Here is a 57,671-nt window from a genome sequence, read left to right as displayed (position 1 = left end):
TCCCGCCTAATATGCCAAAACCTGGCGGAACAAGGTATTTTAAACGCCAACCCCAAAGAAATAGACGCCCTCTGTAAAAGCATCGTATTAACGGCAACCTACTGGATAAGTTTCTCCACCGTCATTGACGGCGAACAAAGTGACGATACGTTGAATCAAGGCGTATACCAAGTCATGACCCTGGTATTACCTTATTTAAGAGAAGAAGAACGCGCGTTATTGAGAGAAGTGGGTGAGTCGTACCTTTAAGCTAAAACTGAACAAATCGTAAATGCAAACCCTGTAAAAACAAACACTGTAAAAACCAAACCCTGATGCCAGCTGTCCCTCCTTTCATCAAGGCTATAGTTTTGTATTTAAGGCTATCTATAAGTCGGTGCTTTACCCTTTCTTTGACGCTTCAAGCTGCTTTTTAAGATCAGCGATCTGCGCCTCTAACGCTTTAATCTCTGCGCGACTTGGAATTCCCATTTTTTGCAGAGCCTTCGATACACGCTGATCAAAAACACTTTCAAGCTTTCCGATAGTACCGGTGGCTTTTTCTTTAACGCCTTCAACCGTATCTTCAACAACCTTAATACGTTTTTCGACCACACCACGGGTCATATGCTCAATTTCTTCGCCTTCTTTAACAAGCTTATCGAAGATTTTGCCTGCATCTTCTTCGGCTTTGTTATACGCACCTAAACCGGCCAACCAAATTTGGCGAGCAGAGTCTTTTATTTTGTTCGACAGTTGCTTTTCATCTGAAAGCGCTTCTGAGTGCGTATCTTCAATATTTTCTTTATCGGACATAACCAACCAAACCTCAGTGCATATAAACGTTAGGCCATAAAATAACTTATTTAAGGTATTCTAAATCAAGCGATCGCGTTTCTCACTAAAAACGACTCGAATTTACCTCTTATGTCTCGTTTAAGACAAATAAATTGGTCTATTTCTATTTATTAACTATAAATTTAGATAACGACATAAAAATAACATAAACCAATAAAAGGGTCTCACCATGGGAATGAGAGCAAAATATACTCTCATTGAATTATTAGTAAAGTGGCTAAATCGCGAACACCCTCCAAGAGAAATACCTCTCAGCGACTTCGAGCAAGTTCGCTATGAAATCAAGCCAGGTGACGTCATTCTGGTGGAAGGCCGAACGCGCGTAAGTGACGTAATAAAATTACTTACACAAAGCCGCTGGTCTCATGCCGCCCTTTATTTAGGACGGTTACACGAAATAAACCACCCCATGAGTCGTGAACGCGTAAAGTCATTTTTTGACGGCCAGCCCGACGTCCAGCTCATTGTAGAAAGTGAACTTGGTAAAGGCACCGTTGTTCGCCCTCTCACAGTATATGATCGTGACCATATACGCATCTGTAGGCCAAGAGACCTTACCTACAGAGATATGCAAAGTGTCGTTAACTATGCCGTCAGTCGATTAGGGACAGGGTATGATATACGCCAAATATTTGATTTAGCGCGATTCTTATTCCCATGGTGGATAATGCCTCGCCGATGGCGCTCTAGCATATTTCAACACAACATTGGTTTAGCAACCAAAACCGTGTGCTCAACCATGATCGCAGAAGCATTTGCATCGATTCAGTACCCTATTCTTCCTCTGGTTAAACGCAACGATAAAAACGAAGTAAAGGTATATAGACGAAACCCAAAGCTATGCACACCGAGTGACTTCGATTACTCCCCTTACTTCGATATTGTAAAATACCCGTTCATTGACTTCTCTCGGAGCAAACCGCATTACCGTTTAATGCCTTGGACGCGAGAAGGTGTACTTAAAGGTACTGAAGAAGGTCAGTACATTACTGATACACAAGAAGAAATTGAAACAGCAGAAAAAGATACATCAAATAAAGAGTAAATAGCTCAATTTTGATAGCACATTAACGGCTAGCAGGCGATTAATATATGCGTAAATGTGATTAAAAAACATACAATATTCAGTTGTATTATCGACATCTTAGTTAATACTTAGATGTGACAGGTTTGCATAACCCTGCTGCCTGTCTAGTAGGAAGTCTTTCATGGATACTACTCACACTCTTCCCGGCTGCCTTCCCCAGGTATCCGGGTTTTTTTGAAAACTCTATAATATCAATGATGTATAGTTATAATATTTTATTCTAATCTTAATTGTTACCAGTAAGTTACCACTTTTGGTTAAAATAGGCTCCTTAACCTTAAATTAGATAAGGTCGTTGAGACAATATAGGATAAGCGTACCTTGTTCTATCAAGACTCACTATACAAACTAAATTTGTATCGAGTAATAGAGGCTGCCAGCCTTGATCGCCCTCTCACGAAGACTTAATCATTAGTATTACTGTCAGGCCCGTAGGAGCCGTGAATCAATGTAGATGTAAAATTTAATACTTTTAAAACCAGTTTACAAGACATGTTACAAGTTCAGCATATCGGAAGATACGATCAAGTGAACAGAGCCATATAGCTAAGGTCAGGGTTCCCAAGCTTTACGCATTTTTGCAATGGTACTTTCGGGGACATCGTGAATACTTTTGTAATTCCCATTACAAACAACTGTCACCAATTCAGCATTGAATTGTTTAGCCATCTTTATATATGCCTCCATTTCCCAACGTTTGATAAAGGTATTGGATACAGCAACACTTTGACCTTTCTCTAAATGTGATGAGCACATCTTCTGACACCACTGATGAGCTTCACTCAATCGTTTAGGGTTAAATTGATAGGCACCATTTTGCCACATGAAAAACTGATCTGTTTCAAGGTGAATGGCGTCTATCTCTTTCGCTAGCGTTGATTTTCCACTGCCAGGAAGCCCACGAATGAGCGTAAGTGTTAACTGGGGATTTTTCGCCACTAAGATTCCACTTTCATCTGAATTAAACTATCGCCCATACTATTCGAAATGATAAACCAGTACTAAATTGCCCTTTTATTACTTATAACAGCACCATTAAACCAAGCCTTAATAGACTCTAATGTAACTCCACTTACCCTTTTGTTATATTTCAGGTGGACTTGATCAATTGAATAACTGCGTCCACAAACAAGCTTAAGACCTAACGTTGCCCTTTCTGGCTCCAATACTTTATAAGCATAATATTCCCCTCGAAATATACGCGCATGATAACTGGCAATACAGTGATGCTGTGCCTTTCCCTCCCGATGAAGGTCATGATTATTGGTAATAGGAATAATATGCGGTGTACCTGCTATTGGTGGCTCGCTGTATGTGAGTAAGGGTAGTTTTTCACAACTTTTCTCGTTAATTACTTCAGCTAATTTATCATGAAGATTAGTCAGCTGGTGCATGTCTTTACAGATACTTATGCGGCGAGTAATGTTTCTAATACCCAACTCTGCCGCCATATTTAACGTATCTTCAAAAATCATATCAAATTCTTTCCAGCTCCACCCCTCTCCATATTTTTGTATAAGTTTGGATGATTTCAAATCAGGGAAGCGCTGTAAAAGTTCCAGAATGTGGCTATCAAGATAAGGTAAATGACTTAAATGTCGAGCATCACTAGCCCAGTCATAAGTGGTCATTAACTCATATTCATAATCGCTAAAATAGTTAAATTTAAGCTTTAAGATGAGTTTTAAAACAGCCTTGCTATCACCTAAACCACATGCAGATATAATGTCTGTTCTTTTAGCTGAAAAGAGGCTCAAGACATAACTAGAGTCCCAATGTTTCAAATGTGCTGTTTTTAATACCAACCATACCAACTGAGGTGTGCTTTCAAACAACTCCCGAGCATACACAGACCGGCTAATACACCAAAGAAGTGGATATAACGTACCTCGATACTTTGATTCATACGCTACTAGCTCATCTTGTAGCCCTTCTGGAAAAGTTGATAACCATGGGGCCGCATCTTCTGTTCCATTAAGCGTCGCAAAAGGTACCCCTAAATCACTAAGTGCAGACATCCTTTGATCTTCTGTGTCGGCAACGCCAGACCAAGAAATACCTTTAGCCCATGACGTAATTGTTACTACGCACTCATATCCAAAATACTGAGAAAAGTTAATGACCAGACTGTTATTGTTGTCGACCTCAACCTGTAGCAGGTCTCTTGTATTGTTAACCATAAAACATCCTAAATCTTTAAACCCTTACCAAACTACAAGCGCTATGCTAACTGGTTGGTGCGACACTAAATGTCGTTATTAATGAATCAAACCAACAATGTACTTAACCTCTCTTTAATCTCGTTCCTAAAGGTTACACCTCATAAAACTTAATCACATTCCCCCACCCAAGCGCTTCTTCCGCCTTTTGTCTCGCATCAGACTCTGTATAAGCAGACACATGAACAGTGTTGCCATATTGATCTATCGCTATATACGTTTTCATATCAATTACCGTCTCGCTTTTCTTGCTAACTTTTTAGCTTGTTTCTGTTTCTTACGGTCAACACTACTGTGTTTAGTTTTAACACATGCATAACTTCCATCACGCATTAATGCTTTACCCTTGGGTGATTTAATAAATTGAATCGCATCACTACAACTTTCTCGTGCAGCATCCCTTATTAGCTGTTTCATGCTATGGGGTGATTTAACTTTGTTGCACTCGCGCAGCTTTTCCCAGATTATCATCGCCATATCAAATTTAACTTGTGCTTTTTCTTCAGTGGTTTCGCACGCTTTTAAAGCTCTATCTGATACCGATAATGCCTCATCTATGTATTCGGATTTACTTTTAATCAGGTTAAATAGTTGATGCTCATAATGAAGAAACTGAGGTAGATTCGGGTAATGATCAACCATACTCTTTAGACCTAGTTCAGTCTCAGGTTGCTTCCCCCAGTAACCCTTAAGCGTGCAATATCCTCGATAATATAGTGCCCCATCGGACTGTCTAGATTCAGCACTAATAAGCGCAGTTTTGGCTTTTTTCTTAAGTACGTCATTGTTAACGTCTTGCTCCCATTGCGATATCTTATTTTCAAGGTCTAACGTAAATGAACGTTTTTCAAGTGCATCAACCCCTGCACTTACCCAGGCCAAGTATTGTTGATGGTCTTTCTTGTAAAATATTTCTTGTAGAATTCTAATTGCTTGATGGTGCGCCATGCCCCCCGCTTCCAGAACTAAATCAAGACCTCGCTTATATTGCGACCGAGCCATCAAGTACATGCCAAACTGATAGGCCGCCTCGCCTGTTGTGTCGACTTTTAAAGCATGTTTAAAACAGCTATCAATAGTTTGACTTTCTGGCAGCATCAGTTGCTTTTTTATATACACATTAGCGTACATTAACCATGTTTCATGATGCCCTTGGCGGTGCGCTTTATCTAACCAATAACTTAAATCTCGCTGCAGCAGCTTTATATGCTCTTTCTTTTCGTTGCCTGTGACTTCTCCCTGCTTAACACTTAATTCAATTAATGACGAAGCGCGCTCGGCTAAAGAAAATGTGGCGTCTTTATTACCTGACAACGAGGCAACCACTTGTTCAGCCAGCTCTGAAACGACAGGCTCTTGCCATTGTTTGTTGTCTTCAGCTTGATTGTTTAGTTTAAAAGCCAAATATTGGGCAAGCTCAAACACACTAGTCATTAAACGCTTCAGCCTAGTTTTACTTACAGACGTATCGCTAGTCCACTGACCATCAAAACACTGCGTTATATGTGCGCTTTTATTGGCTTCTCGTCGAACCTCATTTAATGCTTCAATAATATAAGGCGGTACTTTGCCACAAATCGATATCTGGTTGATCTTATCGACCAAGTCACCTGAAATAGGTGGAGTGAGATTTAACCTGTCGCTCACTTCGTGACACCACAACTCCACAAATAACCGTGCTTTTAATAAACAGCACGAATGATCAGTTGCATAATATTTATCTGCCTCACTGCTTACCCGATATAGTTCGGGGAAGGTATGCTGTAAGAATGCGTAGTTATCGGTGGATTTAAGTGTTGTTGCGTTAGATAAATAGGCTACTTGTGTCATGGCTTGATCCTTCTAATTTATGAGAAATTCAGAAGGTTATGATGGCGATATTCTTGAAAGGATAAAAAGGACAACTAGAGGACAAAAGTGAGGCCATGAAACATAAGGAACAATGACGTTCATGACCGCAGGCGCAGAGTTTTAAGCTGAATTGGTACCATTCACCGTTACCAAGCTCTGCATCTTCACAAGCAGCTATATTTCACTCCCAAGTTTTTCCGCCAAAGCCTGTCTAGCTACATACTCCCTTAAATGTTTAAACGGATATGGCATAACTGTTAGCTGGCGGTGCCGAATATGAAGTGCAGACAGCAGGTCGAGTACTTTTTTAGGTACGTCTTCACGATTAGTGACGATCTGACGAATTTGGCAAAATTTAGGTATTGAACTGCGAACACTGCCTATAGCGCCAACATAATACTGCTTGCTCTCAGCATTATAGAAAAAGCCTTGCGTTGCTTCAAAGTGACCGCTGTCCCAACTACGTAAAGAGTCTTTAAGCTTGAATCCTTTCTCGCTCATCAACCATTCATAGAAGTGTTTGCCTGCACCTTTGTTATGAACTTGAGAAAGATCAGACCAAGCGATCGACTTTTCATTTTGATTAGCCGCCAAAACCGTTTGCAACTGATCTACCAAAATACCGGCTTTATCAATATTTGGGGCTACTTGCTCGATAAACTCAAGTATCCAATATTTTTCAATACCTTTACTTCTGCAATGATGAATTTCTTTAAGCGTTTCACTGAGCGCCTCAAATTCAGGGAGTGCAACGACTCCTGTATCCATAAATATATAGTAATCACCCGAAGCTTCATCTAGTAAAAACGGGGCGGACTTGTCATCTATTAGGTGCTTATGCTCTCCAAAATCAAGCAACAAGTCATCTGACTCCAGCTCATTGTAAGTATCAAATTCCAAGAGTTCGTTACAGACTTTCATGACATTCAACTTATATGAGCGGTCTTTCCAATTTACTTCAGGCAGACCGAAAATCCACCCTTCTGGAGGTTGATAGTCTGAAAGTAAAAAACGTCTAGATTGCACTTCATGTTTAATGAAAAGCTCTTTAAGTAATACTTCAGCCACACTGCGATTAAGCAACGTTTCACCTTTCTTTAAAAGAATTAGGTTTTCTGCCTCAGAGGATTGAATGACTGCGTTAGGGTGCTGACGTTTGATCCGCTTATATGGGTCATCCTCGTCTGTCTCGTAGCTATCAACATTTTCAACCAAAAGCAGATTTAAGCCACCTTCTGTGGGGATATTGGTGTGTTCAACCACAAAGCCTTCTCTTAATAAGTAGCTTTCAAATAACACACTTGCCTTTCTATTCTTACCGTAATCAATTAATGCAATGGGGAATTGCCGTAGATGCTCGAAAATTTTGTTATAACATTGCTCGACTGACTTTGTAGCGTTACGCCATTCCTCTCGTACACTACTCTCTATTTCATCAAACTCGATTTCTAAAGCCCCCTCATAGCAGGACTGAAGATCATCTATAAACTGAGCCAGAATACCCAATTTACTCATCTGAAAATTCATATAAGAATCGCTGGTCACATCCACCATAGCCACGGTGTTCTTTCTACCGCCTCTAAAGCTACGTTTGATGTAATCCCCCTTGGCACTCTTAGCGACTAACTGAGCCCACTGATCAAAACTATAACGAGTACTGTTCTGGACATCTCGATAGAGCGCTCCGTCAGGAGCAGTGTGATAGGAAACAGGAGTAAACGTTTTGACTCCAAGTGCCAAGCGCTGTCCTTGGTTAAGCAAACATGGCTGAAGGTCCACTTCTAGTGTCACTAGCGTGGTCTCTTTAATCCCTTTTTTAGGTGTCTTAACCGCTTTGACTACATAAAATAGCCCTTCTGCTTCAAAACGACTCATACCTGAACTTACATCATCGCCTTTAATTAAGTGAGGCATCGCTTTGATTAACAAGCGCGCCAACTGCCAGTCAGGTAAGTTGCTAGCGCCATCAATGGGAACTTCTGTGATTGCTAACCGCTGATCATCTAATTGGCACGACGAATTGGCAGGTAATAGAACCAAATAACAGCTAAACTTCCAATTTTGCACCAGGCTCAATACCTTACCTGTACCATAAAGCGATCTTACAATGTTCTTATAGCTCGTTCTACGTTCTGATTTCTCAAGACCTCTATAACTAATTTGATAAACTTTAAATTTATCTTGTATAGCGACTCGGTCTAACGCAATATTTTTTACTTTAGTCGTTTTAACAATACTCACTGTTTAACCCTTCCACTGGTAGACATAGCCACTGTGCTAACTCTTCAAGCACACTTATAATCGTTTCTCCAGACTCGCTATCAATCAAAGCTGGGATGGTTATCACTTGCGCTCTACTTTTACTTGTTTCTAATAACGTAGAGTCTAAATAGCTAACAGTACCTGGCGTCCCAAGCGCATTACAAAACACAAACCTTTTAATCTCACTCTTAGTTGATATATTTTCTAATTTTTTAATTAATTTTTGTGGGTCACCAAGGCCAACGCCCTGCCAGTGTTTAAAATCAACAAAGGCATCGCCAAAATCGCTTTTTATAACACCGTCGAAGTGTTCATATAACTCAATTGGCACGCGGTCCACTTCAAGTCCTACAGAATCTAACAACGCTATACAGGCTTGCTCACCCAGCGCTCCTTTATAGATATTCGTAAACATTACCGGCGTCATTAAGCGTTTGCTGTTTTTCCAGCAAGTAGCCCAACCATGCTCAATAAACCATTGCCTCACCGTGTCGTTTTTAACCATCGAAGTGAGGCCCGATTCGTGTTCACTCACTTCATTAGCTTCATTTGCGAAGTCAAAAAAATGAAAATCATTCAGTCTATTTCTATTATCGAGATCACCGTCATAGCGATAGCTTGACGGTAAAGGGCTCTCGACGTAAAACCTTGACCAATCTGAGTGACTCTCCTCACCCGTTGGAAACTCCAACAATTGCTCTCTAATCGCTTCCCAATTCTGTATACCCTTAACATCAGGATGTTTCATCAAGCGAGCCAATAAGTTAAACATATAGAGTGCCGACTCTTTATTATTACGAATAGCAAGATTCTGCTGACGATGTTTCATTCTGTCTTTGTTATCTGGCACTTGATATTGCTTAGAGTAATCAACAAGAGCGGTATATTCATTAGAAAATAAAGCGGTATCTCGATGATCTTCTGACATGAATTCAACCAGCTCGTGGTCAGCAAATAAATGGATTTCGCGTCGTTTAAAAGCAGTTCTTGCAGTACGCCCAACCGCTTGTTCAATTAACTTACACACTGTGTGTCGATAATCATCTGTCTGGTAATAACGCTTCAATAAAGCTGGCCGAGGTTGATTATTTAATATCGCCAAACACCAAGACTTAGCCTCAACGGGTGATATTTCACCGGTTTCCTGGAGCGATAAAATATTATGAAACTGCACTAACTTACTTTGTATTTTCGAAGTGTCATCAATAGACGGCAATAGTTGAGTAGGTCTTTCAAGATAGATAGCATCGATATCAGTCCGGCATTGATTTACCTGCCTATCACTGACATATACAAGGGAGTCATTCTCATTCTCTGGGTTAAAACAATAATCAGGGTTTTTCCCAGCCCCCATACTGGCATACGTACTAAGAACAATGACTTTCCCTTTTTCATTCTCTAACTGTTGAAGAATTTCATCCCGGTATCCACCATCCTTCATGAAGGTTGCATTGACGCCAACAAAAAGCCTCCCAGTCTGACCTACGGCTTCTAGCCATCGATTAATACATCCATTTAAAAACGGAATGAGTTTTGGATACTTGTCAGCACTCACCGTCCGGTTTAGCATCGCTACCATATAACGGTTATCTTGAGTGGAGCAAAAGTGTTTAATTGATTGCAAAAGTTTAGATAACCAGCTCTTCTCATAGTTACACGAATCACCATCGCCATTAAAAAGCTGTTGAAGAACAACTCCCGGGGTACGAACTCCAGGCATCCACTCTTCAATGCAGTTAACCAAGAACGCTTCCGACGCTCTAAACGAGTTAACCGATAATTTAACGCCACTATTAACGTAATCTCTTTTGGCGGCATAGTAATCGTGAATTAATTTACGCTGGTCTTTATTAAGCGTTACTAAGCGCTCCCCTAAACACTCATTAAGATATTTGAAATCAAAATTATGCAAAACTGTTTGAGCATCAGCCGTAGCGCTCACACCAAGGATACGCGCACCACTATTAACCATATCAAGCAGTAATGCTGAAGGCGTCTGCTGAAACCCATAAAAACTACAGTGAACTGTATCGTGAGTACCTTGATTACGGCCCACATCCACTAACTTTAAGCCGCGTTGGTGATAACTAGCCCTAGTCATCACGCTTCCACTTTTAATCCGGCCTAAACCTTGTCGATCAAACGCCTCTAGTACTCGGTAAGCAAATTCACTTAGGTTGTAATGTGCCAAAATAGACAACACAGCCTCTTGCTGAGTACCCTCAACCAACTTATCTAAGCGGCTATTACCCATACGGGAAGACATAGCAATATTCGTTTGGTATTGCCTCACGGATTTTTGCATGACTTGGAAAAAGCGTTGGTAAAGCCTGTCGGCTTCGTTAACAAACTGAGTTAATTGATTACTTGGTTTATCTTCGAATGACCCACTACCTAGCTTTTCTTCTGCCACAATTAAGTTCTTCTTCAACTCATGACGACACTGAAGGCTCAAACGGTGGCTCATCGTGTGTACGTGTGTAGCGGCACGATCAGAGAAAAGACTTAAGGGTTTATCGTGAAGTGAATCACCATCTGTATTGAAGGCATACTCAATATGCCAGCGAGCATCAAACGCTAAAAGTTCGCTACGCAGCTCATCAAAGAATGAATCAATACCATCGTATCGTTGGGCGTTTTCAAGACGGTAACGATTAAGGTTCCGCTCTAACGTCCGTAACGAACTCACCAAATCATTAGCTCGTTGCTTGGTTAAAACACCTAATATTTCAAGGTTCTGTTTATCAACCTCGTCAATTATCAGTAACTGATTCTCAAGATCCCTTAGTGGCCGATACTTGCCTTTAGTATGATGACAACCCGCAAGGTATTTTTGAGTCGTCATAAACATTACATTAGATGCATCTGTCTGTATTAACTCGCCCGGTAAAAACCGCCCTAACACCTGCATTAATGATTGACCTATTACAACAGGTTGATCACTTCGTTGGCGGCTTCGAATAGAGTCAGCGATTTTACTATAGAGCTTACTTGCATCGTTCTCTAAACCCGCATTCAAAATGGGTTTCGATTCTGGCTTATCTTTAATAAGACGTTGCAAATTAAAAAGCCTAGTCACTTCACGACTAATTTCACGATATTGATCAAGCTCAAACGCCTCAAGTATCCGTGCAATGTCTTCAGCTGAACAACTCAGCAACTGAGTCGCCTGGTTTGGTAAATACAGTATTTTTTGCTTTAAGTACTGTGCTTGCTCATCTGTAAAACGTGCTGTCCCGTCAACTTCTTGATCATCAATCAGCTTATGCAGGTCCGAGTAGGCATTGAGTACATTATCAACAGAGTCAGTTATATAGATTATCTTTCCTTTTTTACACGGCTGACCATCCCCCTCAATCTCACACTTTATTTGGTGTAAGACCTCTTCCAGTATCAAATTTAGCGCAGTATAGGTTTTGCCAATTCCCGTTTGAAATGGAAGGGGAACTAGGCAACCTCCAGATTCAGGCTCTCGTAGATAAGGCGCGACTAAAATTTTAGTCAAAAGACGGTCAAGGGCAGAAGGCTCTGGTTTTAAATCAAAGTTAAAATCTTGAAAAATTTCTATTCCAGATTCTATTTTTTCAGGTGCATTCATTTGAAAACCAGTCCTATATTTATTTAGCTCAGCTCGATAGTGAGGAGTGCAGCGTTCCAAACCATTGAGACGCTGTATTTCCGTATGATTAGACTACGCTTCTGCGTATTTTTTAGTAACGGACAACTGGAGGGCAGATCCCTACAGTTCTGCAACACCCTCTAATTGGGGTAAAGTACTCGAGGAGATTCCCTGTAACTCACCACACATTCCCATAACATTTGTGGTAATGCGCGTTAATTGCCCTTCACGTTTTTTCCAGAGGCGCTGCATAGCTGATTTTTCTTTCTCAAGGTCATCCCTCATTTGTTGATAAGTATCAACTATAGCTCTTACTTTTTGAGCAAATTGAGCACTGCAGATATAGTCATAGAGAGCCTCCATTTTTTCACCTTTGCCAATAGTCGCTGCACGCTGCCTATAAGACTCAGTTAAAACAGTACGTAAAGCTTCTGCAAAGGGCTTAACAAATTCAGGTTTAACCAACCAGACACCATCTTGCTGTACAAAAGGGGCTTTCAGTCCAGCAGGAAATACCGAACTAACTAAGACTGCAATCTCACCACCCGCAGCTTGTTGATCATCTTTAAGTTTAGGAATCCAGCTATTCGACCAATTCTCAGCACGCTTGGTCTCCCATATAATCTGCCCACAGACTGACCCGTTTCTCAACATCACCGTTTGAATTACATCCGCACCTCTTGCGCCCTTGCGTACAGGCTTAACAGAGTCCGACGAAAACGAAGCCTGTAATAGGTTTTCAATTTCAAGCTCGAGCACCTCGCCCTGTAATTGCTGTGACCCTTGCTCTAACTTTTTCCTTAGGTCTTCATTCGCACGTTGTGCATCTTCAATTTTTTTACGCCATTCAGCATCCCGAAGTTTGTAGCTTTCATGGGCATCCGATTCAATTTTTTGACGTTCTTTATCCAGACGACGTTCGATCTCAAGGGACATGTCCCTTTTCTGATCTTCCAGTTGTTTCTTTTCGCTTCGAAGCGTTAACTCTGCGCGACGATACTCTTCTAATTTAGAGTCTTTTGCTTCTAGCTCTTCTTTAAGGTTATTTGCTTCTTCAATTAACTCTTTGCGAGCTTCTATAGCGGCCTTTTCTTTGGCGCTTTTCAACTTAGCAGCCGCTTTTTTATTCGCAGCCTCACTGTCTGCTAATTTTTCACTGATCACCTCTAGCTTTTCTTGATAGTTTTTTAACGCTTTCTTTTCTATGTCCTGAACCAGCCTTGCTTCCAGTTTACCTCGCTCCTCCGTAAGCATTTCTGAATACTCACCTTCATAGCGTTCTATCATTTGACGAGTAATTCCTTCACTCAGGGGGAAGTCATGACCGCAATCAGGGCATGTAATAGGCTCTAATGGATTGATAATGATTTTGTTGTTCATAATAAGAGTTCCTCATTTATACATACAGCTCTGTATGCCAGGCATACCATCAGCAGTACATCTTTCGTCTGTCAGCTGAAAAACAAAAAATCAGCACCATTTATGCTGAGTATGTTAAGGAGGATGTGTTAAATGAGTAAGGGGCATCTAGAGGACAAAATGAAGGACAATCTTTTAAGGCGAACCATACTTAGCAATTAGTTATAGAACGAGAAGTGTCCACGAAAATAGGGACTTGCCGCGGTCTTCTCCACCAAGCTTTCTATCTCAACAATCTCTGAAAACATCTAAATCTAACCCATCAGGCAGTTTCAGTCTGTCTACATCCTTAACTGCAGGGTCGATATCAAAAGGTACGACCCAGAGTTTTAGATTTGAGTCATAATCAAAGCTGGCTTGAATGGGTTCTTTAAAGGTTTCGCTAACAGGATAAATAAGAACAAGCTGCCCCTGCCCTTCAAGGTACTTATGACCATAAGCAAACATTTGATAAAAGTCGGCTTGGGATAAGCCGTATTTCTCGTAACCATTGGCTTTGCTGCTATTAAGAAGCTTCCATTTAGAGTCCATTACCAATACGGTATCTTTCTGGTTTAACACCAAAAAATCCGGTTTTAATTTAAACCACTTCTTGTGTTCATGAACAACCAATGATCTGAAAGACCTTTGTTCTTCCAACCGATATTCTTGGCGCACCACACTTTTTAAAATACTGCCAACGTACGCTTCAAATACGGCTTCCATTGGAAAAAGTAATGATAAGGCATTGGCCTTTCCTTGCATGGATATGGGGCTGTCTCCCTCCAGAATTAAACGCGTCCATGCCAACGGAGTATGGTAGTAATCCATGCCACGATCTAAGCGCAAAGATGTAAAGTCATTTTTAATACACTTGCTAAGGGGTATGTCTGCAAAAGCAAACAACAACTCGCGGCATAATTTTTGATGCGAGTTCAACTGCGCCAGGCCTGCTACTTTGTTAAGGGCTGTATGAATCAGGCGGTTAATAGGACGATCTTGAAGGTACTCGTCGTATTCCACATAAAAACAATGTTGGTTAATCAAGTTATGTTTTAGTTGCTTGGAAGTTAACAACTTGCCTTTGAGGAACGATTGATTATCTTCTCTTCGTACATAGTCAGATCTTAACCCACGCTTAACCAGTTGGTTAACGCTTTGTAGGAACTGGCGAATAAACACTTCCAACAGCGGCATTTTCAAAGCGGCTACCTGGGAGTCAGATGATTCAATGTGCCGAAAGTGTTTAAGGTGTTTCAGCATATTGAGCAAGGCTTCTCGTGCTAAAGCCTCACCTGTACTCGATGCATTGGCATCAGGCAACCTACGCGCAATTTTAGGTAAGATCTCTATATGCTCACCAAACGGAGTTTGAATTACCCCTACGTAATTCATCACCTTAATGGCTTTTGCCCCCTGGTAGTCACACAATCGTAAAAGCTCATTAGTTTTATTGTCTTGAGTTAACGCAAGACGTTCAAGGTAGTAAAACGACTGAGCACTTATTTTAGCGCAATATGCATTTTCTAAATCGGCGCTGAGGTAGCCATACTCAAAAATAGTCACAGAATTAGAAGCGAAGCCTTTAATTTTATTCATATCGCGTTTCATGACAAGCATCCCAAGCGCTAATTAGATTTACCTAAAATACCTAGGTAACTTTCAGGCTCAGCAAATGCATCTTCATTGAGTTGATACCGTTTGGTTTCACCTTCATATTGATTGTCTTCATAGGCATTACCAAACAAGGCTTTAGCCCCTCTGGCATCGGTCACTTCCGTCACGAACTGATGGTCCGTATCATTTTTTTGGTTATCACCTAGTACGAGACGAATCTTCGCCCAATCTTCATAGAAGTATTCTTCTAACAGAGGAATGACTTTGTTTTTAAACACCGAAATCAGTTCCTCTTGCTTATGCTCTAAAGCAGCCTCTTTTACTGGAATAAAAAAAGCGTGCCCCAGCATATGTTCACGGTCATATAAATACTCGATGCGGTCATTCATAGACTTCAGAAGCTCGGCCAAATCAACCCCACATACCTCAGTTCCATTTAGCACTCCGTAATCGGGCATCATCTCAACAAAGTCAAAGCGACGGCGTAGCGCTGTGTCCATCATAGCCAATGAACGATCGGCGGTGTTCATGGTGCCAATAATATGAAGATTATTTGGCACAGAGAACGGCTCATTAGAATAAGGTAAACGAATAGTCAAAGATTCTGGCTGCCCTGCTCGTTTAGAAGGCTCTATAAGCGTGATAAGTTCACCAAATATCTTAGAGATATTACCGCGATTTATTTCATCGATAATAAGCACATAGTTTTCTTGCGTATGCGTAGTGGGATGAACAAAATCTTTTACATCATATTTACTTTTCAAATATAAAAGTATGCTCTTTGCGTAGGAGCGGTTATACACAATATCAGTTTCAGGGTTACGATATAGCTCATGAATATGTTCAATAGATACAGGGTAACCACGACCCAAATCATCGTGTTTTGAATTTGAGGGGAATATTCGAAAAGTGGAATTGCCATGGTACTCAATATTGAAGGGTTTACCTTTCAATGTCTTCAAAGCAAAAGTCTCTTTTTCATCTAAAGTCGACTTAAATGACTCAATAGCTAGATTTAAAGAGTTAGTAACTTTGGTGCTTCCTACTGCTGCATCATTACAAAGTTTTTTAAATATACCCGGCTCAACCTGATAACTAATGCTTCCACTATCAGTACTTGCTTTTAACCCTTCAATAAATTCTTCATAGCTAAAACTTTGATGAAAAGTTACAAACCGAATACGCTTCTCAAGCACCAACTCATCGTAACGTTTTTTAATTTGTTCACGATTTCCGGAAAAATCTGGATCAGCAGTTCTCACCGCCATATCAACCGTGTGATAGGTTTTGCCAGTTCCTGGTGGACCATAGAGAATAGTGTTTAATGAAATAGTCTCAAGGCCTTCTAGAGATCTGTTCTGGGTTGAGTTATATCCATCAGCATTTACACTCCCAATACCAAATACATCATCAATTTCACCCAGAATGTCTTCTTTAAGTCTGTAAATAAACGTATTAAGTAAATAGAGGTCTTCATCTTCAAAACCGCGTAACTTGATAGTTTGAACAATACTCTGGTTTAAGTCTGCCCAATTTCCCTTAGGCTCAATTTTAGGACCTAGTTTTTGTTCATTCCACTTATGAATAAACGCTTTCAGGTGATCGAGATTAAGAATCGAACAATACTGCTGTGGAGCGCATGCACAAAAAAAGCGATGTATAACGCCATATTTAATAGTGTTAAACTTACCACTCTGCTTTGCCTGTTTTGCCCAGGCAATAACATTATCAAGAGTTTCTGAAGAAGGGTCTTGTAGTATTTTTTTGCTAATATCAGGGAACTCTGATTTTAAAGCTGAAAACTCATCATTACTCAAGAAACCGGGTTTAACACTACTTATGCCATTAGATGCATCACGCCAGTAGCGCTCTAAAAAGCTCTGCTCAGAATAGTCAAAAGCATCAGGGTCAATTGACTTAATATATGTACAAAGATCGTTATAGCTGTTAATCCATGTGGTAATCCATGGAGGCATAGGGCCTTGCTTATAAGCACTAAATTTCTTGAATAAAATGCTAGACTCATCAACAAGAATTTTTATTTCCAGGCCAAAATTTCTACCCCAAACAACAAGCTTATCAATATTACCAAGACCCCACTGACTGCTGACAAGAAATTCTTGCCCCTTTTTGTCGGTAATAGAGTCATCTTTAAAAAAGCGGTTTTTAGTATCAGGTTTTACTGTGAGCCTATTGAGATACTCTTGGGCATCAAGCAACACACCACCAGACCTAAATTTGAACCCATCAAGCAGTTTATTCAGTTCTTCAAAACTATGCTCCTGCTCTTCCACCAAATACTTGATAACCGCTAAAGCTAATGGCCCTTTACCCAGTGTTTTACCATTAAACTCGTATTGTGTTTTATCTGGCATGAAATAATGCTCCTTAACCTATAGTCTTATAACTATATCGATGCTTTTGGGTTCAAATTTAAATAGTGTTAGGCTGCGAGAAACCAAACTACCCTTCTGAAGCCGCTGTAAACTCTTCATGCGCTTTGTCCCAGTCAACATTTGGGAACGCCTGTTTTACTGAATCTAAAAAATCACCTCTGTTCAGAGTTTCAAATGTCACATCTTTGTAATGGATTTCCAATTTCATGGTTTTTATTAGGTCCTCAGCATTAGGAAACACCTTATCCAACTGATATTTTATCCAACATAACAAGTCTTGGTCAGATGGGGGGCTCAACAAACCGCCCAATAATTCATCAGGTGGGTTCTCCTTCACCAAAGGCAAGTAATAATCAGAAACTGCTGACCGCGATTTATCGATCTCAGATTGAAGTGTTTCTTTTACCTTCACCTCATATTTGGTTAGCTTCCCTCTAAATTCTTTAACTCGTTCTTCAAAATGTTTTTTTGCTGCTTTGAGTAACACTCTTCCATGATCTTTTCCTAGCGAAGGGGTAAAGTTTTTTCGAATTTCATTCAGCGCATCTTCAAGCTGTTTTGAAGATAATGGTCCATCTTTTTCGACTAAATCAAAGGTTGTTCGTAATCGACCCTCAATTTCTTTATTACCTTCCCCGAGTTTTTGTAGTGATGGCGGAATAGTTAGACGATGCCGCTGAATCGCGACGCCAGAAAGACTCATTTCAATATATTGCAGGTAGCTCTCATACACACGTACTTGACGAGCTACATCAAATTTAACAGGGGGTGCTTGATTTAAACTAAGCTCAACGCTAGCAAGCTTATCCTCTGAAACGGGCTGAGATATAATGTCGAGCGACAACTCCTCTAGGCGTTGTTTTTCAACGTCGTTCTCCGATTGAGCAATTGCAATCACCTTCGCAACAGGAGACAAACGCGCTAGTGCTTCTTTCACTTGCTCGCTCGTCAGCCGTATAGCGTTGAAAGCCGTTGGTGTGTTTGATTCAGCTTCCAAATAGAGTGCCGTGGGGCTAAAGCTAAACCCGTTATCGTCCACAACAAGCAATGCGCTTCGTAACTCAGGCGTGTGATTTACGGTAATACCCTTTTCCTGAAGAAGCTTAATGGCCTCAAAATCACCATATCCCATACGTATCACACGCTCATCAACATCCAGGTTAACGGTGACCATCTCATTGCCAAGCTGTTCTGCCACGATGATCATTGCTTGTACGGCCATCATGTGAATACCTGGCCCAGCATAAACAACGGCTCGTTTAGCAATACTGATAAAATCAGCCATTGTAGATGAGTCCAAATGACTGAAAAAAGGCTCCTGTGACATCAAATCGTCCTTAATAACTCGTTTATTATTGCTATTCTTTTTACTTACTAATACTAAGAGACAACTAAAACAAGCCTCTATCATTCAGCGCCCTAAAATCACACCTTAATATAAGTCACCTCAAACGCCTTACACGCACGTTGTTTTTGCATGCGGTTTGCTAGCTGGAATGTATCGTTCATATCGTACTGTTGATAAATATCCAAACCACGATCTAAAGATATTTTCCAGCCAGTATCGGTCACAATATGGCGTGCATGCTGTGCGCCTGAATTATCATACGTCCAGTCAAACTTAATACCTACGGCGAGCATTGAACTTTGCATTTGTTCAAAAAAGTTGCGCTGTTCTTCTCCTTTAAACTCATCTTCGACGGTAACGAGATTAACAACAATTTCATCCGCTTCTGATTTGCCTTTAACGATGGTTTCAAGGAGCTCCATTACGTTTCTAGCTTGAAAAAACAAACGAATGTAGGGGTCTGTTATGGTGATATGAGTGGCGCCTTTTAAGTACGGGCCAAATAAGTCGTCATAACAAACGCCTCTTTGGTTTTCCAGAAAAGTGAGGTGTTGTTCTTTTAATTCAGTTTCTTCAACTAGGTCTTGTTTAGCAGTAGCATCTGCCAAACCATTCTCTAAAGGCAGGTCATCCAGTAATTGACTTTGAGGTTCATCTGTATTGCTAGTTGTCCCATAATATTGGGGAAATTCTTGCTCTTCCAAAGTTAAAACAGAATGGAATTTCTGAGCACCATCGCTATATCCGAAACTAACAGCACTGTAAGTCGCATCAACTCGCATTAATTGATCTTTAACTCGCTTACGCCCTTCAATTGAGAAATTTAGAAGCTCTTCCATTTCAGCTTGAGTGGCCTCACCGCTCGGGAAAATGATCTTCATTAGCCCAGAGAATGTCTTAGTTATACCATCTCTATCACGTGTTGATATATCACTAGACAAGGTGAAGTATTTAGTAAAACCATCGCCGTAATCTTTATTTCTTAATGAACGCAATACTTCAGCAAGGTAATCAACAACAAAGCCATAGCCTGATGTAAACATATCGCTTCGAAGGTTTTCCATTTCCCAACCAGGTATAAAATAATGCAAGCGATCAAGTACTGCTTGCCCGTCACTATTTCGATACGAGTCAGGTAAATCGTAAAACAGGTCAGCATTTTTAAGCATATAAGGCACGTTATGAGAGGTATTACCTATATACACCATAGAAGCTTCTGCACCTTGGGGGCCTGTACCGCGGTTGAATGACTTATTAGCCATGTAGTTCTTTAAGGTATCAATAAGCTTAATGTCTGGTTTCTTTCCTCTACCTGCAAATTCATCCATCGCGACGACATCCCAATAACCCACTAGGCCTATTTTCCCCGTCGTATTATTGATAAAGAGCTTTGCTAATGTCGCTTCACCGCCCGAAACTAAAGTACCGTGAGGCGAAAATTCGGAATAGATATGAGACTTACCCGTACCTTTTGGCCCTAGCTCGATAAGGTTGTAATTTCTCTCACAGAATGGAATTAAGCGAATAAGTTGCGTCAATTTACTTCTCCAACTCAATGCATCAGGATTAAACCCAATACTTTGAATAAGTAAATCGACCCATTCGTTCTTAGAAAATTGCTTTCTACAGGCTAAGTACTGCTCAAAATCAAAACTAGAGAGCTGGATAGGCTTTATCGAATTAAGAATCCAAGGGCAGACATCTTTTTCTTCTGATGAAAAATACTGGACATCCGAAATACACCAAACACCACCGACCAGTAACTTAGAGTGTTTTTTAACCGTATCACCATCAACCAACACTTTTGAGATACCTAAATTATCAAATGCCGCCTCATGTACACCTTTATCACCGTTAAAAGTAACCTCTATCTTATCGATTACTTTTAAACTTCCTTTTCGTGAAATCTCCGAACGGATTAGGTTAGCCTCGTTACGATGCACATAATGCTTGGCTAATATTTCTTTAACGGTCTGAATACCACTTTCGATACTATCTTCATCGTTAGTCGCACAATATTGTCCGAGTAAATATTCAAGAACATAAGAAGGAACAATCGCGTTGCCCTTCACGGTCTTCACTAGATCTTTACGGACCACTAAGCCTGCAAAGACATCACAAATTTTAGTATCCAGTTCACTCATAAATATTCCCTTGGAAATTCCGTTTTCCAATCTGTTAAGTTTAAAACACAAGTCAAAAAACGAAGCTAAAAATCAAAGTCACTCGTGAACGAACGTCGAATGGTATATTTCAAGTGTTTGTATTCGGTGTATTGATTCGTGCCTGCAACTGGCTCTTCGAGCTTAAGGCTCACTTCCTGGTTATTGGCACCGTCTGCACCTTGCGTCAAAACAAAGCGCAATTTCAACTCACGCTCGCGTGCATTCTCTGCGGTCAGATCCATCGTGACGGTATGCACGTCTGAAATCAACTGACCCGCCCCGGTGTAAATACCGCAACGCAACTCGCGTGGTTTGAGCTTATCGATAACGGGCTCGGTTTGGTAGAGCGTGACAGACAACTGGCCAGCCGTAATCACGTTGGTACCGCCCCGTAATAAATCCACCTCAACGGTTGCTACATCATCCTGGCGACTCTTATTCACAGAGATGACCGGAACAATCACCTCTTGCAAGCTGGCTCCGCCGTGCACAAAGCGACTGCCAGAACCGCTTAAGCGCAGGCGCTGAATCCCTTTTGGTATAGCGGCGTGAACGCCACCTGCCAAGCCAAGCTGTTCGGGGCTAAATACTTTAATAGAATCCGGTACCGTTAGCCCCTTACCCAACAAGAAACGACGGTCGCGATAATGCACATCACCACTCACATCTGCAGAAAGAAAATCACTCTCGGCGAGCGGACGGTTTTGGTAGATAAAACCGTGATCAGCAGTGATCAGTACGTTGGATGCATTGTAAGCAGCAAGCTTCTTAATGAGCACCAGAAGATCTTCGAAGGCGCGTTCAGCCGCGTCAAAGGCTTCACCCTCCGACTGCATCTTGTCACCCGCATGATCTATACGGTTGTGATAGATGTAGATAACATCGTGGTTCTTAAACAGCTCTCGGCCTTCAGTTTGAGTCATCTCTAATATCGATTTTGCTTGCTGAGCACAGGCTGTTTCGCCCAAAACTGATTTAATCTGCTTGTCGCGGTTGGCTGTGCCCTGGGTAGAGACACCATCAATAAAGACGGTGCTATCGGTTTCTGAGATCGTAACCTCACCATTACTCGTTGGTAACAGCGACGCCATGCCCAACTGCGTATAACTTGGCAGTGCTGACAACATATGATCGAGTGATGCCTGATAACGCTTCTCACGATTAATGCGACCAATCATCTCTTCAGCGGCTTCATAGCGAAAGGCATCTGAGATAATGACGCAGATCTTGTTACCCTTATTCGTGTACGGCTTCACCCAACGGCTATAGAATTGGCGTTGTGGCGTCACATCGGGTACCGTCCACGTATCCATTGCATCAACCTGCCCTTGCCATTGCGTCGCCAATGGGCTTAGGTAGCTATTGTTGTAGAGGTTTTCAATGGTATCGACCAGACGACTTAACAGCGTCATCTGGCCAGATGCTTTAAGCGCATAAATAAATTTACGGTACATCTGGTCGATTTTGAACCAGTGGCGAACGTAACCATGAACCGCAGCCGAGCTGCTGCTCATATTCATTTGCACAGTATCTAACTTAGCTAAGAACTGACTCGCGACTTCAATGGCGGTATAGAGGTATTTGAAATCATTGTACCAATGGCTCTGACGGCGTTCGCGGCAGTATTTGGTGACTTCCCCCTCAGATAAGGTGCGTTGGCTTACTGCGTTAACCAGGTCGACAATAATCTTCTGATCAATAAGGCGGTAGTAATCTATTTCAATAACATCACGTAAATCTCGGCTGTTCAGGTCACTCTCAATATCGAGCAACGCTGCATAGCTGCCAGAGAGCGACTCAAACACGGCTTCGTGCTTGCGGCTTTCTTTCCAGCGCTTAAACAACACTAAGGCATCGTTATTGAGTGACGCTTTATCCTGTGCTTTGGGGTTGGTAATGGATAACGCGTAACATGACTTAAATAACTCAATGGAGAAATCTTTAACGGACGGAGAGTCAGAGACATACGCATAGTGGCGTTCAATTTGTTCCCACAACACACCGGTCAGGTTGCAGCGCTCCATCAGCGCATATCGCGCCTGAGTGTCTTCAACAAGCTCACCGAACAGGCTTTCGCAAATCACATCCAGGCGCACATCGGCTAACTGGTTCAGACCTGCGCAAACTGCAAGCATCTTCAGCCGTACCTGCTGTTTTAGATCATCGGGTTTGAGTAACGCGAGCAGCCGCTGTTTGCGGCTTTCTGCTTGCTTAGGCGCGCGCCCGGCATCAAAAAAGGCCTGGTGTTCGGTGACAACATCAGAAAACTCGGGTGGCAGGTTCAGCTCGCTGAGCCAGATAGCGGATTGGTCGGTACGAAACACCTCACTACCCAGCTGCACATCTAACAACCAGTTATTGATGAACTCAGGCTCTTTATACTCACAATACAGTAAAAAGCTTTGCTTCGGTGCCTCACGCAAAATGCGGTGTTTAAGCGTAAACTCGTTGGCCTTCACCTCAGCCTTTTCGATGCCGTCCATCTTGAGGCTTTCAAAGGTGTCGCGAAACTCCTGCTTGTCGTCATACCAAAATACGATTCGATGGCGTTCAAACAGTCGAGCCAGTGCGTGTTGAATACGGTTTTGTGTCATTCTTTATACCTAATTAGTGCCTTAGCTCAATCCTGTGATTTTCTTAAGCGCTGTGCCAAAGAGTGGGTAGTTGTGCTTCACTCCATCATCTAGATCAATTGAAATATTTTGACCTGCCAGTGGGTACAGCACTTCGCGCTCGTAGTCGTTCACTTCGTCAATGGCTTTGTCCAGTTTGGTTATCATCTTAAGTGCTTGGGTCTTCTCTTTTTGCGAGGCGCTGGCGCTGATCGATACGTGTTCGTAGTTGGCTTTACGCGCTTCTAACTTGGTTCGGAACTCACGCAGGTATTCGTTCAACACCACACTCACGGTTGAAGGCGTATAACGGTGCATATAAATCAACGCATTAAACGTGCCTTTCGAACTGGAAAACAACCAATAGATCGGACGTTTTTTATAGCGTTGCACATGGTCTTTGTAAAAGTCTTTGACGAAGTATCTTTGGATGCTTTTACCCAAAGCCTCTTCGATAAACGCCACGTTCTCGGTATAGTGCTCATCACCAAAGGTCACGCGTAAAAACTGTTTGAAGCGTTCGCTAATGTCATCCTCGAACCAGTCACCTTCAAAATCGATCATGGGGATGACGTTATCATCGTCTGGCATAAAGGTGGGTTCTGGAATACGAGCGAGATAATCGGCCAATGTTTCGCCTTGATTCGCGAGAATTAAACCCGGCTCATCAAGTGAATAACGCCCAAACATACAACCCACGGCATAGGACAAGAACTCGGCCATGGTATCGGCCATTAAACGCGCCTCGCGTTCGTCTTCTGTTCCCTTAATGCCATAGCGGTATGCGGGGTTACAGGTCAGCGTGATATCCTCGATAGAGACTTCGGGCGTGAGTTCGTCTTGCAAGCCGTAAGCATCAATGAAGATACGGTTGTTTTCTTCCTCCAATATATACATTTTATCCGTCATACCCTGCCAGCAGCTTCGAAGGCACTCGTATGTGCATTTTAGAATCTCCCCCCTATGGTCGGGAGAAAGCAACGGTGCAGCGCTGAAGTTCCAAGAAGTCTCATGAGAGTCCCAGTCGGATTTAGATATTTTACTTAGCACAGCGTGACACCCTACTGGTCCAGAGGTCGGAATAGGCACTTTTGCGACATCACCAGCTTCGAAGTTAAGTGTTGGTGAAAATACTGTGAGGTACTCGTCAACGACCTTCGAGTTGAGAAACGAAAGCAAACGTCCTTGGTCAACATCTTTTGGAAGGTTGTAGATACTTTTACTACCAGTACCAGGTATGACTCCTTTATCTACACCTCTACAAGAAAAACGACTAGAAGTAACTGCTGACCATGTTAGTCCAGGTTCAAAAAAGTACTCTAAGTTAAACAACCTACGGGACCAATGCGTAGTATTTGGGTCTTTAGGATTATTGACCACAAATCGTTTGATTTCTGAACCATTATTGTGCCAATTTATTACCGTTTGATTGTAGCCATGCCATCTCCGATTTCCTCCACCTTTGTTGTAAGGAAACCATTTCAGCCCAGAGTCTTGTGACTCTTCATGGCCGCTACAATCCTTAAATACCCCATTAAGTGAAACCTCGAACCACTGGCGCAAGAATAGCTCTGAATTGCATGAAGACATACCAGACTTTGGTTCACATACATCACCTAAAGACTTTTTCTTTTCAAAATTTATTATTGAAGCATCTGACAGCCAATAACCAGTGGGACTCCCCGGAATCATCCCAAAATCCTCGGCAGAGGCGCGGTAGAACCAGCCGCAGTCTGGGTTTTGGATGGCTTCAAGCGCCTTCGGTGCTTGATTCTTAGCGCCTTTGAAATCCGATAGTTTCACATAGCCGCCTCGAAATGTAGGCATGTGACTGTTTTGCATCGTGAAAGTACAAATTGGCACTGTAGCTCCATCGAATCCAGAGTACTCCAACTGAATCAGGCTAGTTAGTGTTTTCTGTTTAAGTATAAAGCCGCGCAGCTTTTCGTAGGACGAAATAAACATCCAAACGAATGGTGTCATAAATCCAAGCTGCCCAGATGGAAGTGTTAGCCGTGTATTACGAACGATAAACGCCGAGAAGAGATCACTCTTAACATCTGGATAGTTGTCTTTAAGCCACTTCGCCAAGACTCCGTTCATCCCCTTTCCTCCCATGTAGGGCGGATTCGCCACCACCACATGGTATTTAGGCGATAAGTATTCTGCCATGCGTAGTAACTTGACTAAACGCGCATGCACTTCACTCAGTAACAGATCGCCCGAGAAATCCTTGGCTTCGATAAGCCGTGCGGTTTCAGCCGGGTCTTTTAATTTTGGCACGATCAGCGAGCCGAAGTTTTTGGCCTGCTCAAATTGTGTGAGGGTTTCTCGCAGATCGGCGGTGTACAGATCTTTACCCACGATGGAGATTACGTCATCTACCTCGGATTCTGAAAAGCTCACATCTTCAAGTACACAGACATTGGGTTTCGCATCCATGCGGAAGAAGCGACGACGACCAAGCTTTTCGGCGGCTTTCATTTCTAGCGCGAAAGTTGCTAATGCACCTGCGCGTTCATCGATCTCGATGCCATAGAGGTTGTTGTTTAGAATTAAACTGGGAATATCGTTGGGGTCGTAGCCCTCTTCTTCGTAGATGGCGTAAAGCAAGTCAAAGGCATAGGTTAGCATGTGGCCTGAACCTGCTGCGGGGTCGGCTATTTTAAGCTCTTCTGGACTGCTGATTTTTAGAAAATCAGACTCGGGTTCTTCTGGCGCAATGTAATATTCCATCTGCTCCGTGAGCTTTGAGTTAGGGCGATTCAGCATCCACAGGCGGCCGAGCGAGTTCTCAACCAGGTAGCGCACAATCCAATGCGGGGTGAACAACTGAGTGGCTGCGGGTATGTTCTCTGCGGTGATCTTTTGGTTTTTCTTGAGCCCGGCAAACACCTGATCTTTTTTCTCGGAGATATAAAACTGGTAGAGCCAGCCGATAACCTCAACGTCTTGGCAAGACTCTGCCGTCATCACGCCGCGCATTTTAGCGAGGATCGAGTTTTCTGATAACAGATCGTCGGGCATTAAAAGTTCGGTAAAGTCTTGAATGCGTTCAAACAGATAGGGCATTCGGCCATACAGCGCATTACACGAACCAACAATCAACAAGCGGTAAGCCTCGCTCTGCGCATCTTGGCTTGAAATGGTGCCGTTTAGTAAGCCACGAATCTGCTCAACCGTGCGCGTGTTAATTTGGGTGTCGTCGATCACACCCGATTTCGCCTCGGCGAGTATTTCGGGTTGAACTTGCCCTTCTGAGGGCGATACCACACCGACACGGTTATAGCCGTTTACATCCATAAAACGCAGTGCACAGAAACGGTTGAACCAGGTGTAGGCGACCTGTTCGATCAAGCCTGCTTTACCTTGTACGGCCATGGCTTTTTCAAGCTCGTTCACCACCCCTGGGTATTCACGTCGCGCGGGGCTTTCTGGTTTTAATACAAATGCCAGTTTACTGCCGACTTGTTCTATTAAATCTTGGCGGGCGGTTTGGGCGAATTTTTTTAGGTTAGCTGTATCCATTTAAACACGTACCTTCTTGCCTTGTTTGACGGTGTCCATAAGCGCTTGCTTGTAGCTTTCGAGATAGGCGTCTACATCGGCCTCGGTTTCTAGCAAGGGTTTACTGAACGATACCGTTAAATCCCTCGCTCCTACTATTTTCACCTGAGGTTTGGGTGCTACGTAAGGCACTGGATCTGGTTCTGTTGTGCCTCCCGTTCCAGCTCCGATTCCTGTCCCCTCTCCTGAACCTGCGCCTCTACCGCTTGTTGGTTTAGGTTCTTCCTCTTGTGGTTTGGGGGCACTCCAGTCTTCAATTTGTTGCAGCAGCTCAATGTACTGGGTATTTTCAAAATTGTTCGCGGTATCGCGAATCATGGCAATCAGGCTTTCATCGTTCACCTTTTTCTTGGCGGTATCGAACGTTGCTTGCACTGCCGCTTTATGCGCGTCATTGAGTTCTGTATAGCCATTGTATTGCGTTAGCTTGCTCTCAAGGCTTTCTATTTTGCCGATAGCGGCTGTTTTTTCGTCACCGATGGCTGTTTCAAGCTTGGATTTTAGCGTCTTCATGTTGCTAATCAGCACTTGAATCGCATTACCTTTGTAGATAGCGGGGTCGACCAAAGTGGCGTTGATGGCCTCTAGCTCTTCGGTTTGCACATAGCTCAGGTTGGCTTTATGGTCATTGAGCAGACCGCTGGCGTCATCAAGCTGAGTTTTGTTCGAACCCTTCATAAAGCTCACAATCGGGTCGATTACCCGATCTTTGTAATCGTCGAGCCATTTGTCCTCATCGCGCACCAGCTCGGTCACAAACCATGGGTACGGCTTAGCGTCTAAGCCTGCGAGTTCATCGATAACAACAGTGAGCGCTCGCAAGAAGGGATAACGCTCTGCTTGCATGTGAAGTCGTTCAAGCTCTCTCTTCTGGTTCGAAAATGCCTCTTGGGTTTCTTTAGCGAGTGCCTTTGCTTCGGTTGCATGTGCGACTTTGTCGAAGTAGTCGTTGAAGAACGCTTTAAGCTTTTTGGTTTGCCCTGGGGTAAACTCCACTTGAGGGTCGAGTATGAGATTACCCTGCACATTCGAGTTAATTAGCGCTCGGGCGAGTTCTGAGTCGTCGAGCAAGTTAGTGGATTCGCGCACTTCTATTTTTCCACGAGCACAGAGATGCGCTAGGGTGCAAAGCACTGCCGCGTACGACCAGCCATAAGGCTTGCGTTCGAACTTCTCTAATAACAGTTTAACCGTGGTGCGAATACCTCCTCTATGGTTACTCTGAATATGAGAGAACATTTCTTGCTGCGCTTCAGGCAGAATGGTTTCATCACCAAATAAGCCTTGCTCACCCTTGGCCAAAATACCTGCGATTTCACTCTCTTGGTATTGCTTCCCGCGAAGCATTTTATGATTGGGATAGGTCTGTTTCGCCAACTCAATAAACGCACGAAATACCTTGGTTTGACCGTCTTCACCCGCTAATTCGATCTCTTTGCCGCCAACAAAATAGACAGCCTTGCCCATCAGCGACGATATAAGGGTCTTCAGCTGGTTATAGCGTTCGCCGTTTTGCGCGGCCTTTTCTGCCAGGATGCGTTTAACCGTATCTTGCTGGGTGGTGCGCGTCTCATGAGAAATATACTTTTCGGTTTGCTTGTAAAGCATCAGATCACGAATCAGGCGATCGTTATCTGGCATGACAACTCGCAGTTCGTCGTTATAAACAGTATCGGTTTTGTGCTTTTCGAAGGCATCACGATAGTCGAGAAATGATGTAATTACGTGAATCGCCAACTCATGCTCACGACCTATTTGGTTTTCATCTAGTTTACGGGTAAAGGCATAATCCTGACCGCTCTCGTCCCAGCGGATCTTTCGATTTTTGATAACGCCATCGAAGACCAGTTTTTCAAGCTCTGCTGCAACCGCTTGCGTATCGATATCGGTGTTCTTGATCTCGGCCTCGACATCTTGCTCTTCATCGGTGAGGTATTCATACAGTTCGCCATTACGTTGAATCAGCGTCTGATTCTCAAGCAATGCCAAGGCTTCTTCAACGTCTGCTTTCAATGCCGTAATCGACGTTTCAAAATTGGTTTGCATTAACACGCAGATATTACGGACGGTCGGCTTGAACTCTTTGACGTACTTAACCAGAAACAGCGCTTTTAAAACGCGCAGGGCAAAGTCATTGGTTAAGGTATTTTCTGCTCGCAGAATGGATGACTGTATAGCCCCTTTTAACGCTGTGCGAATGCCCTCGAACATCAGATCAAAGGTGGCTAAGTCACCTAATTGATGCCCCTTGATGCCAATCGCTACCTGTTGGAATACGCCTAGCATTGAACGTTCACCAACAGAGCTATTTTTACCTTCAAAGGCACTATGACGAGAGAGGTTCTGAATAGCAGACTGGAACAAGGTGAACTGATACGGAATGAACGGATAGCTTTGAATAAAGTGTTCGCGATCTTTAAAGTTTGGATACGAGGCTGATCCATCGGCAAAGTCAAACAAGGTTTTAAAGTTGTTTTCTTGCTTGTGAAACAAGTCAGAGAGGTCGTTGATGTACTCTTGACGTTTGGCTAGCAAGCGCCTCTGTATGACTTCTGCCACGTCTTGACTGTTGAGCTTCATGCGGTTTTTAAATCGCGCCTGAATTTTCGAGAAATCATTAGACTGTTGTGCGCCATCGCCCAACACTGCAGACATATCTTCTTGAGCCGTAACGACGACCCAGGAGCGGCCTTTACACTTGGTTGCCAAAGATTCTGCAACCGTTTGCAAGTTGGTCATCAACTTGATGTTATCGGCAATATACTGACCCACTTCATCGACAAAGAAGTTAAGGCGGAATGTATCATCTTTAGACTCTACATAATCATTGACCTGCTCAGCAAAATCTTCGATAGAGAGCCTATAATCATCGCGATATTTGTCGAGAATATTACTTACCGTGGTACCGGTTACCTTTGAATAAGCCTGATCAATATACTGCGCCATGCGTTTGGCACGCTGACGTCCTGACTCCCAGTCTCTGCCTGCCTGTTCTGCGAAAGCCGTTTTAAAGGCATCAAACTGTCCGTCGACATCGAGTTCACGCTCGAACTGTGCGATATAGGGGTGCTTGCCGTAGTAACCGCAGTGCTCGTCAAATACCTTGACGAAAACGGCAACCAAAGCATCAAGCTCATCCTTTGAAATTACATCAGCTTTTTGGTCGATATTAAACAGAATGCTTTCTGAAGGAATCGCAACTGCACGTTTTAGGTCTTCAGCCTGCATTCCGCCTTCGTTGAACGGGTGTTTGCTAAGAAAAAGATCAAGGGGGAAATATTCACCTTCGATTGGTTTATTCTGCAGTAACAACGCCAACATTTTTAAGAGATGAGATTTACCAGAGCCAAAGAAGCCTGAAACCCAAACCCCGTTAGCGCCAGCGTAGTTGAGGTAGGCATCTAAAAACCCGTCCAGACGTTTGGCAACTTCATTGGTGATGACGTATTCATCGAGTTCAATATACAAACTGACATCGTCATCGGCCTTGATAACGCCCTCAATGGCGCGATCAACAGGCTTGGTAAATAGTTGTTCCAACTGCATAATAGCTCCTAAAAAATCTGATCAGTTCGCTCGGTCGAGTATATTGAACGCACGGTAGTATTTGTCGTCTGTCAGCTTGTCGAACAGGCGCAGTGAAGCGCCACTTGCTAAAGAGTGCTGATATTTGCCCGGGAAAAACATCAAAGTGGGCTGCTCTTTAGCGACACGCTGCAGGTTGTTAAGAATGTTATGGGAGCGAATATATGGAAAGACCTCACCTACTCCACTAATAAAAATAACGTCATAACTAGCGGCCTTCATTTTGGTGACAATGGCCGGTATTAACACGCTTTCGGTATCCAATATCCCCTGAAGTTCTTCTTTGAGCTCGTTGCGAGATAGGCTTGTCTCGTTTTCCATCAGCCATTCCCAGTCGCCTTCATCCTTGAGTATTTCAATCACTAGATCGTACAGGTTGATCTCAAGTACACCGACGTCTTTGTCTCTTAGTTCATTTTTGAGCTGCTTAATTGCATGACTCATGTCTTGGCTGATATCTGGCTCAAACGGACAAATATGAAAAGGCACTTCATTATTGAGCCCTTCATTTTTGAGAAAACGTTGGCTTGCGATCACGTTGAGCAGATGGCTCTGAACTTCAGCTAAGTTTTTGGCTGATACTGTGTTCAGTCTTGTTGGGGTGTTTGAAACCTGACTCATAAACGAATCGCTCCGGGAATAAAGGCTAAATCAGACTCTGGTGAACTGTTTTGAAGCGCGCTAGAAACCATCTGAGGCATCATCTGATTAGATTCACTGAGCAGCTCGCACTGGCGCATCATTTGAAAAACAGCTAAACGTGCATTTGAGCGAGTCTTGTCTGAAACTTCTTCCAGTTCATGGTGATGGTCTGCTTTTGAGTTGAAAAAGTAACCGTAATCATCTTGACCAATCTCATGCCGCCCACCTGTAAGCGCTGGCACGACAACCTCCACTATAAAATCACCGATGAATGGATATTGCTTGCAAATGGCTATCCAGACTAACTGCCGAACATCTTGGGGAAAATCAGCAGCGATTAACTCTATCTGCGCATCCGTAAGCAGTGAAAGTCTCTTTTGAATTTCACCCAGCATGACTTCACTCGAACGCGCAGTACGAGTTTGCAGCATGTTATCCCGGCTTATCTCCGCCTTTACTTGCGCCCAATTTTTGGACTCGTTATACAGCTGCGCTACGATAACCGTTTCTCTAATTAATGCTGGCCGGGTGAAGCCGATTTTGTACTTAGTTGCCACTAAATATCCTTGTTGATTTACTTTATTACGAATAATTGGACGATACTCGTCCTCTAAACTTTAGTTTTAAACCCTGTTAAGCCTGTTGCTATCAATTCAGCACACACGATACCTATTACGTTGTACTTTCTGCAGTTTTATCTATGCAATGATGCTTGCTTGAATACATAATAATTTCAAACCGCTTATTCTTATGGAAACGACTCCACGTAAAAAGTGCTTTTCCGATCATTTATATCAATCAACAGTTTGCAAAGACAAGCCTATGTAAGTCGCGTTAATAACCCGTGATTTTGATACAGTTCTAACCAAGGTTCTTAAGCCTAACTGATTACAGCTCGGCCGTATGTCCCGACGTATCAACTTACTAAAATTTTCCTCATCAAAGCGCCGGTAAGTATCTTTATTTGTCGCGATGCGATCAATTTCTTCCGCTAGGTTTTTACTTGTATCAATAAAGAGTGTTCGTTGCTCAAAGCGGCCTAAAGGCGTATCGAACTCATCTCTGATCAAGGTAATACCAGGTCCATCCATATCCACGCTAAAGCGGTAAGCAGAATCATTCAAAAAACAATACGCAGGTTTGATTGCGAGTCTAAAGTAGCTTTCATTTCTGCTTTCAATTAAAGGTAAATCTGCCATTGCTAACTTTAACGCCAGTAGCTTAAGTTCATTGCAAACATATTGGTCAATGGCCTTGACCCACCCTAGCCCAACAAGCTCTATATTTATTAAATCTGCATTCGCGCTTTCACTTTCGCCTAACAATTTTAGACCAATTAATAACGACTTTTCAGTGTCTGTAAGCGTTATATTAAGTCGTTTTTCTTTTCCTGTTTTTCCAAGCTCTATAAAGTCTTCATTGCCTAAAGGCAAGGTAACGGACTCAGCCTCTTTTTCGTATGCGTATTTATCGGTATAGCTAGACGACAACCCTTTAACTTCTTGACTCCACTTGCTTTGGGTATCGAAATCTTTTACCAATGCATCGAGATAGGCCATCTTGCCATCTGCTGTTTTGGCCTGGGCAAACTCTTCTAAAGTGAACCAGGTTAAATGCTCATCTTTTTTAATATTATTCAATAACTCGAATAGGCCATTTTGGGTCAGTTCAATTTGGAAAACATTGATTCGATATTCAGTTAATGCATGGTTCGCACCCGCTCCTTCCACTGCACGATATGGCTTTATCGTCCGCCATGGTTTAAACGAATAATGAATACCTGAATGTAATCCTGCCTCTTCGTTAATTTCGCGTTGAAGGGCTATTTGAATTGCCGTTGAGTTTTCTGAGGCTAATGGGCTTTGCAAAACCCTAAGGGCATTTTCATCGCCCGCTGCACGCAGGTCATTTTGGGAAAGTCTGCCACCTATTAATACATAGTTATTTTGGTTTGGGCGGCTTTTGTCTTCACGATGTCTTAGTAGGACTTTGCCATCTAAAACAATTAGCCCCCATGCGACATGGACATAGCGAATAGGTTTAGCATTGGCGCTATGATTGCTCTCTCGCTGAGACTCCAGTGAATGAAGTAAGTTTCGTTGTTGATCAGACACTGGAGAGGATGAGTCTTGTGGCAACCAGAAACCATTAGAAAATAGGGACTGTTCATTATCTGCTAACGATTGGAGTAATGATCGCGCCATAAGAGAGGCAGGAAAAGACAAGAAACGCCATACATTTTGCTGCAGTAATTGCGTATCTAATAGCCCAAGCGTCGTGAATATATTCTGAACAATTGCCACAGAAGCTAAAGCTTCTGTTTGATCAGTGGGGCCTGTTAGATTTACTAGGTCATTAACATTGACCATTGTGAAATCACCACCTTCTTCTGCATACAGTGGAAGGTGATCATAAATTTGTTGTAGGGTTAAATTGATCCCTGAATTCATTTGCTCTTATTCTCGTAACCGCCCTATCGATCCTCCTGATCATATGGGTTGGGTGTTGCGGCTTCATCCTGGAAACCTTTCGAGCTATTGTCGTTATTTTGATTTTTATCTACAAGGTCAACTAGAGGACAAAGTGGCCTTTTATGCGTAACTCCTTTATATCTCTAGAGTTATAGCAAAATAATTATAGGTAGACTAGTTGTAATGTGACCGTGCTACATGAATAACACACTTAAGTGATCAAATTAACCAAATGCTATATTGATAAAGCAGATATAAGACTGGAAAACCTAATTATTATTTCCCATCGTCCCACGAATTTAAGAAGTCTGCGAGTACATCACCATGACAAGACTGAGGTTTACAGAAGCAGCCAAGCCGCTTACCTGCTAGCTTATAAACTTCAGACTTATCTTTGTTCGGGAATTTTTCAAAGTCAAAGTCATACTTATACTTGCGTATAACTTCATCTCTATCGTCTCCTTCTTCGTACATTGAATAAGGATTCCCCCAGTAAGAGCCCCTACCAATTGTTGTGTTTGAATTAACAGGACACTTTAATAATGGAATATAATCCTATTATTGAGGTGAATATGACTAAACGAACAAATAAAAGTTATCCAGACGAGTTTAAACAAGAAGCAGTTGCTTTAGTGCTCGAACAAAATTATACCGTTGTAGAGGCTGCCGCATCATTAGGCGTCACTGACAAAATCTTATATAACTGGGTCGCAAAACACAAAAAGCAGGCTTCAGGTGAAATGCTGTCAGTTGATGAACGAGCAGAACTGATTCAGCTTAGAAAAGATAATAAGCGCTTACAAATGGAGCGTGAGATATTAAAAAAGGCCAGCGCCTTCTTTGCGAAAGAAATGAAATAAAATATTCATTTATCAGTAAGCTTGGTACAAAGTACACCATATCAATAGCGTGCCAAGCAATGCAGGTTAGTTCATCCGCTTATTATGCTTGGTTAAAAAAACCAGGTGAATTAATAAACGATGAAACACTGCGCTTGTATCGACGTACTAAAGTTTTGTTTCAAGCAAGTCGAAACAGCTTGGGTAGTCGAGAGCTTGTTAAGGTATTACGCAAAGAAGGCTTTAAAGTAACGCGTTATCGCGTAATTAAATTAATGAAAAAACTGAAGTTAGTTGTGACCCAGCGTATTGCTTATAAAGTCACAACAAAACGAAAACATAGCGATAGTGTTGCAGACAACCTGCTAAACATGAACTTTAACCCTGTTGGGCCAAATCAAGTATGGGCTGGCGATGTAAGTTACTTAAAGACAGGTGAAGGCTGGCTTTATCTAGCCATTGTGATGGATTTATATTCACGCCGTATTGTTGGCTGGCATATATCTAAGCGCATGACGCGTAATCTAGTGGAGAAAGCACTAACAAAAGCACATCACTTGCGAAAACCTCCAAAAGGGGTGGTATTCCACAGTGATCGCGGCTCTCAATACACAAGTAATGGCTTTAGGCGTTTATTGAAAAGGTTAAATTGTCGTGCGAGCATGGGTGATGTTGGAGCGTGCTGGGATAACGCTGTTGTTGAACGTTTTTTCGGTAGTTTAAAACATGATTGGTTGCTTAAAGTGCCGCAACCAACGCGTGAACATATGCAAGAAGACGTAACAAAATACATGAAATATTATAATGTTGATCGACTACATTCAGCTAATGCTGATCAGTCGCCAATTGAGTTTGAGAATTCCTTTAGGAAAGTGTCCGGCTGGAGTTGACCAGAACAGTCCATAGTATCTGAGTAATCGATACTGTCCACTTCACAACCATGGTGTTTGGCAATCTCCGCCAAGCGTTTAATTTTACTCCCCCAAGGGCCGCTCTCTTTACCGTGTGAAAAATAGATTTTCATCGTATTTAATACCCTGTAATGGCTCCTGCTTAACGACGTGTCACCGCATTAAATCTTACATAATTAGGGTCAGTCAGGTCTTGCATTTTGCAACCACCCTACTCACTGTTGAGTAATGTACTTCTAAGTGCTGTGCAATGTCTTTTAATGTATACCCCCCGGAACTGTATGCTTTAACCATCGCCACATTTCGGGTCTTTGACTCTAACAAGCAATCCTCTAACGATTTTGCAGGCGCTCTACACTGCTTAACCGGTATTTCAGATAAATCAACCTCTAGCTCTTTCTGTCGAGATTGATGTTTTTCAACAAAATGAGGAAATGCCATTCTCAATACAGCATATTCAAACCGTTCGAGGGACAGAATTCTTTGCCGAGAAGATCCTACTTAAGTTAATGGAATACGGCATTAAATTTCGTCCTAATAAACCAGGTTTACCCCACCTAAATGGAAAAATTGAACGCTCTCAAAGAACCGATAAAAAAGAGTTCTATTCAACCGTAGACTTGGACCTAGATGAGTTGGAAAATGTAACTTTTCATGAATGGCAGCACTGCTACAACTGGCAGCGAGCGCATGGCTCGTTCAAGGACAAGACACCAATGGATTATTTTTGAACACATTGACCAAACTCCGCTTTGGGAAGAGGTCAATGGTGACTACAAAACTGAAAATGAGCGCATTCAACTTTCAAATTAACAACGTGATCTGCAGCTAAGAAAGTTGAAATGATGTCTATGAATCACACACTTTTCAATCCCAATTAACGGCCTGCCAGTCTACTATGTGAGTTGAAACACTCGAATATCGAAGTATTCAAGCTTACGAGTAAATTCTTTTCCTGGAAACTTCACCGTCTCAAGTATAGTTCCAAGAGTATCCTGCTCAACCAGCTTAGGTATCACCAGTATCATATATCTCTCATATGAAGAATCTACAGCGTCAAGTCGACAAAAATCCTTGAATATACTGCCTTCTTTGTCGTCATGATGTTTCATATTTTCGAGAGTGAATTCAGTTCTCGATGACAATTCTTCAGTAAGCGAAATACCGTTAAGCATCTTTTTGTGATAGCCTCGACCACATACTTTTAATTCCGCTATCATCTTAGGTGAGTCACCAACAATATCAACCTCACCACCTGGAACTATTCCTGTCTTATTTAAATCAAAACACTGTTCATCATTTGATAGCAAGTACAACTCACCTTGGAGCCATAGCTCTCGCACTCGTCTTAATTCAAGGATATAACCAAGTTTTTCCTCCAAGGAAGAGATGTTATCGACAAACCAATCCCCCCATTTATTCGTCACTCGATTACTCCCCAAAAGGTAGTTAGCTTTAGTTATTTCTCACGATTTTTAAGGTCGCCTCTTAACCGTTCCGAGCCGAACTTATGCCTGAGGGCAAGACTGCTATATGTTGAAAACAAGCGCAAACACGATCACTATTGTTAACAGCTGTAGTTATGTGGTAACTGGATAAACTAACTATTCAAGTATCTTCACAACAATAAATCCATCATCAGTAGCTGAACTGGATGACCAAGTAACGGAAAAAACAATAAACCCATCGGATTCTGGAAAATTTGGTGACTGAATACGATCTCTTACAATGAAGTTATCTTCGAATGTTTCACCCGTATCCGACCACATGGACTCTGCTCTTATAGAATGGTTTCCTTCGGAGAATAGCTTTTCAAGGTTTAACCTCGACACACAGTTATCAAAAAGCATCTCATATTCATATTTCTTGTCAGTAGAGTTAAATTTTATTTCGGTATTTGAAAGCGAAATTTTATGTAATATATAGTCCATTTTACTGCCTCAAAATCATTTTCTAATCAGTATAGCTTAAAGAAATAACCGGTAAGTAACCCAATGGCTTACTTGAGAAATGGGTCGTCAAAAAGCTTCAGAAAAATTATATACGCCCGACATTGATTGTCGCGTTATACCAATATACTACTTGTATATTGTATCAAGGGTAATGAGAATTAACACAAGCCATACCAGAAGAGGACAATTTTCAAATAGCTCGCGAGCATGCTGAGATCGACTAATACACCATAGCAGTGCATATAAAGTGCCTCTATATTTTGCTTCGAACTCCACCAGTTTTGGCTGCAACCCAGCTGGAAAAGTTTCCAACCAGGAGTCAGCCCCCTCAGTTGAACAGATTGCAACAAATGGAATACCCGGCTCGTGAATAGCTGATATATCCTGATCTTCAGTTTCTGCTGAGCCAGACCATGAGATGCCATTTTCCCATGGCGTTAGCTTGGCTACGCATGGGTAGCCAAATAATTGAGAAAAGTTGATGACCAAATTGCCATTATCGTCGCACGCTACAACTAACAAATCAGTAGATTCCATTAACATCCAAGCCTCCTGCGAAATTGATCAAGGAATGAGTGTAGTATATTGGTGCGACATCTTTTGTCGCCAAAATAACAAAACACATTTATTATTGATTAAGTGAAATGAATTCCCTAAAGCTGTATGCGTAAAACGCTGAAGCGTCGCTGTTACATAGAACCTACTGGTATGACTAATGAGTAAAGCCTATAGCGCGTTTAACGCCCTCTTTGATCGAGCACTCACCTGCCAGTGCATCAATCATATCTTTTGCCGAAGTGATGGGTTGAAATCGATGACGCCGAGCAACCGCAGCAAAGTCTCCTGGTGTCAGGTTTATTAAACCGTCCAGTGACGGTTTATGTATTACTGCAGGTTTTGGAAGTCCTAAAGATTTACACTGTCGCGCCAGGAGTTTCCATGCCTGATCAGGTTTAAGATAATCAAACTTTACTTTCAAATCGAAACGGCGCAAAGCGGCTTGATCGATACCATCCATTAAGTTAGTTGTCGCGATGAATACCCCGGAAAATGACTCCATCTGAGTTAGCATTTCATTGACCCGGGTAACCTCCCAACTCATCTGTGCGCCGCGGCGGTCTTGTAAAAAACTATCCACCTCGTCCATCAGAAGTACTGCACCCTCATCTTCAGCCTCTTTAAATGCTAGAGCGATATTCTTTTCACTATCGCCAACCCATTTCGAGATGAGGTCTGATGCCCGCTTAATGATTAGAGGAGCGCCTAATTGTTCAGCAATCCAGCGCCCATAGGCTGTTTTTCCGGTTCCGGGCGCCCCATATAAACACAGGCGGCCGGCTTTGTTGGCGACTAAACCTGAGGCTAATTCAGTGGTATTTGTGTCAGAGTGGATAAAAGCCGGATTATACGTATCTGGCAACCCTTTAGGGTCATGTTTGCGAACCGGTTTGTGCCCTTGTGTTTCAAGTGTGTTATTCACAATAAGTTCAAAGGCTGAGGCCACACCGACACTACCTAACTCACACTGTACGGTTTCTACCACCGATGCGGCACGCGCTACTACCGCAGGCGCAAGCGCTTCCGACTCTGCAATTCGTTCAATGGTTTGCTTGTCCAGAAAGCCAGAGCAGCGTTTGCTGATAATTCGTTGCCGCTGCCTTTTGGGTGGCACGGGAAGCTCTATTACCATATCAAAACGACGAATAAATGCCTGATCTAAACACGCGGCAGAATTGGAAAGCCATAGTGTAGGTATTGGGCTTTCTTCTAACATACGATTAATCCAAGCCTTTCGAGTTTGAGCCGTACTTCTTCTACCGAAAAATTCATCGCCATCATTGAAGACATCTTCTACTTCATCAAACAGAATAAGTGATTTTTGATTAGCAAAGAACTTTTGAGCCGCGCGGAACGCCCGGAGCCGTTTTTCGCCAGTCACCGGGTCACCCTCTTCGTCTTCACTGGCCACCTCAAACAACTCACACCCCAGCATCTTGGCTAATACCTTAACTAGCTGACTTTTACCGGTACCCGGTGCACCATGAAGGAAGATATTGACGCCTTCTCGTGAAGTGGTTATAGACTTTTTGAGGTAAGGTTTAAGTACATTCAATTCGTCAGTAATATGTTCATAGTCTTTAATCGTTAGCTGCGGAGGTGAACTGACTGACACAGTATCACGCAACAAACTGACAGGGTCGGCATCAGATGAGAAAATTTGGTCGGCAAAGTTACTCGATAACACATCCAGTTTTGATCGTAGACAAGAGCTGCCCCTTCGATCAACCGACACCAAACCCGATTGCGCCAATATGCCTTGTGGGTTTAGAGCGTTGCGGACTTGATTCACCGGTATCTGTAAAATTTCAGATAGCGCATTAAACAATTTCACGGATGATAGGTCACCCAGCAAATCAGCCGTTTCATCAAGAATACGCTCATTATTGATGAGCACTACAAATTCAAGAAGGCGACAATCTGTATCGGATAGCCCCACCAACCCTGATAAGCGCTCTACATTGCTTGCCAGACAAGCCGGCGTACCAGCCTGTCCAAAGTTTCTCTCGGCGATTTTATGTTTATGACGTAACTCGTTTCGAACCGATTTTAGATCAAAATCTATCAGATCAACCCATTGCTTAAGCCCCAGTGCCTCGCCTGTTGAGTCGAAATCAAAGCAGTCCAGTTTACGATACCCACCTAATGGAACGAGAATACGAAGTAGCCATAGTTGAATCAACGGATCTACTGTACCGGCATTGCTGGACTGACTTGGTGAGCGGCGACTAATAGCCATAACGTTATACTCCCACATGAATAATATAACCATTATCCACATAGGTGCGTCATATAATGTCGCTACATTTCACCTTTTGCAAAAGTGCTACAAAATGGCTTACTGGCTATAAAGGGCTACCACAGCACTAGCTGTTTCGATCATTTTTGCTCTTAACCAGTCAGGCTCTAACACTTCCACTTTTTCTCCAAAGCTCATCAGCCACCACAGAAAATGTTGAGTGTTGGGTACTGTTGCCTTTAAGATAAAGCTGTCATCCGTCTCGCTTTCAATGACCTGATCGATACTCAGCGGCGTCTCAAAAAGATGCTTACCTTTCATCATTTGAAACTTCCCGACAAAGGCAATTTGCTCTTCATTATTTAGAATACCGAACCCGCCTTTATCGACATACCGCTTCAAATCAAAATCTGCAGGCTGGCTTCTGTCTATATCATCTAGTTGCACGGAGTCGAAGCGGTGTAATGCTAACTGCACAATATCGTTGTATTCCCACAGAGTGCATACCAAATAGATGACCGCACCTCTATACACCAAACCCAGTGGGTGGATTTTATAATACTTTGACACACCGCCAACTCGTGGCGTGTACTGTCCTTCTATGCACTTATTATGCAACAACCCGTCATAAACAGCGTCTATCACTTCCGGCTTGATACTCGGAGGCTGAAAGGTCATGCCATCAGAGATGGCTTCCACTTTACCGGGCCATTGTGCAAGTGGGTTATCATTTGAAGAGCCCAGCTCTTTCTCCGCCTGCGCAAAATAAGGGGTCAGATTTTCCAGTACACTACTCGGAAAGCTGTTACTGGCAAACTTTTTGACCAACAGAAATGTTAACGCGATTTGTGGTGACATGCCGGGAATATCGATGACAGCAGTATCATGTGGAAAAAACCACTTGTAGGGTTTTGATGTCTCATCAGAGCTTAAAGAAAACAGGAGACTCAGTTCTTCCAAATCTCGCTGAATGGTTCTTTCTGATACAGCATAACCTTCATTGTTTATCTTTGTATGAAGAGTAGATGTAAAAACTGATTTCGGTTCTCTGGGTATATATCGGAGTAGCAATAGCTTTCTTAGTGCTGATGACATTTTGACTTACCGTGTCTATAAATTTCTATATTAACATTTAAGAAAACGACACAGTATGTCGCAACATTTATGTGGTGAGGTATGCTAAAGTGATTTCGATAATTTAATCTGAATTAAGGCCTGGATTGTCGTAAACATAACCATCTAAAGCCTTTTTTAACTCGACTTGAATAAAGGCTTTCAGTTTTTCTGGTTTAATCACTGTCATCGAACTACCAAAGCTCAGCATCATGGTACGTAAAGTGGATGTATCATCAGCAGTAACACTAACCTGATACCTCTTATTCTTAAGATTTAAAAAACGCTGACCTTCACCTATTGGGTGCTCTACGAGATAATTGGCCAGTCTGCAATCAACATTCAAAATTAAGTCTACATTCTTTTGAAAAACGATAGTTAACGGATGCCTGTCGATAAAACCCTTAATATTAACCCCTTCCGGAAAGGTGATGTTCATGTTAATAAGAACAACGTTTTTAATCGGATGGACAGGAAAGTAGTAAACTCTATTACTACCATCTAGTCTGGCGATCAAATAGCTTATGTTTTCACTTAACAATATACCCAGAGGATGAATGCAATCATACTGAATGTATCTTAACTCAGCAGAGCCAAAGAAACGGCCAAACTCAGCAGCAATACATACCCCCTTTTCCAATGCTTCATATATCGCCTCACGCGAACAGGTATCGGTAACACCGCTCAGGTATTGTTTCGTTGCACTCGTTGTCCATACAATTTTATTATTCCATTCGCTTCGATTATTAAGTAACTGGTCTGCTTGCTCAAAGAAAGGCGACAGGTGACCTAATATTGACTGAGGGAAAAGTCTAGCCGCATCACCCGACATCATTTTGTACGCAATGGCCGTAGGAATATCCAGGTTGGGTAACATCACGGTTTTCGATTCTTTTAACCAATACCAGCCAGCTGGTTTACTGTCACTATCGACCCCTATTCCAAATATTCCACTGCCACTCAAATACTCGAGATCTCTCTGGATAGTTCTAATCGTTGTGCTATAACCATTATTTTCCAAGTAACTAAATAACTGCCGGGTAGATACCTTGCGCGGGTATACAGGAATGGACTTAAGAATGGCTAATCTACGGAGTAACACATCACTCATGCCATTGACTCACTAACGTTATCTCAGAAGTCTGATGAGCTGTTTCAAATTCACTCATCATCAACAGCATTACCTTCACGCCATCCCTAATATTCGAAGTAATATTAACACCCATAATCAGGTTCATATCTTTTTGCGAGATGGCCTCAACCTTCCCACCGATGTCATGCAGACAACCAAGATTAAACTCAGCCCCTGCTTCGATTAAAAGAATAGCGCGATTTGCTTGCGATAAATGGAAGGGGTCAAGAACCTTGTTATCCATAGCCTGTTCAATTAAATCCTCAGATAAGGTCGTTTTTTCATTTTCAGGATTACCAATAAATAAATGCCCGCGTGCAGACAGGATCGTTTTCATATCTGAAAAATCAATATTAATCATGCCATTCGTCATGATGATATTCAGGAATTTACTCACCAGTGATGACAGCTGATACCCCATTTCTTTCATGATTTCTAAAAAGGGGGTTTCCGGGGGAAAGTTATTTAATACTTGCTTATTGGAAAGCACAGCAATTGCGACGCCTAAGTGTTCAAGCGCTTGGCAGGTTTCTCTCGCAAAATTGCTCCGTTTTTTTCCCTCAAAGGGGAATGGCATTACTGTAAAACATATCACGACACTACATACTTTTTTAGCTACATCAGCAATAACCGGTAAAGCTCCACTACCTACCCCACCTCCCAGACCTGCTACCAGTAGAACCATGTCAGCCCCAGAAAGGTTATGCTCGATATCGTGTAGAGACTGCATGGCAAACTGTCTTCCTTTTTCCGGATTACCACCTCCACCCAGTTTTTGATGACTCCCGCCTAAAATAACTTTTTGTTCCCACTCAGTTGCATCAATACAGCCTTTTGAGCTATCCATGGCAATGAAAGAAAGATTTTCTGTGTTGGTACATATCTGGTTTAGAATATTTATTCCGGCCCCGCCAACGCCTACAATTCTGATATCGGGCAAAATGCTAGTGTGATTATCCGTGCACTCATAAAACATCGTTATTTCATCCTTTGTTGAAATAACATCAGCTCGACTGGTTCAAACGGCAGTTATTTGGTGAGAAATCCGAAAAGCGTGATATGACGGATAATCCGTACCAATATACAATTGCCGATTTACTCAAAGACTTACCAGAACCCCTTAATGCAGCGAATTCCGAAAAGGAAACAGTGACCTATCAGCGGGGGAAGGCTAAGAAAAACGCCCTTGAAGGCTCCCCGGATGATAGTGGCTTGCGTTTTGATGACAGTGTTCCCGTCAAAGAGATTGCACTTTCAGCCCCTGAACTGATCGGAACCGATGCCGATGATTACGAAGTGGAGAGCATTAAAACCACCTATCGACTCGGTCAGCTCGGGCTCCCTGGTACCCAAATCGTACTCAAGTACACTCGTCCGGTAGTGAAAAGAAAATCTACCCGAACATTAACAACAACGCCGGCTCCCACTAATGTGCTAGAGCGAAGCTTTGCTGATGTCAGCTTTTTAGTCGGTATGTTGCTGGATAAGTTCTTATATCACCTCCCGTTGTATCGACAGCATCAACGGTTAGAGCAAAACGGGGTTCAGGTTGCCCGCAGTACACTAACTAATCTGGTTAAACGCAGCATTGAACTCCTGACACCTATTTATCAAGCCCAGATGCAAAGCGTCCTACTCAGTCGCGTACTGGCGATGGATGAAACGCCCATAAAAGCCGGACGCAAGAAACAAGGAAAAATGAATAAAGCGTACTTCTGGCCCATTTATGGTGATCAGGACGAAGTGTGCTTCACCTTTTCATTATCACGGGGAATGCAGCATATCCTGGATCAACTCGGTGACTTCAGTGGCGTATTGGTCACGGATGGTCACGGATGGTCACGGTGCTTATGAACGATTTAATAAGCAAAATAGTGCATTAAGTCATGCTCAATGTTGGGTACATAGCCGTCGGTATTTTGATGATGCCCAAAAGGCAGAGCCAGAAGCCGCAGCGATTGCCTTAGCTTATATTAGCCGACTGTATGAGCATGAGAAAGTCATTCGTGAGCAGTCATTAACTGGCCAGGAAAAACAGGATTATCGTCACCAAAACAGTACACCAGTAGTGGATGCGTTTTTTAATTGGTGTCACGAACAGCGACAACGCATTGATCTGGTGAAAGGTAACCCTCTATCCAAAGCCCTGGCTTATGTAATGAAGCGTGAGGCAGCGCTACGTGTTTACTTAAATGATCCTGATGTGCCAATGGATACTAATCACCTTGAACGGGCGCTTCGTGTGATCCCCATGGGGCGTCGGAACTGGTTGTTCTCATGGACGGAGTTTGGCGCGGAACAGGTTGGTGTTATTCAAAGCCTGCTAGTGACTTGCAAGTTACATGGCGTTAACCCTTATGACTACTTAATTGATGTTTTACAGCGTATTAGTTGCCATCCAGCCAGTAAGGCTGGAGAACTAACCCCTAGGGTGTGGAAAGAAAAATTTGCAGCGAATCCAATGCGCTCAGATGTGGAGAATTTAACTAATGGCAGATAAAAAGGTTTACCAGGACTGGTCTGATAGTGCGGCTAAAGTCAGAGCGATTGCTTCTGACTCCTCATTAGAGCTTTGGCAAAAGAGACACTTGGTTGCAGGCGCATATGCAGGTTTAGCCCTAGAAGGGTTGAAATCAAAGCACCGGCATAAGATCCTTGGCGGGTTCTCTAAAATGAACGGGATACTCTCACAGTATACGCTGAACACATATGATGAATACCAGATCATTAAGGAAGAGGACTTACGTGAGATCGTCAGAATCGTCATGCTGCTGGAGCCGTGAGGTTAAAGGGCATTAAACTCCTGTTAGTGCAATGACGCCTGAAAATGACCGGTTACTTCGCAAATATCTTATTTATACTTAATTTCAACAGGATAGAAAAAATGGATCAAAAAAAGCGATGGAAAAAGCGGTCCTTTTAATAAAACTGTAACAAAAGCTAGGCTCATGACCCAGATTAGGAACGAGATTAGGCGGCGAAAATATGAATCGCCCCTAGCGTAGTAGACAATCTCAATGGTAAAAATGATCTAATGTATAAATAGTTCAATTAAGGAGTACTTCATATGAACTAGGAAGATTTTTCGAGCTTTTTAGGAACAGGTTCTTTACGAACGTATTTGAACCAAATGCGAGCGACCCTATCTGCATTCATATAAAGCAAACAAAGCGGCGCAAAAAAGACCATCGCGATCAAAGCAATAAGCAACAAAGCATCACTCCACACTTTCCAGCACCTCTTCACTCTCGTCATCCAAACCGAGTGGTAGCATGATAGTATCATCGTTCGTCTCTGCCAGCTCACGCGCAAGCAGGGATATGATCTCATGTGCTTCTTGTCTAGTTCTCTCTAGCTCGGCATGAGATGCCGTTTTTACTAATTTGCTCAAAGTAACTAACGCCTCTAGAATTTACGTAGGATGCAACAGACATGCTTTGAGTATAGCATCCCACTACCTGAAAAGGTCGCGGCAGTTCCGGTAAAGGTGAGTCTGGATACCAGAAGAAATTCTGGCGAAAGCCCCCTCGATGGGGCTTTTGTTATTAAAGATCTTTTCTTGAAGCTGGGGTGAAAAATAGTTAATAGTGACCAACTAATTTAATGGGCTTTAATGTATTTTTCATTAATTAATGTTTCTCCCGTTAAATGAGATTAAATGATGTAGATTTTTCAGCTTATGCTACTCAGCTAATTGATGTGGAAAAATAATGTCCCTAATATTGCGTACAATATGAGCACAATGTTAAAAGGTAGTAATTATGGATGCGCTAAGCTATTCCGAATTTCGTACCCACTTGGCCGACACGCTGGACAAAGTGAACGATAACCACAAGCCGATATTGATTACCCGTCAAAACGGCAAACCTGCCGTAGTAATGAGCTAGGAAGATTTTCAGGCCTACGAAGAAACAGCTTATCTTATGGCCAGCCCTAAAAATGCTGAGCGCTTGAATAAAGCGATTGCAGAAGTGGAAGCCGAAAAGAGGGCTAGCAATATTCCTCTGTAAAGCAGTCTCTTTCAGTGTACCGCTCCCGCTGATCAACTTCGCCCAAATACTTGAATTGTTCTTGCGGAACAAAGATTCCATGAGGCACTTCGTCACGATCCCCAAGCCACTTTCGCAACCTAAAATCAACAATTTCACCCGTTACCAACTCAAGCCAACTATGCGGCACAACCACATCACCGCTCGCCTGATTAGTGACGGTTCCAGCCATTCGTTTATGAGAAATGCCGTATTCATCAAGAATCACACTGGCCTGATCAGATACCCCGTCACAATCAAGGTCAAGGTCTTCTAGTGAAAGTAAAACCAGTTCAATATCTTCAATCTCTGTAAATTCTTTCATCGTTCACCTCTCTTTTTTTGTTCAATTTTAGCGTCATGCTTTGCAGCAATGACCCACATAACGACAAAAACAACTCCTAAAATAAGGAAAGAGCCAGCCATCAGGTATAAAGGGTTAATAGGTTCCATAACTTCACCTCGATAAAGAACGTTCGCTTTATTTTCTGCTCTTTTTCGAGTCATTTCAAACTTGCTTACGAACCTCTAAAGACTTTTCTATTGAGTTTGATCGCTGTTTTTCAGTTCTGTTTTGTGTTGATAAGTCAACGAAACGAAAATATAACCCGGAGCCAAAAGCCGGTTGTTGCTACGCTACAAAGCGATGAAGCTACCGTTAAATGGATTAATGTATGTTTAAATCTGCTCATTATAAAAAATCTTATTTTTTGTGCCTGATTCCCCCACCTAAATATTGTCATTAACAATAAAGGTGTTAATAAAAACAATATAGTTGTTAACTTTTTCCATTGGGAACCTCCAAGGTTTTCAACTTAAGTAACAGTGAAGAACGTAAAAGTCTGCAAATACTCCGCCTAGGTGTTTGGCCTAGATAGGGATAAAACAGCCAAATTATAGTAATTCACTCGACTACAAGGTTGCGGTTCGGTCACCTCAGGCGGCGATGTTTCTAGGGCTTGTTAATCAGCCGGATCAAATCATAGCGACCATTGATGCGCTTTGGTTAAATGCGGTACTGACCTCTCGCCAGCGTAGCGATGGAACATACCAATGGCAGCAAAGACTTATTCGGCTGGCCGGTAAGGTAACCGGTACTGAAAAGCGTGCTCGCCTAGCTGCTTATCGTAAAACTGGGGATAAGGAAAACGCAACCAAGGTTGAAGCTGAACTAGCAGCTGTTGAATCCGAAGAAGCAGAAGACTCAGTAGCAGAAATCAAGAAAGCCACTAAAGCTAAAGATGCCGCATAGACACCAAGCGCACAACGAAATAACCCGCAACTAAGCGGGTTTTTTTATGCCTGTAGCGAGGGGTTATATGATTAATAAAGAAAGTCCAGAACGAACAAACCCGCAGCTAAGCGGTTTTTTTGTGAGTCTGTGTAGGTTTAGGGCTTTTTGAATTCCATTATTTCACCTTGATGAACTATAACAGGCCTAGTTAGTGCCATTTGATTTCCTAGCCAAACACGTTCATCGGCTGATAAAAATATGTATGTATTGGGTAGCTTGGTTGAAAGAGCTTTATACAGCTCAAGCTGGTTGAGTTTTCCATCAAAGCGGGAGTTGATCTTCAGTTGAGGGTAATTCTCGCCTTCAATAGTAGGGCTAACAAAGCCCTTTCTACTTGATGTGGAGTGTACGCCTGGCTGCACAACCACCGTGCAATGGTTCCGCTTAGAATTAGAGTCACACCCCATATCAGGGTTGTGCAGAACATGAATGTCCATGTTGCCTCTTTCTAAAGGTATCGTTGAGGTCTCCACTATCTCAAGGTCGTATTCTTTAGCCGTATCTTTGACAGCCTGATTCCAAAGAGTTCGAGTGACCTCCGTGAAGTGTTTATAGGTGTTATAGTCTGCCCGATCTAAACTTTCATCGACTTCGCCAGGGACATAATTCCATGCAGAATGCCTTTCATCAAGCGTCTTATCTCCATAATAATAAAGCCCTGCATTTGTTAGTGCTGAATCAAGGCCAGCCGTTCCGCCTGAAATAGCCATAAGAGCCAAGCCTGAAAAGAGGTTTCCATCCCTTACTGGTCGTTTCTTGATTTCCATTTTGCGAGATGTGTCGTACACACCAAAGCCGCCCACAGACTGATATTCTTGCTTTGCAATAGAAGTGGCACAACCTGTCATTTGCGCTCCCGCAGTAACTATAAGTAGTGCTTTTAAAATTGTAGATTTCATGGTGGTTCCTCTGAATTAATTACGTTCTGTATATTTCTATAGTGCCATAGTTTTTAAAAACGCAACTCTTGCTTTATGGGATTGGCTGACCTTTATACCCATTATATTCGTTGCTGAATTGATGCCTGATATCGTCAATTCGGTTGCCTTCCATTCTTAGCTCTGTTCTCTCAATGGCATCGAGTCGATCACCTGTAGCATTGAGCGAGCTACCCTCTCCCGTCAAAAAGTCCATATTTATATCATCCATAGAGGGCAACACATCGTTTTGTGCTAGTATGCCAATCCATTCCTCAAGGTCGATTTTTTGCCAGTCTATTTCTGAATTCTATCCATTGGGATGCCGCTACATTCAGAGACTTCAGGTGCTCCACATGATCGGCATAGCTGAGGAACTGCTTGAGATGCCACTGAAAAAAGAACCGATAGAGCTATTGGTAATCCTTTTGTTATCGCGATACTTCTCATTGTATTACGTTACCTAATTTTTAAACGTCAAAATTAGTTAAAAAATGATATCCAACCTAAAACAACTGCAAATAATCTAAAAAACCACTCAAATAAATTTCAAACATAGACTAATAATCAATAAGTTACGTGTCGGTCACTCACACTTTATCCACCAAGCCCCCCCTGCTTTCTCCACCCAGTCCCTCACGGTTACCTCACCCAGTCACTCACGCTTTCTCCACCCAGTCCCTCACGGTTACCTCACCAAGTCACTCACGCTTTCCACACCCTTATCGATACTACAGGTGATCGCTATTTAGCGAATTAGCGAATTAGCGAAATATAATGGCAATACTTCGGAGCTTGAGAGGGTGCTGTTGTGTTGAAACCGTCGTGAGAGTTTACCCAGGATAACAGCCAGCTTGGAGATTGGTGCTAACAATACAAACTAAGTAACGCTTCTCTGTGAACCTCAGGTACAGTCACCCCGAAACCACAAAAAGATTTAAGCTACGCAGCCTTCTTCAGCTGCGATCTTCGCTGCAATCAAATCATCGTCAGCATTATCAACATAATTTCGCATTGAATCTATCTCGATACTTGACCATGCTTCGTTCTTCTTTTTGATCGCTTCTTTACATCTAGCCATCTCACGCTCGCCTGTGAGGTGCTTGATCTCTTTCAGGTACTTGAGCTTGATCGAATCTATCTCCTTCAGATAACTCTGAGCTTTCCTTATCGACTCAAACTGCTCCTCTGCTTCTATGAATGCCTGCTTCTCCCAGCTCGTCGGTGATGGCAATAAACTTGGCCTGTATCGCATTACGTTTTTGTTTCTAGGCAAGTCCTGCAACTGCATTTTTTGACTTCCTTTGTGCTTGTAAAACTTATTCTTGAACCAGCATATATGAAGCCATTTATTTAACCGTCTTATTCGAACCCCTATCGTCCCTTTTTCCCATTTGTGTTTATCATTCCTATGCGCCTCATTCTTCTCCCAAAATTCGTCAGCAATTATATCAGCCACAATCTCAAGTCGTTCTGATTCTGCTGCAAGAACAATCTACTACATCCTCTATTTTTGTAAGCATTGTTTCACCCTGCCGTTTCATTAATCTCATTCGGTTTGCATTACCAATACAGTGAATAGTGACACAAGCCCCACTGCTATCAGGGTGGAGTTACTGCTTTTTATTGGAAATAGACCTGCCATAACGAAAAAAAAATCCAGCTTACCAAATGAATAGTTTAAGGTTTTTTACCTACCTATACCCGTTACGGAATTCGAAGGTTTTTTGTGTAATCATCTGCTTTTTTTATACTAATATCCTCTCAACTTTTTATTTTTACCATTTATTACCTTTATGGCTATCTGCCACGTTCATTGACCATATTTATTAAGGCAAACAGACATACGATACCCGTTACGGAATTCGAAAGTTTTTTGTGTAGGTTCTTGCGTTTGCGTTCAGAATGCTTTCTCGTGAAACTACCTTTATGGCTACCTGCCAAACTCACTTACCATATTTATTTAGGTAAACAGGTATACGATACCCGTTACGGAATTCGAAGGTTTTTTGTGTGGATGCTTGCATTTACGTTTTAGGCGGTGTTTGAGGAAATTTCCTTTATGGCTGTCAACCAAACTCACTTACCATATTTATCAAGGCAAACAGGCATACGATACCCGTTACGGAATTCGAAGGTTTTTAGTGGTGATACTTGCATTTGCGTTCAGAACACTTTCTCGTGATATTACCTTTATGGCTACCTACCACACTCACTTACCATATTTATTACGGCAAACAGGCATACGATACCCGTTACGGACTTTCGCTGTATTGATGGCAACTATTTACCTGTTGACGGTCTCTGTGCGAGGAGAAAAAAACACTATATTCAGAGCTTGCAACCTCGGAAGCCCTTTTTCGGCCTTATGTGGCCGTCCACCTCCCCTTACCTCTCTTCAACTCAAAATCAGGTTTTTGCGTAGCCCTTTTCCGGCCTTTTCTGCCCTCTGCCCTCTGCCCAAAAAAACACAACAACTCGACCCTTTTTGCACTTCATAAAGGATCAGTATTAACCCATACAGAATGATTTTTCTGATAATTATTAGCTAAAAGGTGGTTTAAATGTTCGTACTTGGGTTGGATATTGGTTACAGCAATTTTAAAGCGGTCTACGGTGGTCCATTCCGCCCTATTAATGAGGCGGTCACAGTAATAAAACCCGCTGAAACAGCACCGCTAAGAAAGCTTTCAAGAAGTCTGATGGGTAATAATGACGACGACTTACTGGATCAAGTGACACATGGCCGGGCAATTATTCTTGACCCAGGCTTTTTCTCTACTGGCTGGATTACGTTGAAAAAAGGCAGACAAGAAGACAGCTCTTCTGGTACATCGCTTGATGCTATGTCTCGATATTTAGATGCCGTCAGTAAGAGTATTGGGAAAGAGTGTCGCACAACCCTTCCTATCGATGATATTGAGTTTGCTGTTCGAGAGGGCGGCGAACATATTTATGCTGCTGGCCAGAAAGTATTATTAGAAGACCATCTGGTTGCCGGTTATGAAGCTGTAACATCATCTACTATTACCAGCTTAAGAACCGCCACTAGGTCTGAATCAGGGGCGTACTGTGGTGTTTTGATGCTAATCGGGGGCGGAGCTAAGGCGTTTGAGGAGGTTGCCAGAGAGTCGTTTCAGACTGCGAGAATCTTAATTTCAAAAACTCCTGTGGTTTGCAATGACTTGGAGTTCTTTTTGGCTGGTAGACGTATATTGTCTAGGCAAAACACCACAACTTTCCCGCATGGGGGGGAGGTATTATGAGGTTAAGAGTATCGGTAGGGGATGCAACACCTCTTCTTAAAGAAGAGTTAGATAACATCGAGGGTGGAGGCTATAAAGGTGAGCGTTGCCGATTTCTTGCGGAGCTGGCGCTCACAATGCTTAGCACTGCCAACATCGACCACCTGCCAATTATTGACGCCGATGCATCTAAAAAAAAATCACCTTATGGCTGTAATGATGCTGTCAAATTAAAAGCATCCGTACAAGGGTTGCTTAACCACACTGGCACGATTAAGAGGAAACTGTGATGCGCATACGAATATCTATTAGTGAAGGCACCCCGCTTCTGCACGATGACTTGAACAGTTTGTCGTCCTCGGCAGCCAGAAGTGACAGACTTCGTTTTTTAGCGGAGTACGCGCTAACGCTAATTAGTGGGGGTAACTCTCCCCCTTCTGCCGCCCATCAAGTTCGGTGTCAGAGCAAACAGAGTGGCGAGCCAGAAGCAGATACTCGCAAAGCGTTTGATGAATTAGGACAAGGCGATCTGCCATCGCTTGTGGATGACATGTTAGGTTGATTGTAGTTGCCGTGCAGGGTGTCCTGTACGGCTTAATATCAGGAGTTTTTTTGCTTAAGCGGCTCGCTAACATACAGTTACATTTTTAATGGCAATTACCTGTTTAAATTTTAGCTATCTAATACTATAACGATATTCGCTTTGTAGCAGGTTGCGCTATTTCGTATTTATGAGATGACTCTTATTAATAAACCTATTCTCATCGGAATAAGCTTTATGATTGATTTTTCCGTATCTAGCTTGATCCAATTTATTCACATGAGAATAAATTTTGTCAGTGCTTGCGTAATTTCAAAACGTGAGATACTTAACCTATATAACGAATTTAGGTGGAGCAAAATATGAAAAAATTTATTTCTACAAAATCTATGAATATAAACTTATTTAGAGGCCAGCTTAAAATGTTCGGCCTGTTAGGGGGGTGGCGGTCTTGCTCTTCGTGCTGTACACCGTAGGTTTTTTTGCATTAATAGCCCTGAACGTAGACGTACAGAAAGGAGAACATAAAGAACTTTTTATATGGTGATGAAGGGCTTTATTTTTGTTGGCGCTACGCTTGCGTATTCCGCTGAAGATGATCACTCTCTGCGATCGATGATGATCACTTTTTCTTCCTAAGCATTACGAACTTACTTTTTACTTTAAGTGATCATCTTCCGTCAATGTTGTCATTAGTTTTCTCATCGATTCTCCTTTCAGATTTAGCTTGTGAGCATTGTGTAATAGCCGATCCAAAATGGCGTCAGCCAATGTTGGGTCAGCTATAAAATCATGCCACTGTGTCAGCGGTAGCTGACTCGTAAATAGGGTCGATTTGCTATTGTGCCTATCCTCCATAATCTCTAACAGATCATTCCGTTGACTTTGAGTTAGCGGCTCTAGCCCCCAGTCGTCAATAATGAGTAAATCCATCTTCGCTATCTGGGCCAGTAGCTTTAGATAACTGCCGTCTCCGTGTGAGATCGTTAACTGTTCGAACAACCGACTCGCCCTGAAGTAACGCACTCGATAACCTTGATGACAGGCGTGATGACCTAAGGCGCAAGCCAGATAGGTTTTACCGCAGCCTGTTGGCCCTGTAATCACTAGGTTCTGGTGCCGTTTGATCCACTCATTGCTCTGTAGTCCTGCAACGGTGCTTTGGCCCAAGCCTCTGGGGTGACTGTAATCAACATCTTCTAAGCGGGCTGGAACTTTTAGATGCGCTGCTTTTAACAGCCTTTGTAATCGCTTATCGTTGCGATACGTCATCTCGTATTGGATTAGTAGCCCTATGCGCTCAGAGAAGCTGAGACCATCATAGGTATTGGGTTGATTAAACTGCTGTTCTAAGGCATCTGCTAGCCCCAGTAGTTTCAGCTGACGAAGTTGTTGTAGGCTTTGTATTTGTAGCATAAGTGATTCCTTTTCCTGAGTGTCTGATCGGTTAGTGGTAGTAATCTGATCCACGTACATTCGGGTGGTTGGGTGTGCTGGGTTGATTCGGACTGAGAGGTAACGGTAACTGATCCATATTGCTTTCGAGGATCGACTTAACGCTTTTTAATCGAGGGGATTTAATATGTATTGCTCGCTGACACGCTGCCTCTAGCCGTGCGGGCGTGTACTGTTTTGACAAGTTGAGTAAGCCTAGACATGCGCGATACGCCTGCTCAGGATGGCGTTTCTGCTCAATAATATCTTTAACGAGCTGTTGTGTTGATTCCCCGATACGACGCCCCCAGTTCATTAACCTCTCAGGAGTCCATGTCTTATGTCGTTGGTGGGCTTGAGGCATATGATTTGCCTCTGTCGTAAAGCTTCCTGGTCGCTGGCTTCGGCCATGCCTTGCGATCTGCTGCCCTTTGAAGAACACGGCAATACCTTCGCGTGTCGCATGTATTTCAACCTCATGTTTAACTAAGTGGTGCGGGACTGAGTAAAAGTGTTTATCAAATTCAAAATGATAATCGATGTTAATTCTGGCGAGCTTAAATTCGGTATATTCATAACGTGTACTGGGCAGCGGTCTGAGTGCTGGTTTATCAAGTAATTCGAACTGACTTAACCGACTACCAGGCAGTTTTTTAAACGGTCGCTGATTAAGGTCAGCTAGCAGGGCTTTGATTGCGAGATTAAGCTCTGCGAGGGTAAAGAAGGTTTGGTGTCGCAGTCGTGCCAGTATCCATCGCTGTACGATCAATACTGCATTTTCTGCTTTGGCTTTATCTTTGGGTTTTAGCGGTCTGGCTGGGATAATTACCGTTTTGTAGTGTGTTGCCAGGTGCTGATAGCTCCTGTTTATTTCAGGCTCATAACGGCACGGTTTACTGACAGCGCTTCTTAGCTGGTCGGGTACCACGACCTCCGGTACACCACCAAAGAACTCGAATGCTTTTACGTGCGCATCAATCCAGTCAGCCTTTTGCTGCGACCATGAAGCTAGGGCAAAGGTATAGTTGCTCGCACCCAGTGTCGCAACGAAGATCTGGGCTGGGTGTATTTCACCAGAGTTTGGATTGACGATCGGAACCGTCGCCCCGCTGTAATCAACAAACAGCTTTTCACCTGCCTGATGGATATGACGCATCGAGCGTTGTTGTTTCTTGATCCATTGACGATAGTAATTACAGTATTGGGAAAACTGGTAGCCTGCATCGCCATAGGCTTGCTTATACTCTTCCCACAACAACTGCTTAGTAACGCCTTTACGCTTAAGCTCTTGATGAATCTGTGCACAGTCAGGTTCAACACGGCCATGCCTATCTTTGATCTTAGGCTCTGGGAATAAGCGCTGTTCCAACTCACTTTCACTCAGCTCAGACGGTAGCGGCCAGGTAAGACCGACTTCGTTGGCTCGACGAGCATATAGAGAGACCGTGCCGACGCCAATATTAAGGCAGCGGGCAATTTTTCTATGACTCAATTTAGCTTCAAATTTGAGGCGGAGAATATCTTTGATTTGTCGCATTGGTAATCTCTTGCTTGGCATCGTACCCTCAGGCTCAAAAAGCACTAAGAATACAATACTAAAAACGATTAAAATCAATGCGTAGGAAGAGTCTGCGGTCGAAGGTGATCGGTGTCTGCGACAACTTGATCACTCTCTGCGATAACTATCGAAAAGTGATCATCATCGATCGCAGGAAGCGATCACGTTCAATCGCAGAAGGTGATCAACTTGGATCGTAGAGGGTGATCATGATCATTCGGAATATGCAACGCTAATTGCCTGCGCCCTGAGTTACGCTTCCTGGGCTTAGATTACGTTCTTTTCTGTGGTTGTTATGGGTAAGATTTTACTTCCGATTGCAGCAAACGAAAAAGCGTTAACCTTCTTGTTTCTGGCTGTAGTGGTTGCAGGGCTTTTTATCAATCCATTAATACTCCTTGTTCCTGTTTTGATGCTTGCATTCATGTCAGGGTATAAAGGGTTATGGAGCGGTAAGCCAAGTTCACTTTTTTGCTTTTGTTTGTCGGCGCTTGTTACAGTTTGGGCGATGTCTATTCTGGCGGTAGGTTTTGCTGCGTGGTGTCTTATGGCTGGATTTGAAGACGGTATGAATCCTATGTATCAAGGCAATGGGCCTCGATGGGATGATGAAACAATTACCGATCCGCTTGGTATTGGTGATGCTTCGAATATTGATTACTATGCATAGAAAAATAACAACTCTATTCAAAGGGGCTGCGATTGATCCTCGCTCACTGAGCGAGGTTTGATGAGCCAATCGCTTCACCGCAGCCGCCCATTTTGTTCCAATAAGGTCAGAAAAGCTAAGGTAACCTAATGCGTTTAAATACTCCAGCTGCTAGAGTGTTGGCATTCATTCTTGGATGCCTCCCTATTTTCATCTTCAGTTACTATCTACGACAAAATCTCGTAAGTGACGGTTCTACTCTCCAGTCGGTTCTCATTCTATGGACAATAGGGTGCTGGATGACTGCCTTTAATCTGTGGCCTCAGCGTAAAAAGAAGCAATAAAGTTATTCTCATGAGAATAACTTTTAACAACACAAAACCGCAAAAATCAACCCCCCCCTTACGTATTTTTTATCGCTGAGAACATATCTAACGTTTGACCAGGTTAATAAGGTTTGAGCCGACAGTGCAATTTATTCTCATGAGAATAACTCTTAATGTTCTGACGCAAAGCGTATAAACGCCTTCCGTGGCTGTAATATTAGCTCTTTTTTCACCCAACTATCTGCTATAAGTTTCTTGGATCACCTCGATTCAGAAAAGATAATCTATGACATTGATGGTCGTCAGTACTCTTTCTTTGTCACCTACAGTCATCACTGCTTCTGCAAAACTGTCGTAGACGTTAATGACAACGACGAATATCTCTACCCCAAAGATCTCCGGCACTTCTACATGGAACGCTATGAATTAACAAAAGCACTACCAGAACTAATCAGTTCTATACATGAGAAGTATATTGTTCACGGGGACTATAGCCGGTACTGTGTCTTCGAGTTAAACACCCAGACGGCGGAGTAATTTACTACCAGATTGTTTTTGTGATGTTTAGGATAGTAAAAAAACTGAGGCTACATGTTGAGAGTATTTACCCTTTGCCTTCTAGACCTAAGGATAAGAAATTGTCTTTTCGAAGATCGCTTCTGCTCTATTGGAGCACTGTTTACGCCCAAGGCTGGCGCTGGCATCTATGCCTTTAAAGAACGTATAGATAGACGCCTAACGTTATTTTAAGCTATCCACATTCAGGGTAAAGTTTTCCTATCACAGACTTAGAACTTTCAATGTTTTATTTCTCTCTGCTCATGAGAAAGCATTATAGTGAAACTATCTCTATGAATCACACATTTAATCATCAGAATTGTGCTCATGGAACTTCTTAAAACCTTTCACTACAGGTTCATAGTAACAGCTCTGCTGAGACTTAATAGCTGAAAAATGGTACAGGTCAATAAGTAGGTATTTTTTATTGGTCGTTCGCAAAGTATAGTAACTAGCGCATTCTCCGTACTCAATCACGCTGACCTCACCCAGCACCTTTAACCTAGACTCTAAGTTCATTGTTAGAATGATATCAGGGCAAACTGTATCAATCTGATTAGCAAAATAATTTACAGGGGAATCATTAAACACATCAACAAACCCATCAATCAGCGCCCAATCAGCATTCCAGTCATCCGTATCATTACTAAGCTTTGATAAGTTCATGAAAGCAAAACTGATACCCCGCTCAGAAGCAAACG

48 protein-coding genes and 1 pseudogene (2 of these 49 cut by a window edge) are annotated in these 57,671 nt (G+C 42.5%); 13 read left to right on the top strand and 36 right to left on the bottom strand.

Annotated elements, in window-relative coordinates; translation table 11 throughout:
• Positions 1-249, top strand: the 3' end of a protein-coding gene (locus NKI27_RS10140; RefSeq protein ID WP_265045943.1) for a TetR/AcrR family transcriptional regulator. 366 nt of this gene lie to the left of the window's left edge; 249 of the gene's 615 nt are visible here — the last part of the coding sequence; its start codon lies beyond the left edge, outside the window; its stop codon occupies positions 247-249.
• 132 nt (positions 250-381) lie between these two features.
• Here NKI27_RS10140 and NKI27_RS10135 read toward each other — a convergent pair whose 3' ends face one another.
• The gene (locus NKI27_RS10135; RefSeq protein WP_265045942.1) at positions 382-795 is read right to left on the bottom strand and encodes a phasin family protein; all 414 of its coding nucleotides are present in this window, start codon (positions 793-795) and stop codon (positions 382-384) included.
• Positions 796-1,012: 217 nt separating this feature from the next.
• Here NKI27_RS10135 and NKI27_RS10130 point away from each other — a divergent pair, with 217 nt between their 5' ends.
• On the top strand, positions 1,013-1,882 hold the full coding sequence (locus NKI27_RS10130) for a YiiX/YebB-like N1pC/P60 family cysteine hydrolase (RefSeq protein WP_265045941.1): 870 nt from the start codon (positions 1,013-1,015) through the stop codon (positions 1,880-1,882).
• Positions 1,883-2,476: 594 nt separating this feature from the next.
• On the opposite strand, the gene NKI27_RS10125 is transcribed toward NKI27_RS10130, so the two are convergent.
• From NKI27_RS10125 to NKI27_RS10040, 18 genes are all read right to left on the bottom strand, one after another.
• Complete coding sequence (locus tag NKI27_RS10125; protein WP_265045940.1) at positions 2,477-2,863, bottom strand: ATP-binding protein; 387 nt, start codon at positions 2,861-2,863, stop codon at positions 2,477-2,479.
• Between the two features lie 62 nt (positions 2,864-2,925).
• Positions 2,926-4,104 carry a PcfJ domain-containing protein gene (locus NKI27_RS10120; RefSeq protein ID WP_265045939.1) on the bottom strand — a complete coding sequence of 393 codons (1,179 nt, stop codon included), beginning with the start codon at positions 4,102-4,104 and terminating at the stop codon, positions 2,926-2,928.
• A gap of 133 nt (positions 4,105-4,237) precedes the next feature.
• On the bottom strand, positions 4,238-4,369 hold the full coding sequence (locus tag NKI27_RS10115; protein ID WP_265045938.1) for a hypothetical protein: 132 nt from the start codon (positions 4,367-4,369) through the stop codon (positions 4,238-4,240).
• A 5-nt stretch (positions 4,370-4,374) separates the two neighbouring features.
• The gene (locus NKI27_RS10110) at positions 4,375-5,973 is read right to left on the bottom strand and encodes a hypothetical protein (RefSeq protein WP_265045937.1); all 1,599 of its coding nucleotides are present in this window, start codon (positions 5,971-5,973) and stop codon (positions 4,375-4,377) included.
• 195 nt (positions 5,974-6,168) lie between these two features.
• Complete coding sequence (locus NKI27_RS10105; RefSeq protein ID WP_265045936.1) at positions 6,169-8,235, bottom strand: hypothetical protein; 2,067 nt, start codon at positions 8,233-8,235, stop codon at positions 6,169-6,171.
• The gene (locus tag NKI27_RS10100; protein WP_265045935.1) at positions 8,222-11,854 is read right to left on the bottom strand and encodes a hypothetical protein; all 3,633 of its coding nucleotides are present in this window, start codon (positions 11,852-11,854) and stop codon (positions 8,222-8,224) included. The genes NKI27_RS10105 and NKI27_RS10100 overlap by 14 nt, the downstream gene beginning before the upstream one ends.
• Before the next feature lie 141 nt (positions 11,855-11,995).
• Positions 11,996-13,255, bottom strand: coding sequence for a DUF2130 domain-containing protein (locus NKI27_RS10095; protein ID WP_265045934.1), 1,260 nt, complete (start codon positions 13,253-13,255; stop codon positions 11,996-11,998).
• 267 nt (positions 13,256-13,522) lie between these two features.
• A complete protein-coding gene (locus NKI27_RS10090) occupies positions 13,523-14,884 on the bottom strand; it encodes an McrC family protein (RefSeq protein WP_265045933.1) in 1,362 nt (453 codons plus the stop codon).
• 17 nt (positions 14,885-14,901) lie between these two features.
• Positions 14,902-17,265, bottom strand: coding sequence for an McrB family protein (locus NKI27_RS10085; protein ID WP_265045932.1), 2,364 nt, complete (start codon positions 17,263-17,265; stop codon positions 14,902-14,904).
• A gap of 88 nt (positions 17,266-17,353) precedes the next feature.
• Positions 17,354-18,613 (bottom strand): hypothetical protein, encoded by a 1,260-nt coding sequence (locus NKI27_RS10080; protein WP_265045931.1) that lies wholly within the window; start codon positions 18,611-18,613, stop codon positions 17,354-17,356.
• Positions 18,614-18,711: 98 nt separating this feature from the next.
• A complete protein-coding gene (gene brxL, locus NKI27_RS10075; protein WP_265045930.1) occupies positions 18,712-20,778 on the bottom strand; it encodes a BREX system Lon protease-like protein BrxL in 2,067 nt (688 codons plus the stop codon).
• 65 nt (positions 20,779-20,843) lie between these two features.
• A complete protein-coding gene (pglZ, locus tag NKI27_RS10070; RefSeq protein ID WP_265045929.1) occupies positions 20,844-23,393 on the bottom strand; it encodes a BREX-1 system phosphatase PglZ type A in 2,550 nt (849 codons plus the stop codon).
• 21 nt (positions 23,394-23,414) lie between these two features.
• Complete coding sequence (gene pglX, locus NKI27_RS10065; RefSeq protein ID WP_265045928.1) at positions 23,415-26,939, bottom strand: BREX-1 system adenine-specific DNA-methyltransferase PglX; 3,525 nt, start codon at positions 26,937-26,939, stop codon at positions 23,415-23,417.
• Entirely contained in the window at positions 26,940-30,524 is a 3,585-nt protein-coding gene (gene brxC / locus NKI27_RS10060; protein WP_265045927.1) for a BREX system P-loop protein BrxC, read from the bottom strand.
• A 21-nt stretch (positions 30,525-30,545) separates the two neighbouring features.
• Entirely contained in the window at positions 30,546-31,184 is a 639-nt protein-coding gene (locus NKI27_RS10055) for a DUF1788 domain-containing protein (RefSeq protein ID WP_265045926.1), read from the bottom strand.
• Positions 31,181-31,762, bottom strand: a complete 582-nt coding sequence (locus tag NKI27_RS10050; RefSeq protein ID WP_265045925.1) for a DUF1819 family protein — start codon at positions 31,760-31,762, stop codon at positions 31,181-31,183. Before NKI27_RS10050 ends, NKI27_RS10055 begins: the two co-directional genes overlap by 4 nt.
• 237 nt (positions 31,763-31,999) lie before the next feature.
• Positions 32,000-33,655, bottom strand: a complete 1,656-nt coding sequence (locus tag NKI27_RS10045; RefSeq protein ID WP_265045924.1) for an NUDIX domain-containing protein — start codon at positions 33,653-33,655, stop codon at positions 32,000-32,002.
• A gap of 297 nt (positions 33,656-33,952) precedes the next feature.
• Positions 33,953-34,186, bottom strand: a complete 234-nt coding sequence (locus tag NKI27_RS10040) for a DUF4326 domain-containing protein (RefSeq protein WP_265049499.1) — start codon at positions 34,184-34,186, stop codon at positions 33,953-33,955.
• Positions 34,187-34,248: 62 nt separating this feature from the next.
• On the opposite strand from NKI27_RS10040, the gene NKI27_RS10035 reads away from it, so the two are divergent.
• Positions 34,249-35,405, top strand: a protein-coding gene (locus NKI27_RS10035) for an IS3 family transposase (protein ID WP_265049475.1) whose coding sequence is annotated in 2 segments (ribosomal slippage) — positions 34,249-34,495 and positions 34,495-35,405 — 1,158 coding nt in all. Because the reading frame shifts where the segments join, the coding sequence is not laid out codon by codon here.
• A gap of 207 nt (positions 35,406-35,612) precedes the next feature.
• Here NKI27_RS10035 and NKI27_RS19435 read toward each other — a convergent pair.
• Positions 35,613-35,867 (bottom strand): hypothetical protein, encoded by a 255-nt coding sequence (locus tag NKI27_RS19435; protein WP_406802309.1) that lies wholly within the window; start codon positions 35,865-35,867, stop codon positions 35,613-35,615.
• Between NKI27_RS19435 and NKI27_RS10025 the strand changes: the two are divergent.
• Positions 35,855-36,239: pseudogene (locus NKI27_RS10025) on the top strand (integrase core domain-containing protein); the annotation flags it as partial. The gene NKI27_RS19435 and the pseudogene NKI27_RS10025 sit on opposite strands and share 13 nt — an antisense overlap.
• An 83-nt stretch (positions 36,240-36,322) precedes the next feature.
• Here NKI27_RS10025 and NKI27_RS10020 read toward each other — a convergent pair.
• The 7 genes from NKI27_RS10020 to NKI27_RS09990 all read right to left on the bottom strand — a co-directional run bounded on the left by NKI27_RS10020 (position 36,323) and on the right by NKI27_RS09990 (position 43,396).
• The gene (locus tag NKI27_RS10020) at positions 36,323-36,853 is read right to left on the bottom strand and encodes a hypothetical protein (protein ID WP_265045923.1); all 531 of its coding nucleotides are present in this window, start codon (positions 36,851-36,853) and stop codon (positions 36,323-36,325) included.
• Positions 36,854-37,030: 177 nt separating this feature from the next.
• Complete coding sequence (locus tag NKI27_RS10015) at positions 37,031-37,276, bottom strand: hypothetical protein (protein ID WP_265045922.1); 246 nt, start codon at positions 37,274-37,276, stop codon at positions 37,031-37,033.
• 228 nt (positions 37,277-37,504) lie between these two features.
• Positions 37,505-37,915 (bottom strand): hypothetical protein, encoded by a 411-nt coding sequence (locus NKI27_RS10010; protein WP_265045921.1) that lies wholly within the window; start codon positions 37,913-37,915, stop codon positions 37,505-37,507.
• A 175-nt stretch (positions 37,916-38,090) separates the two neighbouring features.
• Entirely contained in the window at positions 38,091-40,175 is a 2,085-nt protein-coding gene (locus NKI27_RS10005) for an AAA family ATPase (protein WP_265045920.1), read from the bottom strand.
• Between the two features lie 99 nt (positions 40,176-40,274).
• Complete coding sequence (locus tag NKI27_RS10000; protein WP_265045919.1) at positions 40,275-41,270, bottom strand: helix-turn-helix transcriptional regulator; 996 nt, start codon at positions 41,268-41,270, stop codon at positions 40,275-40,277.
• A gap of 103 nt (positions 41,271-41,373) precedes the next feature.
• Positions 41,374-42,399 (bottom strand): helix-turn-helix transcriptional regulator, encoded by a 1,026-nt coding sequence (locus tag NKI27_RS09995; RefSeq protein ID WP_265045918.1) that lies wholly within the window; start codon positions 42,397-42,399, stop codon positions 41,374-41,376.
• The gene (locus tag NKI27_RS09990; protein WP_265045917.1) at positions 42,392-43,396 is read right to left on the bottom strand and encodes an FtsZ/tubulin family protein; all 1,005 of its coding nucleotides are present in this window, start codon (positions 43,394-43,396) and stop codon (positions 42,392-42,394) included. The genes NKI27_RS09995 and NKI27_RS09990 overlap by 8 nt, the downstream gene beginning before the upstream one ends.
• Before the next feature lie 83 nt (positions 43,397-43,479).
• Between NKI27_RS09990 and NKI27_RS19430 the strand changes: the two genes are divergently transcribed.
• The 3 genes from NKI27_RS19430 to NKI27_RS09975 are packed head-to-tail and all read left to right on the top strand — an operon-like array spanning position 43,480 to position 45,203.
• On the top strand, positions 43,480-44,274 hold the full coding sequence (locus NKI27_RS19430; protein ID WP_265045916.1) for an IS66 family transposase: 795 nt from the start codon (positions 43,480-43,482) through the stop codon (positions 44,272-44,274).
• Positions 44,228-44,920, top strand: coding sequence for an IS66 family transposase (tnpC, locus tag NKI27_RS09980; protein WP_265045915.1), 693 nt, complete (start codon positions 44,228-44,230; stop codon positions 44,918-44,920). The genes NKI27_RS19430 and tnpC overlap by 47 nt, the downstream gene beginning before the upstream one ends.
• Positions 44,910-45,203: a hypothetical protein gene (locus tag NKI27_RS09975; RefSeq protein WP_265045914.1), complete on the top strand. Its 294-nt coding sequence runs from the start codon at positions 44,910-44,912 to the stop codon at positions 45,201-45,203. Before tnpC ends, NKI27_RS09975 begins: the two co-directional genes overlap by 11 nt.
• 434 nt (positions 45,204-45,637) lie before the next feature.
• On the opposite strand, the gene NKI27_RS09970 is transcribed toward NKI27_RS09975, so the two are convergent.
• Positions 45,638-45,811: a hypothetical protein gene (locus NKI27_RS09970; protein ID WP_265045913.1), complete on the bottom strand. Its 174-nt coding sequence runs from the start codon at positions 45,809-45,811 to the stop codon at positions 45,638-45,640.
• A gap of 370 nt (positions 45,812-46,181) precedes the next feature.
• Here NKI27_RS09970 and NKI27_RS09965 point away from each other — a divergent pair, with 370 nt between their 5' ends.
• On the top strand, positions 46,182-46,307 hold the full coding sequence (locus NKI27_RS09965) for a type II toxin-antitoxin system Phd/YefM family antitoxin (RefSeq protein WP_265045912.1): 126 nt from the start codon (positions 46,182-46,184) through the stop codon (positions 46,305-46,307).
• 103 nt (positions 46,308-46,410) lie between these two features.
• On the opposite strand, the gene NKI27_RS09960 is transcribed toward NKI27_RS09965, so the two are convergent.
• Both NKI27_RS09960 and NKI27_RS09955 read right to left on the bottom strand, forming a co-directional pair.
• Positions 46,411-46,773 (bottom strand): hypothetical protein, encoded by a 363-nt coding sequence (locus NKI27_RS09960; protein WP_265045911.1) that lies wholly within the window; start codon positions 46,771-46,773, stop codon positions 46,411-46,413.
• Positions 46,770-46,955 carry a hypothetical protein gene (locus NKI27_RS09955; protein ID WP_265045910.1) on the bottom strand — a complete coding sequence of 62 codons (186 nt, stop codon included), beginning with the start codon at positions 46,953-46,955 and terminating at the stop codon, positions 46,770-46,772. The genes NKI27_RS09960 and NKI27_RS09955 overlap by 4 nt, the downstream gene beginning before the upstream one ends.
• 439 nt (positions 46,956-47,394) lie before the next feature.
• Between NKI27_RS09955 and NKI27_RS09950 the strand changes: the two genes are divergently transcribed.
• Positions 47,395-47,700 (top strand): hypothetical protein, encoded by a 306-nt coding sequence (locus NKI27_RS09950; RefSeq protein ID WP_265045909.1) that lies wholly within the window; start codon positions 47,395-47,397, stop codon positions 47,698-47,700.
• A gap of 137 nt (positions 47,701-47,837) precedes the next feature.
• Here NKI27_RS09950 and NKI27_RS09945 read toward each other — a convergent pair whose 3' ends face one another.
• From NKI27_RS09945 to mobI, 3 genes are all read right to left on the bottom strand, one after another.
• On the bottom strand, positions 47,838-48,641 hold the full coding sequence (locus NKI27_RS09945) for a hypothetical protein (RefSeq protein WP_265045908.1): 804 nt from the start codon (positions 48,639-48,641) through the stop codon (positions 47,838-47,840).
• A 73-nt stretch (positions 48,642-48,714) separates the two neighbouring features.
• Positions 48,715-48,891 (bottom strand): hypothetical protein, encoded by a 177-nt coding sequence (locus NKI27_RS09940; RefSeq protein ID WP_265045907.1) that lies wholly within the window; start codon positions 48,889-48,891, stop codon positions 48,715-48,717.
• 705 nt (positions 48,892-49,596) lie between these two features.
• The gene (gene mobI, locus NKI27_RS09935) at positions 49,597-50,118 is read right to left on the bottom strand and encodes a conjugative transfer protein MobI(A/C) (RefSeq protein ID WP_320109420.1); all 522 of its coding nucleotides are present in this window, start codon (positions 50,116-50,118) and stop codon (positions 49,597-49,599) included.
• 1,105 nt (positions 50,119-51,223) lie between these two features.
• Between mobI and NKI27_RS09930 the strand changes: the two genes are divergently transcribed.
• Genes NKI27_RS09930 through NKI27_RS09920 form a run of 3 tightly spaced genes read left to right on the top strand, consistent with a single transcriptional unit; the run spans position 51,224 to position 52,466 of the window.
• The gene (locus NKI27_RS09930; protein ID WP_265045906.1) at positions 51,224-51,925 is read left to right on the top strand and encodes an acetate and sugar kinases/Hsc70/actin family protein; all 702 of its coding nucleotides are present in this window, start codon (positions 51,224-51,226) and stop codon (positions 51,923-51,925) included.
• A complete protein-coding gene (locus NKI27_RS09925; RefSeq protein ID WP_265045905.1) occupies positions 51,922-52,194 on the top strand; it encodes a hypothetical protein in 273 nt (90 codons plus the stop codon). Before NKI27_RS09930 ends, NKI27_RS09925 begins: the two co-directional genes overlap by 4 nt.
• Positions 52,194-52,466: a hypothetical protein gene (locus NKI27_RS09920; protein WP_265045904.1), complete on the top strand. Its 273-nt coding sequence runs from the start codon at positions 52,194-52,196 to the stop codon at positions 52,464-52,466. Before NKI27_RS09925 ends, NKI27_RS09920 begins: the two co-directional genes overlap by 1 nt.
• A gap of 636 nt (positions 52,467-53,102) precedes the next feature.
• On the opposite strand, the gene istB is transcribed toward NKI27_RS09920, so the two are convergent.
• The gene (gene istB / locus NKI27_RS09915) at positions 53,103-53,861 is read right to left on the bottom strand and encodes an IS21-like element helper ATPase IstB (RefSeq protein ID WP_265045903.1); all 759 of its coding nucleotides are present in this window, start codon (positions 53,859-53,861) and stop codon (positions 53,103-53,105) included.
• A 31-nt stretch (positions 53,862-53,892) separates the two neighbouring features.
• Positions 53,893-55,437: an IS21 family transposase gene (gene istA, locus NKI27_RS09910; protein ID WP_265045902.1), complete on the bottom strand. Its 1,545-nt coding sequence runs from the start codon at positions 55,435-55,437 to the stop codon at positions 53,893-53,895.
• Positions 55,438-55,732: 295 nt separating this feature from the next.
• Between istA and NKI27_RS09905 the strand changes: the two genes are divergently transcribed.
• Positions 55,733-56,107, top strand: coding sequence for a hypothetical protein (locus tag NKI27_RS09905; protein ID WP_265045901.1), 375 nt, complete (start codon positions 55,733-55,735; stop codon positions 56,105-56,107).
• A gap of 1,169 nt (positions 56,108-57,276) precedes the next feature.
• Here NKI27_RS09905 and NKI27_RS09900 read toward each other — a convergent pair.
• Positions 57,277-57,671 carry the 3' portion of a hypothetical protein gene (locus NKI27_RS09900; protein WP_265045900.1) on the bottom strand. The gene runs 385 nt beyond the window's last position, so the window shows 395 of its 780 coding nt (coding positions 386-780); the start codon falls outside the window, past its right edge; it ends in the stop codon at positions 57,277-57,279.

The sequence above is a fragment of the Alkalimarinus alittae genome, assembly GCF_026016465.1.
GTDB lineage: Bacteria > Pseudomonadota > Gammaproteobacteria > Pseudomonadales > Oleiphilaceae > Alkalimarinus > Alkalimarinus alittae.
Note: the sequence above shows the minus strand (reverse complement) of the source record. Positions and strands in the feature narration are given on the sequence as shown.

Coding starts and splice junctions, on each gene's coding strand:
- NKI27_RS09975 (WP_265045914.1), top strand. CDS start 44,910: ATGGCAGATAAAAAGGTTTACCAGGACTGGTCTGATAGTGCGGCTAAA.
- pglX (WP_265045928.1), bottom strand. CDS start 26,939: ATGGATACAGCTAACCTAAAAAAATTCGCCCAAACCGCCCGCCAAGAT.
- NKI27_RS09920 (WP_265045904.1), top strand. CDS start 52,194: ATGCGCATACGAATATCTATTAGTGAAGGCACCCCGCTTCTGCACGAT.
- NKI27_RS10115 (WP_265045938.1), bottom strand. CDS start 4,369: ATGAAAACGTATATAGCGATAGATCAATATGGCAACACTGTTCATGTG.
- brxC (WP_265045927.1), bottom strand. CDS start 30,524: ATGCAGTTGGAACAACTATTTACCAAGCCTGTTGATCGCGCCATTGAG.
- NKI27_RS09945 (WP_265045908.1), bottom strand. CDS start 48,641: ATGAAATCTACAATTTTAAAAGCACTACTTATAGTTACTGCGGGAGCG.
- NKI27_RS10100 (WP_265045935.1), bottom strand. CDS start 11,854: ATGAATGCACCTGAAAAAATAGAATCTGGAATAGAAATTTTTCAAGAT.
- NKI27_RS09990 (WP_265045917.1), bottom strand. CDS start 43,396: ATGTTTTATGAGTGCACGGATAATCACACTAGCATTTTGCCCGATATC.
- NKI27_RS09930 (WP_265045906.1), top strand. CDS start 51,224: ATGTTCGTACTTGGGTTGGATATTGGTTACAGCAATTTTAAAGCGGTC.
- NKI27_RS19435 (WP_406802309.1), bottom strand. CDS start 35,867: ATGGCATTTCCTCATTTTGTTGAAAAACATCAATCTCGACAGAAAGAG.
- NKI27_RS09940 (WP_265045907.1), bottom strand. CDS start 48,891: ATGGATGATATAAATATGGACTTTTTGACGGGAGAGGGTAGCTCGCTC.
- NKI27_RS09960 (WP_265045911.1), bottom strand. CDS start 46,773: ATGAAAGAATTTACAGAGATTGAAGATATTGAACTGGTTTTACTTTCA.
- NKI27_RS10095 (WP_265045934.1), bottom strand. CDS start 13,255: ATGAACAACAAAATCATTATCAATCCATTAGAGCCTATTACATGCCCT.
- NKI27_RS09955 (WP_265045910.1), bottom strand. CDS start 46,955: ATGACTCGAAAAAGAGCAGAAAATAAAGCGAACGTTCTTTATCGAGGT.
- istB (WP_265045903.1), bottom strand. CDS start 53,861: ATGCTACAAATACAAAGCCTACAACAACTTCGTCAGCTGAAACTACTG.
- NKI27_RS10010 (WP_265045921.1), bottom strand. CDS start 37,915: ATGGAATCTACTGATTTGTTAGTTGTAGCGTGCGACGATAATGGCAAT.
- NKI27_RS10135 (WP_265045942.1), bottom strand. CDS start 795: ATGTCCGATAAAGAAAATATTGAAGATACGCACTCAGAAGCGCTTTCA.
- NKI27_RS10015 (WP_265045922.1), bottom strand. CDS start 37,276: ATGCTTTTTGATAACTGTGTGTCGAGGTTAAACCTTGAAAAGCTATTC.
- NKI27_RS10055 (WP_265045926.1), bottom strand. CDS start 31,184: ATGAGTCAGGTTTCAAACACCCCAACAAGACTGAACACAGTATCAGCC.
- NKI27_RS09925 (WP_265045905.1), top strand. CDS start 51,922: ATGAGGTTAAGAGTATCGGTAGGGGATGCAACACCTCTTCTTAAAGAA.
- NKI27_RS10085 (WP_265045932.1), bottom strand. CDS start 17,265: ATGCCAGATAAAACACAATACGAGTTTAATGGTAAAACACTGGGTAAA.
- NKI27_RS10120 (WP_265045939.1), bottom strand. CDS start 4,104: ATGGTTAACAATACAAGAGACCTGCTACAGGTTGAGGTCGACAACAAT.
- brxL (WP_265045930.1), bottom strand. CDS start 20,778: ATGAGTGAACTGGATACTAAAATTTGTGATGTCTTTGCAGGCTTAGTG.
- NKI27_RS10000 (WP_265045919.1), bottom strand. CDS start 41,270: ATGTCATCAGCACTAAGAAAGCTATTGCTACTCCGATATATACCCAGA.
- NKI27_RS09965 (WP_265045912.1), top strand. CDS start 46,182: ATGGATGCGCTAAGCTATTCCGAATTTCGTACCCACTTGGCCGACACG.
- NKI27_RS19430 (WP_265045916.1), top strand. CDS start 43,480: ATGACGGATAATCCGTACCAATATACAATTGCCGATTTACTCAAAGAC.
- NKI27_RS10045 (WP_265045924.1), bottom strand. CDS start 33,655: ATGAATTCAGGGATCAATTTAACCCTACAACAAATTTATGATCACCTT.
- NKI27_RS10110 (WP_265045937.1), bottom strand. CDS start 5,973: ATGACACAAGTAGCCTATTTATCTAACGCAACAACACTTAAATCCACC.
- NKI27_RS10005 (WP_265045920.1), bottom strand. CDS start 40,175: ATGGCTATTAGTCGCCGCTCACCAAGTCAGTCCAGCAATGCCGGTACA.
- pglZ (WP_265045929.1), bottom strand. CDS start 23,393: ATGACACAAAACCGTATTCAACACGCACTGGCTCGACTGTTTGAACGC.
- NKI27_RS10080 (WP_265045931.1), bottom strand. CDS start 18,613: ATGTCACAGGAGCCTTTTTTCAGTCATTTGGACTCATCTACAATGGCT.
- NKI27_RS09950 (WP_265045909.1), top strand. CDS start 47,395: ATGTTTCTAGGGCTTGTTAATCAGCCGGATCAAATCATAGCGACCATT.
- NKI27_RS09995 (WP_265045918.1), bottom strand. CDS start 42,399: ATGAGTGATGTGTTACTCCGTAGATTAGCCATTCTTAAGTCCATTCCT.
- NKI27_RS09905 (WP_265045901.1), top strand. CDS start 55,733: ATGGGTAAGATTTTACTTCCGATTGCAGCAAACGAAAAAGCGTTAACC.
- NKI27_RS10130 (WP_265045941.1), top strand. CDS start 1,013: ATGAGAGCAAAATATACTCTCATTGAATTATTAGTAAAGTGGCTAAAT.
- istA (WP_265045902.1), bottom strand. CDS start 55,437: ATGCCAAGCAAGAGATTACCAATGCGACAAATCAAAGATATTCTCCGC.
- NKI27_RS10090 (WP_265045933.1), bottom strand. CDS start 14,884: ATGAAACGCGATATGAATAAAATTAAAGGCTTCGCTTCTAATTCTGTG.